This is a genomic window from Methylophaga sp. SB9B (genome assembly GCF_004832235.1).
Taxonomy (GTDB): Bacteria; Pseudomonadota; Gammaproteobacteria; order Nitrosococcales; family Methylophagaceae; genus Methylophaga; species Methylophaga muralis.
The window spans coordinates 131,958-189,628 of record NZ_SSXS01000006.1; the positions used below are offsets into that span (position 1 = coordinate 131,958).

56 protein-coding genes and 1 pseudogene (1 of these 57 only partly in view) are annotated in these 57,671 nt (G+C 44.7%); 30 read left to right on the forward strand and 27 right to left on the reverse strand.

The features are described from left to right. The coding region (gene guaB / locus E8Q33_RS08325; RefSeq protein WP_136554165.1) for an IMP dehydrogenase at positions 1 to 1,386 on the reverse strand (1,386 nt) is incomplete at its 3' end. A gap of 62 nt (positions 1,387 to 1,448) precedes the next feature. On the opposite strand from guaB, the gene xseA reads away from it, so the two are divergent. Then, the gene (gene xseA, locus E8Q33_RS08330) at positions 1,449 to 2,951 is read left to right on the forward strand and encodes an exodeoxyribonuclease VII large subunit (RefSeq protein WP_136554074.1); all 1,503 of its coding nucleotides are present in this window, start codon (positions 1,449 to 1,451) and stop codon (positions 2,949 to 2,951) included. Further along, on the forward strand, positions 2,948 to 3,787 hold the full coding sequence (locus tag E8Q33_RS08335) for a peptidoglycan DD-metalloendopeptidase family protein (RefSeq protein ID WP_136554076.1): 840 nt from the start codon (positions 2,948 to 2,950) through the stop codon (positions 3,785 to 3,787). Before xseA ends, E8Q33_RS08335 begins: the two co-directional genes overlap by 4 nt. On the opposite strand, the gene E8Q33_RS08340 is transcribed toward E8Q33_RS08335, so the two are convergent. The 10 genes from E8Q33_RS08340 to E8Q33_RS08385 all read right to left on the reverse strand — a co-directional run bounded on the left by E8Q33_RS08340 (position 3,769) and on the right by E8Q33_RS08385 (position 13,903). Next, positions 3,769 to 6,453: an ABC transporter substrate-binding protein gene (locus tag E8Q33_RS08340; protein ID WP_247869981.1), complete on the reverse strand. Its 2,685-nt coding sequence runs from the start codon at positions 6,451 to 6,453 to the stop codon at positions 3,769 to 3,771. The genes E8Q33_RS08335 and E8Q33_RS08340 overlap by 19 nt on opposite strands. An 86-nt stretch (positions 6,454 to 6,539) precedes the next feature. Further along, positions 6,540 to 7,265, reverse strand: a complete 726-nt coding sequence (gene lptB / locus E8Q33_RS08345) for an LPS export ABC transporter ATP-binding protein (RefSeq protein ID WP_136554078.1) — start codon at positions 7,263 to 7,265, stop codon at positions 6,540 to 6,542. Between the two features lie 14 nt (positions 7,266 to 7,279). Then, positions 7,280 to 8,089, reverse strand: coding sequence for a lipopolysaccharide transport periplasmic protein LptA (lptA, locus tag E8Q33_RS08350; RefSeq protein WP_136554080.1), 810 nt, complete (start codon positions 8,087 to 8,089; stop codon positions 7,280 to 7,282). Beyond that, positions 8,070 to 8,639, reverse strand: coding sequence for an LPS export ABC transporter periplasmic protein LptC (gene lptC, locus E8Q33_RS08355; RefSeq protein WP_136554082.1), 570 nt, complete (start codon positions 8,637 to 8,639; stop codon positions 8,070 to 8,072). The genes lptA and lptC overlap by 20 nt, the downstream gene beginning before the upstream one ends. Further along, positions 8,623 to 9,144, reverse strand: a complete 522-nt coding sequence (gene kdsC / locus E8Q33_RS08360; RefSeq protein WP_136554169.1) for a 3-deoxy-manno-octulosonate-8-phosphatase KdsC — start codon at positions 9,142 to 9,144, stop codon at positions 8,623 to 8,625. Before kdsC ends, lptC begins: the two co-directional genes overlap by 17 nt. Positions 9,145 to 9,160: 16 nt before the next feature. Continuing rightward, on the reverse strand, positions 9,161 to 10,138 hold the full coding sequence (locus tag E8Q33_RS08365) for a KpsF/GutQ family sugar-phosphate isomerase (RefSeq protein ID WP_136554084.1): 978 nt from the start codon (positions 10,136 to 10,138) through the stop codon (positions 9,161 to 9,163). Next, positions 10,135 to 11,121: a calcium/sodium antiporter gene (locus E8Q33_RS08370; RefSeq protein ID WP_069296099.1), complete on the reverse strand. Its 987-nt coding sequence runs from the start codon at positions 11,119 to 11,121 to the stop codon at positions 10,135 to 10,137. The genes E8Q33_RS08365 and E8Q33_RS08370 overlap by 4 nt, the downstream gene beginning before the upstream one ends. 82 nt (positions 11,122 to 11,203) lie before the next feature. Then, on the reverse strand, positions 11,204 to 11,935 hold the full coding sequence (locus E8Q33_RS08375) for a VacJ family lipoprotein (protein ID WP_069296100.1): 732 nt from the start codon (positions 11,933 to 11,935) through the stop codon (positions 11,204 to 11,206). 127 nt (positions 11,936 to 12,062) lie between these two features. Beyond that, a complete protein-coding gene (locus tag E8Q33_RS08380) occupies positions 12,063 to 13,109 on the reverse strand; it encodes a glycosyltransferase family 1 protein (RefSeq protein ID WP_136554086.1) in 1,047 nt (348 codons plus the stop codon). Beyond that, positions 13,109 to 13,903 carry a UDP-2,3-diacylglucosamine diphosphatase gene (locus E8Q33_RS08385; RefSeq protein ID WP_069296102.1) on the reverse strand — a complete coding sequence of 265 codons (795 nt, stop codon included), beginning with the start codon at positions 13,901 to 13,903 and terminating at the stop codon, positions 13,109 to 13,111. Before E8Q33_RS08385 ends, E8Q33_RS08380 begins: the two co-directional genes overlap by 1 nt. 139 nt (positions 13,904 to 14,042) lie before the next feature. Here E8Q33_RS08385 and prlC point away from each other — a divergent pair, with 139 nt between their 5' ends. Continuing rightward, positions 14,043 to 16,082: an oligopeptidase A gene (gene prlC / locus E8Q33_RS08390; protein ID WP_136554170.1), complete on the forward strand. Its 2,040-nt coding sequence runs from the start codon at positions 14,043 to 14,045 to the stop codon at positions 16,080 to 16,082. A 50-nt stretch (positions 16,083 to 16,132) separates the two neighbouring features. On the opposite strand, the gene E8Q33_RS08395 is transcribed toward prlC, so the two are convergent. Then, a complete protein-coding gene (locus E8Q33_RS08395; RefSeq protein ID WP_069296103.1) occupies positions 16,133 to 16,549 on the reverse strand; it encodes a hypothetical protein in 417 nt (138 codons plus the stop codon). A 200-nt stretch (positions 16,550 to 16,749) separates the two neighbouring features. After that, positions 16,750 to 17,016 (reverse strand): DksA/TraR family C4-type zinc finger protein, encoded by a 267-nt coding sequence (locus tag E8Q33_RS08400; protein WP_069296104.1) that lies wholly within the window; start codon positions 17,014 to 17,016, stop codon positions 16,750 to 16,752. Positions 17,017 to 17,295: 279 nt separating this feature from the next. Between E8Q33_RS08400 and E8Q33_RS08405 the strand changes: the two genes are divergently transcribed. Next, entirely contained in the window at positions 17,296 to 19,308 is a 2,013-nt protein-coding gene (locus E8Q33_RS08405; protein WP_136554089.1) for a cache domain-containing protein, read from the forward strand. A 539-nt stretch (positions 19,309 to 19,847) separates the two neighbouring features. On the opposite strand, the gene E8Q33_RS08410 is transcribed toward E8Q33_RS08405, so the two are convergent. Then, positions 19,848 to 20,642, reverse strand: coding sequence for a DUF3800 domain-containing protein (locus tag E8Q33_RS08410; protein WP_136554091.1), 795 nt, complete (start codon positions 20,640 to 20,642; stop codon positions 19,848 to 19,850). Positions 20,643 to 20,702: 60 nt separating this feature from the next. On the opposite strand from E8Q33_RS08410, the gene ubiD reads away from it, so the two are divergent. Then, positions 20,703 to 22,184 carry a 4-hydroxy-3-polyprenylbenzoate decarboxylase gene (gene ubiD, locus E8Q33_RS08415; protein WP_136554093.1) on the forward strand — a complete coding sequence of 494 codons (1,482 nt, stop codon included), beginning with the start codon at positions 20,703 to 20,705 and terminating at the stop codon, positions 22,182 to 22,184. On the opposite strand, the gene E8Q33_RS08420 is transcribed toward ubiD, so the two are convergent. Genes E8Q33_RS08420 through moaD form a run of 3 tightly spaced genes read right to left on the reverse strand, consistent with a single transcriptional unit; the run spans position 22,173 to position 23,236 of the window. Next, positions 22,173 to 22,562, reverse strand: coding sequence for an MAPEG family protein (locus E8Q33_RS08420; protein WP_069297087.1), 390 nt, complete (start codon positions 22,560 to 22,562; stop codon positions 22,173 to 22,175). The two genes, ubiD and E8Q33_RS08420, sit on opposite strands and share 12 nt — an antisense overlap. 9 nt (positions 22,563 to 22,571) lie before the next feature. Further along, positions 22,572 to 23,006, reverse strand: a complete 435-nt coding sequence (locus E8Q33_RS08425) for a molybdenum cofactor biosynthesis protein MoaE (protein WP_136554095.1) — start codon at positions 23,004 to 23,006, stop codon at positions 22,572 to 22,574. A 2-nt stretch (positions 23,007 to 23,008) separates the two neighbouring features. Beyond that, positions 23,009 to 23,236, reverse strand: a complete 228-nt coding sequence (moaD, locus tag E8Q33_RS08430; protein WP_136554097.1) for a molybdopterin converting factor subunit 1 — start codon at positions 23,234 to 23,236, stop codon at positions 23,009 to 23,011. 44 nt (positions 23,237 to 23,280) lie between these two features. On the opposite strand from moaD, the gene moaC reads away from it, so the two are divergent. From moaC to E8Q33_RS08445, 3 genes and pseudogenes are all read left to right on the forward strand, one after another. Next, entirely contained in the window at positions 23,281 to 23,760 is a 480-nt protein-coding gene (moaC, locus tag E8Q33_RS08435; protein WP_069297090.1) for a cyclic pyranopterin monophosphate synthase MoaC, read from the forward strand. Positions 23,761 to 24,008: 248 nt separating this feature from the next. Further along, positions 24,009 to 25,229 (forward strand): annotated as a pseudogene (locus E8Q33_RS08440) (OprO/OprP family phosphate-selective porin). Positions 25,230 to 25,523: 294 nt separating this feature from the next. Continuing rightward, entirely contained in the window at positions 25,524 to 26,846 is a 1,323-nt protein-coding gene (locus tag E8Q33_RS08445; protein WP_136554099.1) for an OprO/OprP family phosphate-selective porin, read from the forward strand. A gap of 71 nt (positions 26,847 to 26,917) precedes the next feature. Here the strand turns inward: E8Q33_RS08445 and E8Q33_RS08450 are convergent, their stop codons facing one another. The 3 genes from E8Q33_RS08450 to E8Q33_RS08460 form a co-directional block, all read right to left on the reverse strand. Continuing rightward, positions 26,918 to 27,724 (reverse strand): substrate-binding domain-containing protein, encoded by an 807-nt coding sequence (locus tag E8Q33_RS08450; protein ID WP_136554101.1) that lies wholly within the window; start codon positions 27,722 to 27,724, stop codon positions 26,918 to 26,920. A 93-nt stretch (positions 27,725 to 27,817) separates the two neighbouring features. Beyond that, on the reverse strand, positions 27,818 to 28,165 hold the full coding sequence (locus tag E8Q33_RS08455) for a winged helix-turn-helix domain-containing protein (protein WP_136554103.1): 348 nt from the start codon (positions 28,163 to 28,165) through the stop codon (positions 27,818 to 27,820). Between the two features lie 42 nt (positions 28,166 to 28,207). Beyond that, positions 28,208 to 29,272: a DUF2333 family protein gene (locus E8Q33_RS08460; RefSeq protein ID WP_136554104.1), complete on the reverse strand. Its 1,065-nt coding sequence runs from the start codon at positions 29,270 to 29,272 to the stop codon at positions 28,208 to 28,210. Between the two features lie 126 nt (positions 29,273 to 29,398). Here E8Q33_RS08460 and E8Q33_RS15455 point away from each other — a divergent pair, with 126 nt between their 5' ends. From E8Q33_RS15455 to E8Q33_RS08480, 5 genes are all read left to right on the forward strand, one after another. Continuing rightward, positions 29,399 to 29,551, forward strand: coding sequence for a hypothetical protein (locus tag E8Q33_RS15455; protein ID WP_168800175.1), 153 nt, complete (start codon positions 29,399 to 29,401; stop codon positions 29,549 to 29,551). A 77-nt stretch (positions 29,552 to 29,628) separates the two neighbouring features. After that, on the forward strand, positions 29,629 to 30,579 hold the full coding sequence (locus E8Q33_RS08465) for an ABC transporter ATP-binding protein (RefSeq protein WP_069296160.1): 951 nt from the start codon (positions 29,629 to 29,631) through the stop codon (positions 30,577 to 30,579). Next, positions 30,579 to 31,319 (forward strand): ABC transporter permease subunit, encoded by a 741-nt coding sequence (locus tag E8Q33_RS08470; RefSeq protein WP_084003004.1) that lies wholly within the window; start codon positions 30,579 to 30,581, stop codon positions 31,317 to 31,319. The genes E8Q33_RS08465 and E8Q33_RS08470 overlap by 1 nt, the downstream gene beginning before the upstream one ends. 15 nt (positions 31,320 to 31,334) lie before the next feature. Continuing rightward, a complete protein-coding gene (locus E8Q33_RS08475; RefSeq protein WP_136554106.1) occupies positions 31,335 to 33,248 on the forward strand; it encodes a Gldg family protein in 1,914 nt (637 codons plus the stop codon). 54 nt (positions 33,249 to 33,302) lie between these two features. Further along, complete coding sequence (locus tag E8Q33_RS08480; RefSeq protein ID WP_136554107.1) at positions 33,303 to 34,412, forward strand: DUF4340 domain-containing protein; 1,110 nt, start codon at positions 33,303 to 33,305, stop codon at positions 34,410 to 34,412. Between the two features lie 126 nt (positions 34,413 to 34,538). Here the strand turns inward: E8Q33_RS08480 and E8Q33_RS08485 are convergent, their stop codons facing one another. Both E8Q33_RS08485 and E8Q33_RS08490 read right to left on the reverse strand, forming a co-directional pair. Further along, the gene (locus E8Q33_RS08485) at positions 34,539 to 35,171 is read right to left on the reverse strand and encodes an ANTAR domain-containing response regulator (protein ID WP_069296163.1); all 633 of its coding nucleotides are present in this window, start codon (positions 35,169 to 35,171) and stop codon (positions 34,539 to 34,541) included. Then, complete coding sequence (locus E8Q33_RS08490) at positions 35,168 to 36,370, reverse strand: transporter substrate-binding domain-containing protein (RefSeq protein WP_371413280.1); 1,203 nt, start codon at positions 36,368 to 36,370, stop codon at positions 35,168 to 35,170. Before E8Q33_RS08490 ends, E8Q33_RS08485 begins: the two co-directional genes overlap by 4 nt. Positions 36,371 to 36,931: 561 nt before the next feature. Between E8Q33_RS08490 and E8Q33_RS08495 the strand changes: the two genes are divergently transcribed. The 11 genes from E8Q33_RS08495 (at position 36,932) to E8Q33_RS08545 (ending at position 46,987) form a co-directional block, all read left to right on the forward strand. Beyond that, positions 36,932 to 38,176, forward strand: a complete 1,245-nt coding sequence (locus tag E8Q33_RS08495) for a transporter substrate-binding domain-containing protein (protein ID WP_136554109.1) — start codon at positions 36,932 to 36,934, stop codon at positions 38,174 to 38,176. Between the two features lie 69 nt (positions 38,177 to 38,245). After that, complete coding sequence (gene urtB / locus E8Q33_RS08500) at positions 38,246 to 39,139, forward strand: urea ABC transporter permease subunit UrtB (protein ID WP_069296165.1); 894 nt, start codon at positions 38,246 to 38,248, stop codon at positions 39,137 to 39,139. A 2-nt stretch (positions 39,140 to 39,141) separates the two neighbouring features. After that, positions 39,142 to 40,293: an urea ABC transporter permease subunit UrtC gene (gene urtC / locus E8Q33_RS08505; protein WP_084003005.1), complete on the forward strand. Its 1,152-nt coding sequence runs from the start codon at positions 39,142 to 39,144 to the stop codon at positions 40,291 to 40,293. Continuing rightward, on the forward strand, positions 40,290 to 41,045 hold the full coding sequence (gene urtD, locus E8Q33_RS08510) for an urea ABC transporter ATP-binding protein UrtD (protein WP_069296166.1): 756 nt from the start codon (positions 40,290 to 40,292) through the stop codon (positions 41,043 to 41,045). The genes urtC and urtD overlap by 4 nt, the downstream gene beginning before the upstream one ends. Continuing rightward, positions 41,045 to 41,740 (forward strand): urea ABC transporter ATP-binding subunit UrtE, encoded by a 696-nt coding sequence (gene urtE, locus E8Q33_RS08515; RefSeq protein WP_069296167.1) that lies wholly within the window; start codon positions 41,045 to 41,047, stop codon positions 41,738 to 41,740. The genes urtD and urtE overlap by 1 nt, the downstream gene beginning before the upstream one ends. 30 nt (positions 41,741 to 41,770) lie before the next feature. After that, positions 41,771 to 42,226, forward strand: coding sequence for an urease accessory protein UreE (gene ureE, locus E8Q33_RS08520; protein WP_136554110.1), 456 nt, complete (start codon positions 41,771 to 41,773; stop codon positions 42,224 to 42,226). After that, positions 42,204 to 42,926 carry an urease accessory protein UreF gene (locus tag E8Q33_RS08525; RefSeq protein WP_136554112.1) on the forward strand — a complete coding sequence of 241 codons (723 nt, stop codon included), beginning with the start codon at positions 42,204 to 42,206 and terminating at the stop codon, positions 42,924 to 42,926. Before ureE ends, E8Q33_RS08525 begins: the two co-directional genes overlap by 23 nt. A gap of 30 nt (positions 42,927 to 42,956) precedes the next feature. Then, complete coding sequence (locus E8Q33_RS08530; RefSeq protein ID WP_136554114.1) at positions 42,957 to 43,619, forward strand: urease subunit beta; 663 nt, start codon at positions 42,957 to 42,959, stop codon at positions 43,617 to 43,619. 37 nt (positions 43,620 to 43,656) lie between these two features. Continuing rightward, positions 43,657 to 45,369 carry an urease subunit alpha gene (gene ureC, locus E8Q33_RS08535; protein WP_136554116.1) on the forward strand — a complete coding sequence of 571 codons (1,713 nt, stop codon included), beginning with the start codon at positions 43,657 to 43,659 and terminating at the stop codon, positions 45,367 to 45,369. After that, positions 45,366 to 46,010: an urease accessory protein UreG gene (gene ureG / locus E8Q33_RS08540; RefSeq protein WP_069296171.1), complete on the forward strand. Its 645-nt coding sequence runs from the start codon at positions 45,366 to 45,368 to the stop codon at positions 46,008 to 46,010. Before ureC ends, ureG begins: the two co-directional genes overlap by 4 nt. Before the next feature lie 38 nt (positions 46,011 to 46,048). Then, positions 46,049 to 46,987: an urease accessory protein UreD gene (locus tag E8Q33_RS08545; RefSeq protein ID WP_168800176.1), complete on the forward strand. Its 939-nt coding sequence runs from the start codon at positions 46,049 to 46,051 to the stop codon at positions 46,985 to 46,987. A gap of 137 nt (positions 46,988 to 47,124) precedes the next feature. On the opposite strand, the gene E8Q33_RS08550 is transcribed toward E8Q33_RS08545, so the two are convergent. Further along, positions 47,125 to 48,075 carry a chemotaxis protein CheV gene (locus E8Q33_RS08550; protein ID WP_069296173.1) on the reverse strand — a complete coding sequence of 317 codons (951 nt, stop codon included), beginning with the start codon at positions 48,073 to 48,075 and terminating at the stop codon, positions 47,125 to 47,127. Positions 48,076 to 48,234: 159 nt separating this feature from the next. Here E8Q33_RS08550 and flgA point away from each other — a divergent pair, with 159 nt between their 5' ends. The 3 genes from flgA (at position 48,235) to E8Q33_RS08565 (ending at position 49,815) form a co-directional block, all read left to right on the forward strand. After that, the gene (gene flgA / locus E8Q33_RS08555) at positions 48,235 to 48,909 is read left to right on the forward strand and encodes a flagellar basal body P-ring formation chaperone FlgA (RefSeq protein WP_245652115.1); all 675 of its coding nucleotides are present in this window, start codon (positions 48,235 to 48,237) and stop codon (positions 48,907 to 48,909) included. A gap of 86 nt (positions 48,910 to 48,995) precedes the next feature. Next, positions 48,996 to 49,310, forward strand: a complete 315-nt coding sequence (flgM, locus tag E8Q33_RS08560; RefSeq protein WP_136554120.1) for a flagellar biosynthesis anti-sigma factor FlgM — start codon at positions 48,996 to 48,998, stop codon at positions 49,308 to 49,310. A 16-nt stretch (positions 49,311 to 49,326) separates the two neighbouring features. Beyond that, positions 49,327 to 49,815: a flagella synthesis protein FlgN gene (locus E8Q33_RS08565; RefSeq protein WP_136554122.1), complete on the forward strand. Its 489-nt coding sequence runs from the start codon at positions 49,327 to 49,329 to the stop codon at positions 49,813 to 49,815. 17 nt (positions 49,816 to 49,832) lie between these two features. Here the strand turns inward: E8Q33_RS08565 and hemH are convergent, their stop codons facing one another. Both hemH and E8Q33_RS08575 read right to left on the reverse strand, forming a co-directional pair. Then, on the reverse strand, positions 49,833 to 50,846 hold the full coding sequence (gene hemH, locus E8Q33_RS08570) for a ferrochelatase (protein ID WP_136554124.1): 1,014 nt from the start codon (positions 50,844 to 50,846) through the stop codon (positions 49,833 to 49,835). An 8-nt stretch (positions 50,847 to 50,854) separates the two neighbouring features. Continuing rightward, entirely contained in the window at positions 50,855 to 51,769 is a 915-nt protein-coding gene (locus tag E8Q33_RS08575; protein WP_136554126.1) for a TIGR01777 family oxidoreductase, read from the reverse strand. A gap of 111 nt (positions 51,770 to 51,880) precedes the next feature. On the opposite strand from E8Q33_RS08575, the gene E8Q33_RS08580 reads away from it, so the two are divergent. The 3 genes from E8Q33_RS08580 to E8Q33_RS08590 all read left to right on the forward strand — a co-directional run bounded on the left by E8Q33_RS08580 (position 51,881) and on the right by E8Q33_RS08590 (position 54,941). Continuing rightward, positions 51,881 to 52,825, forward strand: coding sequence for a DUF523 and DUF1722 domain-containing protein (locus tag E8Q33_RS08580; protein WP_136554128.1), 945 nt, complete (start codon positions 51,881 to 51,883; stop codon positions 52,823 to 52,825). Positions 52,826 to 52,953: 128 nt separating this feature from the next. Further along, the gene (locus E8Q33_RS08585) at positions 52,954 to 53,931 is read left to right on the forward strand and encodes a histone deacetylase (protein ID WP_136554130.1); all 978 of its coding nucleotides are present in this window, start codon (positions 52,954 to 52,956) and stop codon (positions 53,929 to 53,931) included. Between the two features lie 119 nt (positions 53,932 to 54,050). After that, positions 54,051 to 54,941 (forward strand): crotonase/enoyl-CoA hydratase family protein, encoded by an 891-nt coding sequence (locus E8Q33_RS08590; protein WP_247869983.1) that lies wholly within the window; start codon positions 54,051 to 54,053, stop codon positions 54,939 to 54,941. Positions 54,942 to 54,948: 7 nt separating this feature from the next. On the opposite strand, the gene E8Q33_RS08595 is transcribed toward E8Q33_RS08590, so the two are convergent. Together E8Q33_RS08595 and E8Q33_RS08600 are read right to left on the reverse strand one after the other, a co-directional pair. Beyond that, positions 54,949 to 57,507, reverse strand: coding sequence for an ATP-binding protein (locus E8Q33_RS08595; protein ID WP_136554132.1), 2,559 nt, complete (start codon positions 57,505 to 57,507; stop codon positions 54,949 to 54,951). Positions 57,508 to 57,522: 15 nt separating this feature from the next. Then, positions 57,523 to 57,671, reverse strand: partial view of an HD domain-containing phosphohydrolase gene (locus tag E8Q33_RS08600; RefSeq protein ID WP_136554134.1) — the 3' end only. Its footprint extends 967 nt past the window's final position; the window shows 149 of its 1,116 coding nt (coding positions 968-1,116); its start codon lies off the right edge, out of view — the gene reads right to left on this strand; it ends in the stop codon at positions 57,523 to 57,525.

Below are 57,671 nucleotides of genomic sequence, written 5' to 3' on the forward strand. Positions count from 1 at the left end.
CACACGGACAAACTCGGGTTTAGTACGCATTTCTTCGATAGTACGGCTTCCGGTATAGCCCATGGAAGCACGAACGCCGCCCATCAGCTGATGAATAACCGGGCTCAGGCTGCCTTTAAATGGCACACGACCTTCAATACCTTCCGGTACCAGTTTGTCGGCTTCGCTGGATTCTTGGAAGTAACGGTCACTGGAACCTTGTTTTTGCTGCATCGCACCCATAGAGCCCATGCCACGATAGGATTTGTAGGCACGACCTTGGAATAATTCTACTTCACCTGGCGCTTCTTCGGTACCAGCAAACATGCCGCCAATCATGATGGTATGAGCACCGGCTACAATTGCTTTAGCGATATCACCCGAGTAACGCACACCACCATCAGCAATCAGTGGAACACCGGTTCCAGCAAGTGCTGCTGCAACATTACTGATGGCGCTGATTTGTGGAACACCGACACCAGCAACAATACGTGTAGTACAAATTGAACCGGGACCGATACCGACTTTAACCGCATCAGCACCTGCCTCAACTAAAGCTTTGGCTGCAGCTGCAGTAGCGATATTGCCGCCAATCACTTGAACTTGAGGATAGTGTTGTTTAACCCAGCGAACCTGATCCAATACACCTTGTGAGTGACCATGAGCAGTATCGACAACAATGACATCCACTCCCGCTGCGACTAATGCATCAACACGCGCTTCACTCTCCGCGCCAATGCCAACCGCCGCGCCGACACGTAAACGTTCCTGCGCATCTTTGGAGGCCAAAGGATTATCAGTTTGTTTTTGAATATCTTTAACGGTAATCATGCCCTGCAGATGAAATTGGTCATCGACTACCAGTACTTTTTCAATGCGATTGCTATGCAACAAGTGCAAAACTTCTTCACGGCTGGCATCTTCACCAACGGTGACCAGTTTATCTTTGCCAGTCATGATTGAAGAGACAGGGTTATCAAAATGTTTTTCGAAACGCAAATCGCGACTGGTCACAATGCCGACAAGATCATCACCATCAACCACCGGTACGCCGGAGATATTGTGAGCACGAGTCAAAGCAACGACATCGCCGATAGTGGTATTCGGGCCAACTGTAATTGGGTCACGAACCACACCACTTTCAAATTTTTTCACTTTACGGACTTCGTCAGCTTGCTGCTCGATAGTCATATTTTTATGCAGAATACCCAGACCGCCTTCCTGTGCCATAGCAATTGCCAGACGACTTTCAGTGACGGTATCCATAGCGGCGGATAACAACGGAATGTTGATGGTGATGTCACGTGTCAGTTGTGTTGACAGACTGACATCGCGCGGCAGAACATTTGAATAGGCGGGGACTAATAAAACGTCATCAAATGTCAGGGCTTCTTGCGCAATTCTCATGAGGCGGGTTCCCGAATTTACTGTAATATGATCGACAAATTATATCAGGAACTTAGTGGTTTATGGCATCACTTATGACATCGGATTCGCAAGGTAAACTCGCTACCCGTGCTGTCAAGGATGTATATCCGGTTTCGCGATTGGTCAGAGAAGTCCGGCTGATGCTGGATGGTTCGTTTCCACTTTTGTGGGTGGAAGGCGAGATCTCCAATTTAGCGATGCCGGCTTCTGGGCATATTTACTTCACACTTAAAGACTCGGCTGCGCAAGTGCGCTGTGCGATGTTTCGTGGCCGCAATCAACAATTACGCTTTACGCCGGAAAACGGCATGCAGGTATTACTGCGTGTCAAAGTCACACTTTATGAAGGCCGCGGCGAATTTCAGCTGGTTGTTGAGCATATGGAAGAGGCGGGTAGCGGCGCCTTGCAGCGTGCTTATGAAGCATTAAAAGCCAGACTGGGCCAAGAAGGTCTTTTCGATACCGCCCATAAAAAACCGTTACCATTTTTGCCGCAAACCATTGGCATTGTGTCTTCACCAGATGGCGCGGCGGTTCACGATATTTTGCATGTTTTGAAACGTCGTTTCCCGGCAATCAAAGTGATTCTGTATCCCGTTGCGGTACAAGGTGAAACGGCACCACGGCAAATTGCCGCTGCTATTCAAACTGCCGATCAGCGACAGGAATGTGATTTGTTGATAGTCGGTCGCGGCGGTGGCTCGCTGGAGGATCTGTGGAGTTTTAATGACGAACTGGTCGCCAGAGCTTTATTTGCCTGTCAGATTCCAACTATCAGTGCGGTAGGTCATGAAATTGATTTTACCATTGCTGATTTTGTGGCTGATGTTAGAGCGCCGACACCTTCGGCAGCAGCAGAATTGGCGGTACCCGAAGCGCGTCAATTAGCGTTAAATTTACGCAATTTGTTGCAAAATCTAAGTAGTCGAATCCAACAAAAACTGTTTAATGAACAACGGCATATACGTTATTTAACCCAGCGGTTACCACGCCCGCAACAGCAACTGAAACTTCAGCAGCAACAATTAAAACGCCTACAGTCCCAATTGGATTACAGCTTTCAGCGGCGCATACAAAGCAAGCAACAGCAGTTGGATTATTTGTCTGCAAGATTACCGCATCCCCAACTGCGGATCAGCTGGCGGCAAACCCGTTTGCTGGATTTATCACAGCGATTCGAAAAAGCATTTGCTATACAACAACAGCATTTCAGACAACAAAGCCAAAATCTTACTGATCGGTTAAAGCGATTAGTGCCGGTCTCCCGATTGAAACAACAACAGCAGCTTGTAGAAGCGCTTTCTGCACAATTAAACCGGCTGACTCGACAGCAGATTACCGATCACAAAAAACAGTTGATGCAATTGATGCGAACACTTTCAGTTGTCAGTCCGTTAAATACGCTGGAGCGGGGTTACAGCATCACTAGCGATGAGCAAAGCGGTAATGTTATTTACCGCGCGGATGAAGTAGCTATTGGTCAGAAACTGCAAATCCGTTTATTTGAAGGTCAATTGAACTGTGAAGTGCGTGAGAAAAAATGAAATTAAATTTTATCTGTTTGCCCATTCTGTTATTGCTGTGTTCGTCTGTTTGGGCATTACCACAACAATTTCCGGTACCTGGTGGCGTCATCATTTTGCCGTTGGAAATTGATGGAAATATAGCTCCTAAAGTCACCTACGAAAAACAACAGGTGCTGGTGGTAAAACAGGATTCCCAATGGCAGGCGGTAGTGGGCATTCCTTTGGCAGCCAAACCTGGCAATCATAAAGTGCTGGTGGATGACCAAGGCGCATTAAGCAGCATTCTGTTTGAGGTCAAACACAAATCTTATCCTACCCAGCATGTGAACGTGCCCGATGATCGTAAGGTAAATCCTTATGCTGAAGATATGGTTCGCATCGAAGCAGAGACCGCTAAGATCAATACAGCCCTACGTAACTGGCGGGTGAGTGACGACGTACCTTTCAATTTTGTGTGGCCGATTGAAGGTCGTGTCAGCGGCCTGTTTGGTCGGCGCAGAGTATTCAATGGCGAAGAACGTAATCCTCATAGTGGAATTGATATTGCAGCGCCCACCGGCACCAGTATTATGGCGCCTGCCGATGGTATTGTAACGGATACTGGTGACTACTTTTTCAATGGTAATACCGTAATGATTGATCACGGTCAGGGCCTCGTCACCATGTTTTGTCATCTGGATAGGATTGATGTCAAAGTTGGTCAACTGGTTAAACAAAGAGACATCATTGGTACGGTTGGAGCAACGGGGAGAGTCACTGGCCCACATTTGCATCTTGGAGTCAGTTTGAACGATGCCCGGGTAGAACCATTATTGTTCTTCCCTAAGCGACAGGGTTACCCATCTTTGGACTGAGCTGCTGGTCCAGCAAACTGATTTAATAATTCTTTTAGCAGGCTGAAGTTAACGGGTTTGGTGAGATAGGCGGTAAACAAACCTTCTGCTTGTTGTAAATCATAAGGCATGGCGGCAGCAGTGACAGCTATCACTGGGATATGGCGAAACTTTGGATTAGCGTTAATCTGCTCGGTAGCCTGTAAGCCACTTATTCCGGGGAGATTAATATCCATCAGGATAACTTTAGGCATATTGTTTTCCAGCCATTCCAATCCGGCTTCAGCCGTTTTGCAAACATATAATTCATATTGTGGCAGGCGATCAAAAAAGGCTTCCATCAATTTGATATTGGCCGGATTGTCTTCGATATGCAAAATGACTGTGCCGGTAGCAGATTTAACCGAAGGTTCCGAGAGCAGTGAAGAGGTTTGCTGACTCAGACTGCCATTGTGAAGTGTCTGGTTGGTTATCGGTAATTCCACCCAGAATCGACTGCCTACGTTTTCTTTACTTTCAAATCCAATGTGACCATCCATGGCTTTTATAAGTCGTTGCGTGACAATAAGTCCAACACCAGTGCCCTCAATTCCTGAGTTCTCTTGCCCTAATCGATCAAACGCCGTAAACAGATAATTTTGTTTATCCTGCGGAATTCCAATGCCTGTATCTTGGACAGTAATTCGCAAGCGATTAAGACCATGGATGATCTCCCCACTAATAAAGACCTCACCATCTGGTCGGTTATATTTGATAGCGTTACTCACCAGATTAATCAAAATTTGCTTGAGTTTGGTTAAATCAGCGAGCACCAGGTGATCGGGTATTTCGCCGGTTAGAATGTTGACCTTATACCGTGAGGCCAGGTTTTGCAGCATTGGCAAACAATGTTTAATGGCGACACTGACATCTACTGGCTCAATGGATACTTCCACTGTACCCGTTTCGATTTTTGCCAGCTCCAGAACATCATTAATAAGCTTGAGCAAATGCTCACCACTTTGAATGATTAGCTTCAGACTATCCTGCTGAGTATCGTTAAGGGGAGCCATTTGATCGCTCTGTAATAGATGAGCGAAACCTAAAACGGCATTCAATGGTGTGCGTAATTCATGGCTCATTGCAGAGAGGAATTCGGATTTGGCCTGGTTAGCTTTTTCGGCTTCTTCTTTGGCGGCAATCAATGCCAGATGCTCCGCTTTTTGCAAAGAAATATCACGTGCTATACCGGTAAAGAAATAATGGCCTTCCCATTTAAAGGCGCTTAAAGTCAATTCAATAGGAATCATTTGCCCACTTTTATGTAAGGCTTCCAGCTCAATCGGTTGGCCGATTATTTTGGATTGCTCCGTGCTGAGAAAACGTGACATGCCAGCTTCATGATGGTGTCGATGTTGAGCTGGCATCAGCAGGGTAATATTCTGGCCAATAATTTCTTCTGGTTGATAGCCGAATAAACGAACTGAGGCGACATTAAAGTTTTGAATAATGCCAGTTTCATCAATAGTGATAACACCTTCCATTGTATGATTCAGCAGAGTTTGTAAACGTTCACTTTCACGTTTAGCCTTCTCTTCCAATTGTTTGCCTTTTTCCAGCTCAGCTTCCAATGTGGCAGTTTGTATGGCAATTTGTTGACTTAATACTTTGGCATGCTGACGTTTGATGAAATAACCCATAGCCATTAATGCTGCGATCAAAAATAACGAAAAAACCAGCCATTTCAGCCATACCGACAAGCTGGGCGTAGGGTCATAAATAAAACCTTCCAGCCGATGATCATCATTAATTAAACCTAATTGCTGATAATGTTCAGCAATTTTTTGCCAGCGCTCGATAGTCATATGACCTATTGAGACGGTGGGATATAAGCTGAGCTCACTGAGTTTTTCTGCTTCAAATTCCAGATGTGCACGTGATTTATTTTGGCTGTTAAAGTCCTTTTCAATCACATCAATCATTTCATGAGGGTGTTCCAAGGCGTATTGCCAGCCACGTATAGTGGCATCTCGAAATGCATCAACGATTTGAGGCTGACGTTTCAAATACTGTTCGGAAGTGAAAATAATATCGCTGTAGAAATTGATATTGAATTCATGCGGTGACAGGGTACGGTAATTGACGCCTTGTTCTCTCATCCAGAAGGGTTCATTGGATATATAAGCAGTAAGTGCATCCACTTTGCCAGCGATTAGATTGTCAATGTCATCTGTGGTCGGATCCACGATATTCAGTTGATGAGGATGAATATTAAATCTCAGCAACATAGCCGATAAATCATCGGCATAAGACTGCCGAGTCACGGTTTTGCCGATGAAATCGTTAGGATGTTTTATATCTGAGTCCGCTCGAACCAACCAAGTATAGGGGCTACTTTGAAAGATTGCCGCGAGCGCAACAAACGGGCGGCCTTTCAATCTTTCGACAACCAGACCGGCTCCAGAAATACCGAAGTCAACATCACCATTTTCAATTTCATTGAAAGGCGCTTTCTGTCCATTGAGGAGGGTGACATCCAGTCCGGCTTCTTGATAAAAGCCTTTTTCTACGGCGGCGTAAATACCAGCAAATTGAAATTGATGTTGCCAGTGAAGTTTGACTGATACGGAAGTTAGATTCTGATTTGTTTCATCTGCCAGTGCTAAGTTGGCAAATAACAATAAGACAAGCCCGATCAGTCGATACATAAAAAGTACTCAAACAGAGTTCAATTCATATTACTCTACTGCTCTGTGGAATGACCAGAAACTTATTGTGGAAATTGCCTGCTAATTTACAGGCGGAAGTCCCGCCCAAGATAAACGCTAAGTACACGCTTATCTTGCAGTATTTCATCGGGGGTGCCTTTGGAAATAACTTCACCTTCATTAAAGATGTAGGCCCTTTCGCAAACGCTCAGTGTTTCACGGACATTATGATCGGTAATTAAAATGCCAATACCCCGAGCAGCAAGCGCTTTGATAATGCCTTGAATATCCAGAACAGAAATCGGATCAACACCGGCAAATGGCTCATCCAGCAAAATGAATTGTGGATCCATGGCCAAGGCGCGGGCAATCTCAACCCGACGTCTTTCGCCACCGGATAACGCCATGCCTAGTGATTTGCGAATGTGACTGATGTGAAATTCTTCCAGTAATCTTTCGAGTAACTGCTGTTTAGCATCAAGACTGAGATCTTTTCGGGTTTCGATAATCGCATAAAGGTTAGCTTCAACCGACAGTTTACGAAACACCGACGCTTCCTGGGGCAGATAGCCAATGCCAAGTTGGGCGCGTTTGTGTATAGGTTCGTGGGTTAGTTCTCTTTGATCGAGAAAGATACTGCCATGATCAACCGGAATTAAGCCCACAATCATGTAAAAGCTGGTGGTTTTACCGGCCCCATTTGGGCCAAGTAAGCCAACAATTTCACCACTATTTACTTCTAAAGAAATATTTTTAACAACCAGCCTATCGCCATATTGCTTGGCGAGCGACCTTGCAGAAAGCTGACTCATTTAAATTCCGTGATTTATTCAGGATTCATTTGCAGGTATCGCGCACTCACCCAACCGATAATTGCGTTATCGCCACTCATGCCACGCACTTGTATCCACTCTGGCTGACGTGTTAACACGATTACCTCAGTGTTTTCAACGAAGGCACCAATACGTTCATATTGAGTACCGGGACCGGTTCTAACATTTAATGTGGTTTGAGTAATCGCGGTGGGATAACTCATCTCAGATTGTTGTTCAGGAGCCTCGGTTAACGGTTGAGGAGTTTGAACGGCTGGTCTGGCTGGTTTAGTGTTATTTTTTTCACGTTGGCCAGGCGGCTGAATGGTAATGTGAACTCGGCCACTGGATTGTTGTTGGCCATCCACGGTAACGGGTCTGGAGTTGGCAATAACAATATTTTTATCAATATCATATTCAATATGATTACCACGGAATTCATCACCTGATTGCCAAACATAACCTTGTCCGACCAGGTAAATACGTTGATTTCGGGCGTGATATTCCATCTGTAAAGCTTTGGCTCTGACCGGTTTGTCGCCTTCTTTATGCACCTGTTCATAGGTGGCCAGATTGCCTTCCGCAATCGCTTTTTCCAGTTCACGATTTTCGTCATAAAAGAAAGTAATAACATCACCTTCAATGCGTAAAGTGCCCTGCGTTAATATGGCCTTACCTTTGTATTGGGTGACACCAGTCTGATCATCAAGCTGCGCATGATCTGCTTCGATATTGATGGGTTGTTCACGATCGCTGGGTAGGGCGAGGGCAATCGATGGGATTGCTGTCAGAACCCAAAGCAGATTAATTAACAGGTGGCGCATTGTATTGTCCTCTCACCCTAGAGTGCAGATTAATAGTTTCTTCTTGTAAAGCCGCATGAAACCCGACTGAATGGGTATCACCATGCGGCGATTTCATGGTCACCGGCTGATCGGTATACGCCGTATTATGAACGGTATCCAGATTCAAAACTTCAGTTAATAACTGTATTTCCGGTTGATCTTTGTTGGTAATAATAACATTGCCAGTGAGAAGAATGTTTTCGCCTTCACCCTGTGTTTCTGCATGGTCCGACTCAATGATCCAATCGTTGTTTTGCTGCACGATAAATAAGGTATTCGGATTGAAAATTTCGGTCCGATCATTTTCCGGATAGTGATAGAGCGTATCCCCGGTGATAACGCGAGATGGCTTACCGTTAATGTCCATCACAGTGAGTTTGAAGTCAGTCATGCCAAAATCAATGCTGTATTGCACGGATGCCTCAGGTTTAGGCGGTTCTGGACGGGTAAACAGCATCCACAGACTGATAACTGCCAATAGCAGTAAGCCAATTTTGAGATAGTTGGGTATATTAAAAATGGCGTTCAATTTGGTCCTGCAGGGTTCCCTGTCCTTCCATAATTAATTCACAAACATCACGTGCTGCACCTTTTCCACCTTTTGAAGGGGTGATCCAGTGAGCGTGTTTTTTCACCACGGCATCAGCATCTTGCACAGCAATCGCTAAACCTACCCGGCTCATAATGGATAAATCTACCCAGTCATCGCCTACATAGGCACATTGTTCCGGTTTTAACTTGAGGGTTTTCAGCAGCTCTTCAAACGCCGGTAATTTTACTTTCTGTCCTTGATAGACAAGATTGATTCCCAGGCTTTGCATACGATGTTCAACCACTCTGGATGTGCGGCCGGTAATGATAGCAATATCGACACCGGTATATTGCAGCAGTTTCATTCCATGACCATCCCGCGAGTGAAAGGCTTTATATTCTTCGCCATCATCGCCAATGATAATACTGCCATCAGTCAGTACCCCATCGACATCAAAAATCACCAGCTTAATTTGTTTGGCACGAGCCGTTATATCTTGCATCATTTTTTCCTGAAAATCAGACCACACCAGCACGTAATAAGTCGTGCATATTCAGTGCGCCAGTTAAGTTATGGTTTTTATCGGTAATCAACAGACCGTTGATTTTGTATTGCTGCATCATCTGCAATGCTTCGGCTGCCAGCATCTCTGCCTGACCGGTTTTGCAATGACGTGTCATGTGATCTTTTAATGGCGCTGTCAGAATGTCTACTTCCTGTGCCAACACACGACGCAAATCCCCATCGGTGAATATGCCGACTAATTTGCTCTCATTATCCACCACTGCCGTCATGCCCAGACTTTTTTTGGACATTTCAATCAGTGCTTCACGCAATAATGCCTGTTGATTGACTTGAGGTATAGCGGTTCCGCTATGCATGATATCGCTGACCCGTAGCAATAAACGTCGACCAAGATTACCGCCCGGGTGGGAAAGTGCAAAATCCTCGGCGGTAAAGCCGCGAGTCTCCAATAAAGCAATCGCTAATGCATCGCCCATTACCAACGCAACCGTCGTGCTGGATGTCGGTGCTAAGCCAAGTGGACAAGCTTCTTTAAACACACTGACATTAATCACCGCATCGGCACATGATGAAAGTGTCGAATCCATCCGGCCGCTCATGGTAATTAACGGTACGCCGAGACGTTTAATAAGAGGCAAAATGGTTAGGATCTCAGCGGTTTCGCCGGAGTTTGACAAGGCAAGTACCACGTCTTTATCAGTAATCATGCCCAAATCACCATGACTGGCTTCGCCGGGATGAACAAAAAAAGCAGGGCTACCGGTACTGGCTAATGTGGCGGCAATTTTGCTGCCGATATGGCCGGATTTGCCCATTCCAATTACCACTATTCGTCCCTGACATTGCAGCAGGTATTCACAGGCACGGACAAAATCATCATCGATCCGATCCCGCAACAACATCACTGACTCTAGTTCAGTATCAATGACCGCCAGTGCCAGTTTTTTTAATTTTTCCGCATCAATCTTCATATACCGTTATGCATACCTTGATAGGCCAGCAAACTTATATAGCCTGCATAAACCATGAGCAGTAATAAACCAACCGGGCGTCCAAGTTGGCCTTTCAAACAAAAACGTGCAAACAAATAAAGCACAATTGTCAGCGCAATCATAAAGCTAAAATCGCGTGTTAGCAGCAATGTATCCACTTTGGATGGTTGAATCAGCCCCGGCATCGCCAATACTGCCAGCAGGTTAAAGATATTCGAGCCCAGGATATTGCCCACAGCAATATCGTGCTCATTTTTTAATGCAGAAGATATACAGGCAGCTAATTCGGGCAAACTGGTGCCAATGGCGACCACAGTTAAACCAATCACCAGATCACTTATACCTAGTAACTGCGCAACTTCTGTGGCTCCCCAAACTAATAGTTTGGAACCTGCTAACAGAGCAATGAGACCTATAAAAAAAACGATGATGGCTTTTTTTAGCGGTAATTTAGGTTGTGCATATTCCTGGGTGAATTCAATTTTCAGCGGATCGTCTTGTGCACTCTTAACAGCTAACCATGCCATGCCGCACAAGGTCAGAATAAACCCAGAAAACAGAATAATGCCATCAATACGATTCAGCTCCATATCCCACAGTAATAACAGCAGGGCAAGGAACATGATGAATACTAAAACCGGGAATTCGCGTCTTAACGTAACTGAATGAACTGCCAAAGGGGCGATAACAATTGTGATCCCCAAAACCAGCCCGATATTGGTGATATTCGAACCAATCGCATTACCTATGCCTAGTGCAGGGGCGCCGTCAAAAGCGGCAAGGGCTGATACCATCATTTCCGGAGCGGAGGTGCCAAAACCAACAATGGTTAATCCGACAATCAGCGGGGCAACACCCAAGTTTGACGCAATGCCCGCCGCGCCATCAATGAATTTATCTGCCCCCCAAATCAGCAGGACAAAACCACTGATAATCGCCAAGGTAAATAAGAGTGAAGTCATTTAACTACCGATGGTGGATCCTTGAAATAAAAAGAGCCGGAATAAATCCGGCTCTTTTTATTATAACGATTGGTGTGACGGATTACTCGTCATCAAATAAATCATAATCATCATCATTTGGTGGATTACCATCGTAAACCAGATATTGACGACGTTGCAGATAAGCGTTGCGCACGTATGCATATTCATCGTCTGTCGCTTCGCTCAATACACGTTGCGTTTTAAGCAGATTGGCGCGGGTATCAACCAGACGGGTTCCAGCTAAAGCATTTCGTGCTCCCGGACCTTCAACATACATGACTGGATCAGTAAACATGTCTCCGACTAAACCAAACGAATCACGCACGGTACGCGGGCCAAAGAATGGTAATACGATATAGGCACCAGGTTCTGCTCCCCAAACCCCCAACGTCTGACCGAAATCTTCATTACGTTTTTTGTTACCAGCATGACCAGCGACATCAAAAATACCAGCAACACCCACCGTACTGTTTAACAGAAAACGTCCAGTATCATCAGCAGCCTGGCTGAATTTACCTTGCAGCAAGCTATTGATAGCGACAGTAATATCATTCAGGTTGCTGAAAAAGTTACTGACACCCCAGCTGATTGCATCGGGAACCACGGCATCATAACCTTTTGCTACCGGTTTCAAGACAGCGCGGTCAACGGTATCGTTAAATTTGTACATGGCGCGGTTGTAACTTTCGAACGGATCACGTTCATCCGGATTTTGTTGTGTGGTCGCACATCCTGTAAACAGAACAACCATGCTGATCAGGCTGATTCTGAAAAAACCTTTTGCTTTGAACATTTGCGGTATTCCTTATACGAATATACGAGGAATAATCTCACGGCAGTTCTAGGCTAATCAAGTAGTCTGTTGTACGAATACCTAGAAAGTATGACGCTGTTGTCACTTTGCAACACGCTATTGATAACTATTCAGCTTTTGGACTGAGCTTTTGCGCCGTTTTGATTGGGGTGGGAGCCCCATTGTTGTACATATAGCTGGCGAAAACTTCGCTGCATTTCTGCCAGCTATTTTCACGAGCAAAAACAATACAATCATTTTTTTGCAGATTCAGCGCATTCAATGCCGCTTGTTGCAGGTCCCAATCGATCTCTCCGGTTTGGCCCTTAATGACAATATCTTTTGGGCCGGTCACTGGAAAAGCTGCTACAGGAAGCCCACAGGCCATCGCTTCCAAAATTACCAATCCAAAGGTATCTGTCTTACTGGGAAACACAAATACATCACCCCCAGATAAATAAGCTGCAAGCTCCTCGGCATATTTGGCACCAGTAAACAATACTTTGGGATAACGTTTTTGCAGCGTTTCCAAATCGGGACCATCACCAATCACCACTTTGCTGCCCGGCAACTGCAGATCCAGAAATGCTTCAATGTTTTTTTCAACGGCCACTCGGCCCATGTTAATAAAAATCGGGCGAGGCAAATCATATTCGATGGCAATATCCGCTTTAAATATTTGGGTATCTACACCGCGTCCCCACACGTAAACATCCCGAAATCCATAGTGCTGCAGACGTTGCTGTTGTGAAATGGTCGGTACTAAGGTTCGTGTAGCTGGTCGATGAAAGCGTCGCAACCACGCGTAACTCCAACTCAGTGGTATCGGTAAACGTAGTCGTAAATATTCAGGAAATTGGGTATGAAATGAAGTGGTAAAACGAATTTCATTGCGTAAACACCAACGTCTTGCTGCCATTCCCAACGGGCCTTCAGTCGCGATGTGCACTGCGTCAGCCCGCAAATTTTCCAACATATTGGCAAGTTTTCGATAAGGCAGTAAAGCTAAACGAATAGACGGATATGTAGGGCAGGGAATGGTTTTAAAATTCAGTGGAGTGATCATGATCACCTCATAGCCCATCTCTAACAGATGATCACGGGTTTTGCCCAAGGTGCGTACAACACCATTGACCTGAGGCTCCCAGGCATCAGTCACAATCACTAATTTCATTAAGCGGCTTTTGCTATCAAAACTTGCTCATTAAACAGTTCTGCCCAGGGAATAATTTCCATCTGGCCATTCGAGTGTTCAACTAAAGCTGTACAACTTTCTACCCAGTCACCGCAGTTGTAATAATCGATGTTCTGGATACGGGTAATTTCGGCTCGGTGAATATGGCCGCAGACTACGCCATCAACACCTTGTTTAGCCGCTTCATGCGCCACAGCTTCTTCAAAATTACTTATGTATTGCACCGCATTTTTTACTTTGTGTTTTAAAAATGCCGCCAGTGACCAGTAAGTAAACCCCATCTTACGACGGAAATAATTTACCCAGCGGTTGGCTCTAAGTAAAAACTCATACAGCCGGCTGCCAATTTTGGCCAGCATCGGCGATATTTTCACCACGCTATCAAATTGATCACCGTGAATAATCAGCAATTTTCGTTTGTCAGCAGTGGTGTGAATAATTTCATTGTGAATTTGAACGTTACCGAACACAGCGCCATCATAATCCCGCAGAATCTCATCATGGTTTCCGGGGACGAAGATGACCTTGGTATTGTGTTTAGCTTTACCCAGCAACGTACGAACGACGTTATTATGTTCCTGAGGCCAGTACATGCGCTTTTTCATTTCCCAGACGTCGATAATATCGCCGACCAGATAAAGATATTCGCATTCCACATTATGTAAAAAGTTAAGGAGGAGTTCTGCACTGCATCCTCGGAAGCCAAGATGGATATCCGATATGAACACGGTGCGAACTTTCAGCTTTTGCTTGTGACTTAGTTGTGTTTGCATAAGGCACTCATTCACTTAAAATTCTGAGCGAACCTTATCTATATGATATTGCAGTGTGATGACTGTTTTGTTGCGTTACCATGACAGTAACTTCAAACGCCATACTGCGGGCGATACCGAACTTAATCAGGACATAATTATGAGCAACCCATTATTGGAAAATCACCGTTTACCGCCATTTTCCGCAATCAAAGCCGAGCAAGTTGAGCCCGCAATTGATCATGCGTTGAGCACCGCTCGCAATAAAATCGACACTATTTTAAGTACGCTGTCAGAGCCCACATGGGAAACATTAGTGCATCCGATGGAAGAAATGGACGCACTGATCGACAGTGTCTGGTCGCCAGTCAGCCATATGAATTCAGTCATGAATTCCGAAGAGTTGCGTCAGGCATACAATGCCTGCCTGCCAAAGCTCAGCGAATTTTCCACTGAACTGGGTCAGAATGAAACACTGTATCAAGCATACAAGGCCATTGCTGAAGGCGCTGAGTACCAGAAATTGGATACGGCACAGAAAAAAGTCATTGATAACGCGGTTCGTGACTTTCGTTTATCCGGTGTTGAATTAGATCAGGCCAAGCGTGATGAATTTAAAAAGTTGTCGCAGCAGATGACCGAACGCACCGCTAAGTTTGAAGAAAATCTGCTGGATGCCACTCACGCCTGGCGCAAGCTGATCACCGATGAGTCATTATTATCCGGTTTACCACCATCCACTATTGAAATGGCTGAGCAAATGGCCAAGCGTGAAGGTGAGGAAGGCTGGTTATTTACCCTGGATTTCCCATCCTATATGCCAGTCATGTCTTATGCTGATAATCGTGAGCTGCGTGAGGAAATGTATACCGCGTTTGCCACCAAAGCTTCTGATCAAGGTCCGCATGCTGGTAAATGGGATAACACCCAAGTGATGCTGGATATACTAAATCTGCGGCACCAACTGGCGAATCTGCTGGGGTTTGCCAACCATGCAGAGCGTTCATTGGCGACCAAAATGGCCCAGTCACCGCAGCAGGTTTTAGACTTTTTGCAAGATTTGGCAAAGCGGTCTAAACCGATTGCCGAAAATGAATATGCCGAATTACGTGCCTTTGCCAAAGTCACCGCTGATCAAGGTCAGCTGGAAGCCTGGGATGTCACTTATTTCGCTGAAAAATTACGGCAGCAGCGTTATTCGATTTCACAGGAAGAATTAAAACCGTATTTCCCTGAAGACAAAGTGGTCAGTGGGCTGTTTGCTGTGGTGAATCGTTTATACGGTCTGGATATTCGGGAACGTCATGATGTGGATGTCTGGCATAATGATGTACGTTTTTTTGAGATTGTCGCCGAGGATGGCAGCGTTCGTGCTCAGTTCTATCTTGATTTATATGCCCGTCAGCATAAACGTGGCGGTGCGTGGATGGATGAATGTAAAGCACGCCGTCGTACCGCCGACGGTATTGAAATTCCAGTGGCGTTTTTGACCTGTAACTTCTCTGAGCCCGTCGGTGATAAACCGGCTTTGTTCACTCATGATGAAGTGACCACGTTATTCCATGAATTTGGACATGGTCTACATCATATGCTCACCAAAATTGAATATGCCGGAGTATCCGGTATTAATGGTGTGGCGTGGGATGCGGTCGAATTACCAAGTCAGTTTATGGAAAACTGGTGCTGGGAACGTGAGGCACTGGATTTGATTTCCGGTCATTACCAAACCGGTGAAAAACTGCCTGATGAACTGTTCGATAAAATGATTGCAGCGCGAAACTTCCAATCGGCAATGATGATGTTACGTCAGCTGGAATTCTCGTTATTTGATTTCCGTCTGCATCTGGAATTTAACCCCAATGAGCCGAATCAGGTCGAGAAAATTCTTGAACAGGTTCGGGATGAAGTTACTGTGGTCAAACCGCCCAAATTCAATCGCTTTGCGCACAGTTTTGCCCATATCTTTGCTGGCGGTTATGCCGCAGGCTATTACAGCTATAAATGGGCAGAAGTACTTTCAGCTGATGCGTTCTCCAAATTTGAAGAGAAAGGCATTTTTGATCGGCAAACTGGTCTGGAATTCCTTGAAGCTATTCTGGAGCAGGGCGGTAGCCGCGAACCGATGGAATTGTTTATCGAATTCCGTGGCCGTGAGCCGCAGATTGATGCGCTGTTAAGACATACTGGCATTGCTGCATAAACAAAAAAAGGGCCGAAAGGCCCTTTTTTATAAACACAGTTGTCTTAATTTTATGAGTTCATACACATTTGCACAGATTCCTGAGCATTGGTAATCATCATCGTTGCTCTATCTTTAGACAGCTTGCCTGTTTCAATATCTTGCAGCAGCTCTTGATTTAACGCATATGTCGTCTCAGCGATATCAGCGCCTTCGGCTACCGGCATAATCGCTTTATCACGATAGTTTTCTGGGAACTGGCTTAATGCCACGAACTGACATTCTGCCATTTTAGCGACATAAGCAGTTGCTTCAGCATCAACGGCGCCAGCAGTCATTTCTGGTCTGTCAGCACTTAACTGTTGTACAACCAGTGGTTTTAATTGTGTGGTGTAATTGTTTTTATAATTTTCTTTATCCTGATCATCAATTGCCACAGCCAGCTGCGCTGCGAAAATGAAAGGCAACGCGAGTAATAATTTCTTCATTTTATATCTCTCTAAAAGTGAGCCAGATAAAGCATCAGACTTTCAATCTCAGACTTTAAACTGGCCTATATCAATTTCTTGTGAACTGCGGAGGATTCAGAAAACTGGTTCCCGAGCACAACACAGTTACAGCTTTACACAGTAATGGGATTAAAAGCAAAAGAGCACCGAAATGCTCATTTTTATATTCAAATGAAAGACTAGCGCAGCTGGCTATCTTTACTGCCACGTCGATTAAACAGATTGAACGCTTTGTTTTCTTTGTCGACAATTTCCTGACAAGTCACGCAAAGGCGAACACCTGGAACCGCCTCACGTCTTGCCTGGGGGATTTCTTTTTCGCACTCTTCACAATGCGTCAGACTTTCGCCTTTTGGCAAACGAGAACGAGCCTGTTGAATACCATCTTCAACACTGGCATCTATCTGATCCTGAACTGCGCCATCTCGAGACCAACCTCCAGCCATAGCAACCTCCAACCTGCTGTTTTCACAGTTTTATTTAACAATTGTAAAACTAATATTGGGCTGATTAGATTAAAAAGCAAGCTAATAAATTGTTGTATGAAAATTAAACTTAATAGGTATTGTGCCTTTTAGCTGAAAATGTCACTGTTAGCGCCAAGTGATATAAGCAAATCACTCAAAAAGTTTCGGGTCAGCCATAGATGACTTCAGCTTAGCAACGGGGCGAAAACTGTAAGGATGCAGGCTGCGTAGTGTCGTTCGGATGGATATGCAGACGAAATGGACAATAAAGATATTTCAACGTTACACGCTTCATGTATTCGCTTTATGCCGTTAGTAACGCAATACAATCACACGTTTCTTTCACTTGGAGAATGGTGGCAGAAGGTCACGCTCATCGGCAAAATCAATAGTCATTCTGTGACACCAACGTTGATTGACGATATGGAGGTAACACGGCGACACTTCAAAGAGTTGCAAGCCAATCTTATCAATAATCTGGTGAAGGAAAATATCCGTAAACTAGAGTTAGAATGCAGTGCGCGGGCTCAGGTCGCTATTGATATCCTGATCCGAAATTTGTTTGAACGTACTGCAGACGTGGGTTTCCTTGCCACCGACGATGATATTCGCACCTTTCTGCGTGAATCCACCCCGACAGAGCAGCAACATCAGGCCATCGTTGATCGCCTTCACGAATACACCACTAAATACAGTGTCTATGACGAGATTTTGATTCTCGATACACAAGGGCGTGTTCGAGCAAATCTTGATGAGACTAACCAAGTCGTAAACAGCAACGATCCGTTGATTCGGGAAACTCTGGAAACCACCCAGCCTTATGTTGAAACATTTCGCCGTTCCAATCTTCAGTCCGGGCGTCGGGCGGCACATATTTTCTCAGCACCTATTCGTGATGATGAACAGCATGGTGGCAATTTGTTGGGTGTGCTCTGTCTGTGTTTTCGATTTGAAGATGAAGTAAACGGCATTTTCGCGAATCTGGTCGGTGAGGATGAAATAATCGCCATCCTCGATCAAAACAATCGGGTGATAAGTAGCAGTAACGAACAGATTCTACCTTTTGGTTACCGGGTTAGTGGCTCAGGTCAAAGCGGAATCAATTTCATTGAACTGGAAGAGCAGAATTTCCTGTCTCATCAAAACAAAACCAAAGGTTACCAAGGCTATAACGGACTCAATTGGCTTGGGCTTATCTTACGGCCAGTGCAAAAAGCGTTTGCAGAAAAAAGCGCTGCTACTAAAAGTGATGCCGTTCAATTACAGCGCTCAAGCATCTTTTCCAAGACCCTGCAAAATATTGCCTACCGTGCCGAACGGGTGGTTGATGATTTAAGTCTGGTAGTTCTCAATGGGCAGATTGTTTCTGCCAAGCGCAATGCTATTGAATTCATGCCAGTGCTGGAAGAAATCCGCACTATCGGTTATCGCACCAAAGGCGTGTTTGATGAATCGATAGACGATCTTTGCAACACCGTCGTCAGTTCTTTACTCAGTGACGTGCAGTTTCAGGCATTTCTCGCCGTCGATATCATGGATCGCAATCTTTATGAACGCGCCAATGATGTTCGTTGGTGGGCACTTACATCTTGTTTTCGTGAAATTTTGGCTCAACCGTTACGTAGTCATCAGGATGATGCAACGCTGGCGAGCGTACTTGAATACATCAATGGTCTTTATACGGTTTACACCAACCTGATGTTATTCGATAGCAACGGCACAATCGTCGCGGTTTCCAATATCGATGAAAACCATTTAATCGGCCAAACCATGCCCGATCAGGCGGTGATTAAAAAAACTCTCGCTGTCTCAGATTCCAAGCACTATACCGTTTCACCATTTACCGCTACGCCTCTGTATAACGGCCAACACACCTATCTTTATCAGACCTCCATACGAGCGCAACATAACAATAAAACTGTTGGCGGAATCTGCGTGGTCTTCGATGGCAAACCTGAATTTCTAGCGATGTTGCAAGACTCGTTACCGCGAGATAATAACCAACAGATCCTCAACGGTGCCTTTGGTCTGTTCACCGATCGACACGGTTTAATTATTGCCAGCACCAAACCCGATTTATTACCTGGACAAACATTGCAGCTCGAAAGCCACTTTTTCCAACTGGAAAATGGTGAGCGTGATTCGGTTATTTTGCAATATAACGGCGATCAATATGCTGTAGGTGCTGCTATGTCAAAAGGCTATCGTGAGTATAAAACGACCGGGGATTATCAGAATGATGTGTTGGCGTTGATTTTTGTACCAGTGTGAGTGGGGTTTTGGTTTCGAGGGTAGGTTGGGTTGAATGCAATGAAACCCAACAATCAGAGTTAAATTTTGATTTGGAACGCTGCCGCGGGGCGTTCATTTCTTTTGTTCGCCCAAAAGAAACGAACCAAAGAAAAAGGCACCCCATGTGTTGGCCTGCGGCTCCCCGATAAAAATGGTTATCTCAGGGAAATCGAAAAAACTCGCTGCGCTCAGACATTCCGATTTCTTATCCTGAGATAACCATTTTTATCGGCAACACCAAAGGGGGATCCGCTAGCCTCATGTTTTGGGGCATTTTCTCGATGCCCTTATGCGAAGCCGAGCTTCGTGGATCAGTTTGGACCAAACATGACGAGTGTTTGAGCGCAGCGAGTTTTCGTCATGTTCCAAACTGATTGAGAAGCGCAGGGAACCCGCAGGGCGAGCATGGGCTGGCCTTTTTTTTGTTCGTTTTTTGGCCACGCAAAAAATGAACAGTGGGCCATAGTTCACAGATAAAAATCAAGTCTGCTGACCCTTTGATTCTTACTTTAGAGACCTTAACTTAATATCTTTCCTGGTAGCTTGTACTTTAGTGAAACATCTTTTGTTTCAATTTCTCTTGGACCTTTCGTTGGGTCATAGAAGTACCAAATATTAAACTTTCTTTCTGAAGGCCTCGTGTCATAGCTAAGATCGGTCCAACCTAAATAGCTAGCAATAAAACGAGCAACATTGATTTTGGCTGGTGATGAAGCTCTTCTTTGAAATCCACTCATCACTGCCCCCAGTAAAAAATCTGCAATTTGAATATGTTCCGAGTCTTTCGAATCTTTTGTAATTACGCTTCGTATGGGGGCTTCACCGAAAGTACTTTTCAGCATTCTGTTAGCAATGATGTGGAAAGCCTCATCAGCTTTTTGATATCTGAAGGGAAGTGGATCTACTTCAATTCTGAACTCTGATAGTCTTTTAGGGTGTGCTTTTTTGACGGTTGCTATTTTCGTTTGGATCAACTTTGTGAAGTGTTTTTGCATGGCGAGATCATAATCACCATCATGGAATGACTTATCAACTAGACCTTTCCGAATGACTATACAATGAAATGCTAGCCATTCATGTTTGAAAAAGGTATCAACTAAATCTTCGTAAAAATTTGCACAGTCTTTTTTATGTGCCTTATTCCATTTTATTTCATTAAAGTAATTATGCTGATTCCTCAAATCTCTAATTATTCGAACGAAATCTCCCCGTCTTTGATATTTCATCCAAAGAGAACCAAAGCCATAGAATTTTTGACCATCAATCCCCGACTCATCACATGCAACATGCCATATTAATTTGCCATTCTGCATTGTTTCTCCAGTGAACCTGCTAAGCTACAACTTAATATAAATTAAAATACAACAAAGTTCATGAAATACACCGACCTAAGAGACTTCATCACCAACCTGGAAAAACAGGGCGAACTAAAACGCATCACCACCGAGGTAGATCCCCATCTGGAGATGACGGAGATTTGTGATCGGGTGTTGCGTGCTGGTGGTCCGGCAATTCTGTTTGAGAACCCTAAAGGCAGCAAGATTCCTGTATTAGCTAATCTGTTTGGTACGCCAAAACGGGTTGCGTTGGGGATGGGCGAGGATTCGGTTGAGGCATTGCGTGAAGTGGGTAAGTTGCTGGCGTTTTTGAAAGAGCCGGAACCACCTAAGGGTATGAAAGATGCCTGGGATAAGTTGCCGATCTTTCGTCAGGTTTTAAATATGGGCCCGAAGGTGGTGAAAAAGGCACCTTGTCAGGACCAGGTGATTGAGGGCGATGCTATTGATTTGGCTGAGTATCCGATACAACTGTGCTGGCCGGAAGATGCTGCACCATTAATTACCTGGGGTTTGGTGGTGACTAAAGGGCCGCATAAAACTCGGCAGAATCTCGGGATTTATCGCCAACAGGTGATTGGTAAAAATCGGGTAATCATGCGTTGGTTATCGCATCGGGGTGGGGCGCTGGATTTTAAAGAATGGCAGCAAACGCATCCTGGCGAACCGTTTCCGATTGCTGTCGTATTGGGTTGTGATCCGGCAACTATTTTAGGCGCCGTGACGCCTGTTCCGGACACACTTTCTGAATATGCGTTTGCTGGCTTGCTACGAGGTAGTAAAACCGAATTAGTGAAATGTATCGGTAGCGATTTGCAGGTACCTGCCCATGCCGAGATTGTGTTGGAAGGTTTTATCTATCCCGATGATATGGCGCCGGAAGGGCCGTATGGTGATCACACCGGTTATTACAATGAAGTCGACAGCTTCCCGGTATTTACTATTGAGCGTATTACCCAGCGTAAGAACCCGATTTATCACAGCACTTATACTGGCCGACCACCCGATGAACCGGCAATATTGGGTGTGGCATTAAATGAAGTATTTGTGCCGATTCTGCAGAAGCAGTTTCCGGAGATTGTCGATTTTTATCTGCCGCCTGAAGGCTGTTCCTATCGTATGGCAGTCGTCAGCATGAAAAAACAATATGCCGGTCATGCCAAGCGGGTGATGATGGGCGTTTGGTCGTTTTTACGGCAGTTTATGTATACAAAATTCGTGATCGTCGTCGATGATGATGTGAACGTGCGCGATTGGCAGGATGTAATCTGGGCCATTACCACGCGGATGGATCCGGCTCGCGATACAGTTTTAATTGAAAATACACCGATTGATTATCTGGATTTTGCTTCGCCGGTATCAGGGCTTGGTTCAAAAATGGGTATGGATGCGACCAATAAATTGCCTGGCGAAACTAACCGTGAGTGGGGCAGACCTATTGAGAAAGATCCTGCTATTGTCGCTCGAGTTGATGCGATATGGTCAGAGTTGGGATTGGATGAAGACTCAGCCCGGTAGTTGAATACCGGCAAACGCTAACAGATTCAATATCGCCATCATGATCAACAGCCATATGGTGATTTGCATACCAATAATTCGTCGGGGAATGATGGCTTTGCTCACACCATTGGCGTGAATCAGTCGACCGATGATAAACAGGCTGCCCAGTAAATGGATTAACCAGGCTGGGCCTTGGCTGAGTTCTAGGAGTAATAGCAGCAGCAGACCAATCGGCAGATACTCAACAGCATTGGCATGAGCCCGAATCGCAGCAAGTAAATCCTGATGTCCACCATCGCCCAAAGCCACTTTATGATGTCTTCGCAGACTGATGACATTAAGAGCCAAAGCGACAATCAACAACGCAGCCAATGCGGCATAAATTCCGGTAATCATAGTCAACTCCTATAAACCGTCGGTATTAGATTCTACCCAGCGTTCGCCACTCTGGTTCTGTTCTTTTTTCCAAAACGGCGCTTTGTATTTCAACTCTTCGATTAGCCAGTTGCACGCATCCAGAGCTGCACGGCGATGGGCTGACCAGCAACCGATTAATACAATTGCTTCACCGGGAAACACTTCACCAACACGATGCACAATCAGGCAATCATTTAACGGCCAGTCGGTTTTAGCTTGTTTTTCTAATTGTTCGAGATAACGCTGAGTCATGGCGGGATAATGTTCCAGCGTCATGGTTCTGACGGTTGCATCATCGTTATAATCACGCATAGTTCCGATAAAGCTGGCAGCTGCACCATCTCTGCCTGCAGGCATCTGCTGGGAAAATTCACTGAGCCATTGATAAGGCTGAAAGTCTTCATCGAGAATATGCGTAGCCATGATTAACCTCCGGTCACGGGGGGGAAGAAAGCGACTTCATCACCATCATTCACCAGGCTTTGCATATTGGCGTAGTCAAGATTGACGGCGACCAGTAAGTTGTTTGGTGGCGTGGCTGATTGCGTCGCCAGGTCCCAAACTTCGGACACAGTAGAGGCCTGTTCTACCGTGGTCTCACTCTGTCCCAGACTTTCTCGCAGGCTGGCAAAAAATTTGACTTGAATAGACATCTGGTTGATTGTTCCCGGATAAAAACATAAGGATAACACCCCAAATGGCAGAATTAACCCATTTTAATCAGGCCGGTGAAGCGCACATGGTCGATGTCGGCAACAAAGCGGTGACACAACGCAAAGCTGTCGCCAGTGGGCGGATTGTCATGTTGCCGGAAACTTTGAAATTGATTGAGCAGGGTAATCATAAAAAAGGTGATGTCTTGGGTATTGCCCGCATTGCCGGCATTATGGCGGCCAAACGCACCTCGGATTTAATTCCGCTTTGTCATCCGCTGGCACTAAGTAAAGTGACAGTCGAGTTTGAAATTGATGCTGCCAATAATGCTGTGAATTGTCAGGCTGAAGTTGCTACATCGGGCCAAACCGGTGTGGAAATGGAAGCACTTACTGCGGTGCAGATAACGCTGTTAACTATCTACGATATGTGTAAAGCAGTAGATCGCGGCATGGTGATAACCGATGTTTGCCTGCAGGAAAAAGCCGGTGGTAAATCTGGACATTGGCAACGATCTATCTGAAGAAAGTTCCATCTTCTAACATTTAATTTTCAAAATTAAGTTTGAATTCAGTATCAATACTCTAAACTGCGTATAGGAATTTTTCCTATGTTCGTGAAGGCATAACTTCCCGAGCAGTTCAACTTAATGCTGAGTTCAACTATGCCCATTCGATTTTAAAATTGTTTTTCGTCGTGTTTCTCGCTTTGCCGCTCGTAAGCCAAGCCTCAGAATTACGTTTGCTAGTTGATATGCTGCATGAAAATGGCATGGTCAGTGAAGAACAATACGGTCGCTTGCTGGCAGAGCTGGAACAAAACCAACAACAGTCAGCTAAAGAAAAACAGGAAATCGCTGAAAAACTTGAATTAGCCACGCAACCTCCCGAAGTAGAAGTCACCACCAAAGGTGGCTTGCGGGTTAGAACAACCGACGGTGAATTTGAAACCCGACTGCGTGGACGCTTGATGATTGATGCCGCAGATTACATGGGCAAACCAGAAATGGGTGATGGCACCAATATTCGCCGCGCCAGATTAGCCTGGACTGGTCGTATGTATAAAGATTGGGGTTTTCAACTCGATTATGATTTTGCCGACGGCGGAAAATTGCGTGATTCCTTTGTCTCTTATCTGGGGTTTGAAGATACACGCTTACGTATGGGTTTGATGGAAATCCCATTTCAGTTGCAATACCGTAGCAGCTCCAGTAACTCGCAATTAATTGAACGTAGTTTGCTGGGTGCCTTTGGTGGTGATCGTTACATTGGTGTGATGGCCGATACCAAAAAACAGCACTGGACCGCAGCAGCAGGTTTGTTTGGTGAAACAGCAACTCGGCAGAATCCGATTGTGGATGAAGGTTGGGGCGTGGGTGCACGTTTTACCGTAGCGCCGATTAATAACGAAAAAGATCGTCTGTTACATTTTGGTATCGCCAGCATGTATCGCAATGTCGAAGATGTCGGCGTGATCGAATTCAGTGATGAACCGGAAGCCCGCGTTGCCGGCAACAATATTGTCGATACTGGTGATATTGATAACACCAAAAGTTTTACCCGTTACGGACTTGAGTGGGCAATGATTCGTGGTCGTTTATCTGCACAATCAGAATATGTATTGACTACCGTTGATCGTAATAATGCTGAAAATCTGCAATTCAGCGGTTGGCATTTTCAAACTGGATTCTTCCTGACCGATGACTCATTAAATTATGAGCGTGGCGACTTTGGCAGCCCTTCGCCTAATAAGCGTTTAGGCGATGGTGGTATCGGTGCCTAGGAATTAACCTTGCGTTACAGCAGCCTCGATTTGAATGACAAGCTGATTGATGGTGGTGAAATTCAGAACATCACTTACGGTGTGAATTGGTATCCGGTGCCGATGCTGAGATTTTCAGCAAACTATATTGATGTGCTCAATGTGAGCGGTGGGCCAAATGATGGACAGGAACAACGTATCTTCCTGGTACGCAGCCAGTGGGCTTTTTAGGTAAAATATTACAATTAGCTAAAGCGCACTGGGTGTAAATTATAGTTTGCACAAATTAAATTAATCTACGCCCGATATAAACTTGAATTTAAAGCGTTTAATAAGCTCATGAGGTTTTGGCTTGATAGTTTATTTCTCTTAAATAGCAGTGATTTGCATTTACGAGTTTATTTATTAGCATCACTTCACAATAGCAAAAAATAAAATCCTCTTTAGGCTAAAAACTTCTAATGTTTCTTCTTAATTGTGACGATAATATTACAGAAGTTTTCTGACAATTTGAGGGCTATACTTATGCTATCCAAAAAACACCTGCTGGCAGCCGCCATCGGTTTATCTCTGAGCTTTTCCAGTCAGGCCTCCGAGCTTGAAACACTTATAAATATGCTGCATGAAAATGGCATGGTGACCGATGCACAATACGGTCGGTTGATGGAGGAACTGGCAGCAAATAAAACTACCCAAGCTCAGGAAAAAGCCGAGATTGATGAAAAGCTGGCTGAAGCAACCAAACCCTCTGATGTCGAAATTTCTACTCAAGGTGGCTTAACGCTGAAAACCCGCGATGGACAATTTTCCACGAAAGTTGGCGGACGAGTTCAAGTAGATGCTGCGACTTATGGTGGCTCACCGGATATGGGCGATGGCACCGATATTCGCCGTGCCCGATTATATCTTTCAGGCACTTTATATCGTGACTGGGGTTATAAACTGGAATACGAATTTGATAACAGTTCGATTACTGATGCTTTTATCTCCTACGACGGGTTTGAAAACTATCAAATTATGGTTGGTAATTTCAAAGATCCGTTCAGTCTGGATTACATGATCAGTGCCAATAACACCATGTTTATGGAACGTGCCTTACCCACAGCATTTAATGCCGGACGGCATATCGGCGTGATGGGCGCTCGTAATAGTCAGTATTGGACATTGGCGGCGGGTGTGTTTGGGGACACAGTCGGTAATACCGGTGGTGAGGATGATGAAGGGTGGGGCTGGAGCACGCGTGGAACTCTTTCACCGATTAATGAAGCCGGTAAATTGCTACATATCGGTTTGGGTTTAAATTATCGTGATTTGCAACCAAGCAATACGGTGCGTTTCAGTCAGGCACCTGAATCCAATGTTTCCGGTGTAAGAATTGTAGATACTTCTGCAATTGATAATGCCGACAGTATGCTGAAAACCGGCCTGGAACTCGCCACAGTAATCGGTCCTTTCACTGCACAAGCAGAATATATTCGTACCTCAGTAGATCGTGACAATATCAGTAATGCCGATTTTGATGGCTGGTATGTACAAAGCAGTTATTTGCTAACTGGCGAATCCCGTCCCTATAAAAACGGCGTATTTGGTGGCATTAAACCTAATCATCGAGTGGGTGATGGTGGCATCGGTGCCTGGGAAGTGGCCATGCGTTACAGTTCACTTGATTTGAATGATGGCGGGATTAATGGCGGTGAAGCTGACTCAATGACACTAGGACTCAACTGGTATCCGGTGCCGATGTTACGTTTCTCGGCGGATTATGTGCATGTCTTAGATATTGACGGTGGATTGTATGATGGCAGAAAACCCAGTGTATTTCAGGTTCGCAGCCAGTGGGCATTCTGATTTAATTCTTTAAAATCAATTAGTAAAAAGCCGCTGTTTGTTTTACTAACAGCGGCTTTTTTATTTCTGCTTTAATCGTTTCCAGGCAGTGCAGTAAAAAATAATTGTTGATTGTTTAAAGCAAAGTTATCGATGATGTGTTTGCCCTGTTCTCCGGTCACAAAATCCATGTACTGTTTTGCCATAGCGGCTTGGACATGGGGGTGTTTTTCAGGATTCACCGCCATGATGTGATAGGGATTGGACAACATTGATCCGCCTTCAAACAGCAGCTTTAATTGCATTTTGTCCTGATAGGCGATTTGGGTACCTCGATCAGTTAATGCATAGCCTGACATTTCATCAGCAATTTTCAGTACCGCCCCCATGCCTTGTCCGGCTTGCACATACCAGCTACCAGAAGGGCTGATATTGGCACTTTGCCAGAGTTCGAGTTCCTTTTTATGGGTACCGGAATCATCTCCACGGGAAACAAACCGGCTGCCAGATTCGACAATTTTCTGCATGGCTTCGCTGATGTTTTTAGCTGATGCAATGCCGGCTGGATCATCTGTCGGGCCAACCATAACAAAGTCGTTATACATAACGTAGCGACGATCAATGAAATAACCTTCTTCGACATATTCAAGCTCGGCTTGTGGTGCATGTACCAGGGCCACATCGACATCACCATTCGCTCCCAGTTTTAAAGCCTGACCGGTACCAACCGCAATTACGGCGACTTTAATATCAGTTGACTCGGTGAAAGCATTATTTAATACGCTTAAAAGGCCGGTGTTATCGGTACTGGTGGTAGTGGATAATTTGAGTAATGGTTGTGCCTGAGCAGTCGAGGTCAACAATAGACTGATAAATAACAGGGAAAACCAACGTTTCATATTAAGTCTCACCACAAGCTGGAAAATTCGATGTATTCCAGCATATATACCGAGGGCTGTAAATGAATTTTTATAAGGCGATGATTAAGGGAATCAGAGCGTTAATTGCTCTGATAGGGTGTTCATTTCCTGTTCGATGGCTTTTTCAGCCTGTCGTTGTGCATGTCGGTACTGATTTAAAACTTGTTTGCCGAGTTCCGTGACTTCAGCACCACCACCATGACTGCCGCCTTTAGCGGTCAATACAATTGGTTTGGCAAAACTTTCATTCATGGTATTGACCAAATCCCAGGCGCGTTTATACGACATACCCATGGCCCGGCCCGCAGCAGAAATAGACCCGTGTTGAATAATAGCGTCGAGTAAATCTGCTTTCCCCGGCCCCAACGCGACTTTGTCGTTGATATGAAGCCGAATTTTGACAGAGGTTTTATAACTCATTGACTGCTGGACCTATTCAAGATCAGAAATGAAGAGTTGATTTTAACCCTGTTCAAGCAAACGTCGTAGATCAATCATTGCCGCATTAGCTCGTGAGACATAAGACGCCATGACTAAGGAATGATTAGCGAACAAACCAAAGCCACTGCCGTTTAAGATGATCGGGCTCCAGACGGTAGCTTGAGTGGCTTCAAGTTCTCTAATAATTTGACGCAGACTGATCAGTGCATTTTTCTTTTGTAAAACATCGGCAAAATCATGCTCTGCTGCTTTGAGCAGATGAATCATCGCCCAGATGGAACCACGTGATTCATAAAACACATCATCAATTTTCGTCCAGGGTGTTTTGGTCACTTTTTCTAGCTGAGTAATAGTGGATTGATGTGCAGTGGGATCGCCTGCCAAATCAGTATTCACACGTATCTGCCCCACGCTGGCACCAAGACGTTGAGATAAACTGCCTAAACGTTTTTCAGCGATACCCAACCAGGCAGCCAGATTATCTGCTCGAGCATAAAACTGTGCTTCTTCACTTTCGACGTCAGCCAGACGGGCTAAATAACGTTCTAAAGCTTTTACACCGTCTCGATATTCGCTTTCGGTAGACGGAAATAACCATGAGTCAGAATTAAAATTAAATTGCGGCTCAGCAATGATCAGATCTTTGTCTTCTGCGGATTGAGACTGGGAACGACTAATGTCGTTGCGCAGGGCACGTGAATAGTCGCGAATCTGCACCAAAACGCCGAACTCCCAGTTAGGCATATTGTCCATCCACACTGATGGTGGCATCACGTCGTTGGTTAAATAACCGCCGGGCTTATCAAGCAGTGTGTTGGCCAAGGTGATAAGCGTTGCTGTGGACGTATAGCCCGTAACCAGTTCATGTTGTCTTTCTGCAGCCATATCGCGGGCATTGTTTTTAGGATCAAATGCACTTGGGGGAGCGCTCCACCAAATCATGATGACGATAAAAAGCAACACGATGATGGCAACAGCCAGCAGCAAAGCTTTGGATATTTGTCGACGGCTGTCAGCATCGCGGAATGAATCTGTGAAGTTCCACCACACTTGACGACTGCGTTGAAAAAATGAATTTGCGGCCATAAAACATCCAGAGAGATTAATTGTCAGATTTCACCATAGCGCATTTCTGACAGCAAAAAAATGCATAGGGTCCGTTTATTTTTCAGTAGGGACTAGTTTCAGTCGATGCAATGAAGGAAATGACTTATGAAGATGACTATATCGCATAAATTACGCCGTGTTGGACAAAAAATGACCCCAAGCGATGGTGGTTTAGAAAGTTATACAGGCCCCAATGCCTGTCGGGAGTGGTTTCCCGTTATTGTGCGGGAGAATTTCCTGAAAACTTTAATGTATTAAGCTTGACGTAATAGCGGAAGGGGCTGAATAATGCCCGGTTTGAAAATGCTTTTGATGAAGCGGGGGACGCTTTAAGTATGACACTCAGAGTTGAGATTGAAGATCTGGCCAAGCATTTTGGCGAGATTCGAGCTGTGGATGGTGTGACATTCTCAGTCAGTAAAGGCGAAGTACTTGGATTTCTCGGCCCGAACGGTGCAGGTAAATCCACCACAATGAAGATGATAACCGGCTTTCTGGCACCCACTCGCGGTACCGTAAGAGTCTGTGGTTATGATGTTTCAACTGATCCTATTTCGGTAAAAGCCAGCCTCGGATATTTACCCGAAGGTGCACCTGCTTACGCAGACATGACACCGGACAGTTTCCTGAAATTTATTGCGGATATTCGTGGTTTATCCGGTGCCGATAAAAAACGTGCAGTGGCATCTGCTGCAGAGCGTGCCCGAATCCTTAACGTAATGTATCAGCCGATTGAAACCTTATCCAAAGGTTATAAACGTCGTGTTGGTCTGGCGCAGGCCATTTTGCATAACCCGCCGGTATTGATTATGGATGAACCGACCGATGGTCTGGATCCGAATCAAAAACACGAAGTTCGTACCTTGATTAACGAAATGGCAGAAGACAAAGCCATTATTATCTCGACCCATATCCTCGAAGAAGTGAATGCTCTGTGTACTCGAAACGTGGTGATTGCCAGTGGCAAAGTCGTGTTTGATGGAACACCTGCTGAGTTGGAAGCGAAATCTCGCTATCACAACGCGGTGGTATTGACAGTCAACGAAATCGATAACACTAAATTGTTGCAGTTTGTTAAGGCTCTGGATTTTGTCGCTGATGCCGAATTGCTGACATTAGGTAATGGCATTCGAGTGTTTCCGAAAGCCAGCGCCCATATCACCATTGCTTTGTCAGAAAGAATTCGTGAACAAGGTTGGGAAATCGCTTCACTTTATGCCGAAAGTGGCCGATTAGATGAAGTTTTCCGTAGCATCACTTTGCCTAGTACTGCAGGAGTTAAATGATGAATATGCTGAATATCTGGTTCATCATGAAACGTGAGTTTGGCGGTTATTTCGCCACCCCCGTTGCCTATGTTTTTATTATTATCTTTTTATTATTGGCTGGTTTCTCGACATTTTATGTGGGCAATTTCTTTGCTCGTGGCGAAGCCGACCTGTATCCATTCTTTTCATTACATCCGTGGTTATACATCTTATTGATCCCAGCTATTTCGATGCGCTTATGGGCGGAAGAACGCAAGAGTGGTTCAATCGAGTTGTTAATGACCTTGCCAGTATCAGTCTTTGAAGCCGTGCTGGGTAAATTCTTTGCTGCTTGGGCCTTTACCGGTTTGGCGTTGATTCTGAACTTCCCGTTGTGGATCACCGTAAATTATCTGGGTAACCCGGATAACGGCGTGATCTTCACCGGCTTTGTTGGCAGTTTCCTGATGGCCGGTGGTTTCTTGGCGATTGGTTCCTGTATTTCAGCGGTAACGAAAAACCAGGTCATTGCCTTTGTACTTAGCCTGATTGTCAGCCTGATATTTGTACTGGCCGGTTACGGCATTGTGCTGGATTTCTTCAGTAGCTGGGCACCACAGCCTTTGGTCGATGCCATTAGTTCATTCAGTTTTCTAACCCACTTTGATGCGATTTCCAAAGGGGTAATTGATTTACGTGACATTTTGTATTTTGCAGCGCTTATCGCTATCTGGTTGTTTGCCAACGCCTTGATAGTGAATGCACGTAAAGCCGATTAGGAGCACCAGTCAGCAATGAATAAACAACTTTTATCTTCAACCGGTTTGATTCTGGCCGTTATTCTGTTTATCGCTTTTATTATTGTTGTAAACGGCAATTTCAAATCCGCTCGGGTCGATTTGACAGAGGACAAGCTGTACACCTTGTCAGAAGGTTCATTGAACATTCTGTCTTCGTTGCAGCAACCTATAACTCTGCGGTTTTATTATTCCGAGCAGGTAGCTCAGGCTCTGCCTTCATTAAAAGCCTATGCCCAGAGGGTGCAGGAACTGTTGATGGAATATCAACGCGCTTCTGATGGCATGGTTCAGGTTAAAGTCATTAACCCCAGACCTTTTTCCGATCATGAGCAGCGTGCTCAGCAATATGGTCTGCAATCTATTCCGATTGAAGGCGAAACCGATCCATTATTTTTCGGTGTTGCCGGTACCAATATTCTTGATGGTTTAGAACGTATCCGTTTCTTTCAACCGGAAATGGAAGATGTACTGGAATACGATCTGACTCGGTTGATTTACCAACTGTCAGACGTGCAGCGTAAAAATGTGGCCGTGATGAGCTCATTGCCAATTGATGGTGAAGGCTATGACCCGTTAAAAGGTCAGCTTGATGCCGAGGGCGGTGCAAAACCCTGGGCTGTAATGGGTAAATTACGTGAGATGTTTAACGTCTCGGTGTTACCGGAAGATATCCGTCGTATTCCTTCATCAATTGATTTATTGATGGTGGTGCATCCCAAAGAATTACCACAGCAGACGCTTTACGCTATTGATCAATATGTATTACGCGGCGGCAAATTAATTACCTTTGTGGATCCATTCGCTGAGGTCGATGTTCCGGAACGTGATCCAGAAAATCCAATGGCGGCCATGGTGGCAAATCGCAGCTCGAATATGCCGGAATTGTTGACCGCATGGGGTGTGGAACGTGACGCATCTGATATCGTCGCCGACCGCAAAACGGCCCGTCAGGTGGACTTTGGTGCACGTAGTAACAATCAGCCGATTGAATACGTGTTGTGGAATGCGTTGACCGAAGAGAATCTGAACCCAGATGAGCGTATCACTTCAAAATTACGCCAGATCAATGTAGCGACAGCGGGGCGTTTCAAAGTATTGGATAACGCCACCACCGAGATAACACCGTTGTTGAGTTCCAGTAATGAAGCCATGTTGGTGGATAAACGTGTGGTGCAATTCCGCAATGATCCCGTTGCCTTACTGACCCGCTATGAGGGCGGTACCATCAGCTATCCATTAGCCGTGCGTATTCAGGGACAATCGCGTTCAGCGTTTCCTGACGGTGCCAGAGGTGATGGCAGAGACTTGGTGAAAATGCCGGATCATATTGATGAAGCAGTTGATGGCATTGATGTGATTGCGATTGCCGACGTGGATCTGCTCGATGATCGTTTCTGGGTCATCATGCAGGATTTTTACGGTCAGGATTTAGCCTTCAATACTTCGAATAATATCGACTTTGTGCATAACGCTATTGAAGAGTTAACCGGTACTGAAGGGTTAATAAGCGTACGTTCACGTACTGGCTTTAGCCGTCCATTTGTTCGGGTTGAAGCGTTGCAACGTGAAGCTGAGAGACTCTACCGTGCCAAAGAACGTGAACTGGAAAACAAATTACAGGAAACCCGTCAGCGTATTGCACGTATGCAGGTGGATCGCAATGTTACTGGTGAAGAGATCTCTACGCCTGAACAACAAAAAGAAATTGCTGAATTCAGAGCAATTGCTGATCGTACCGAATTAGAGTTACGGGCAGTGAAAGGCAATTTACGTAAAGATATCGATCAGTTGGAAGGTTTGGTGAAGTTCATCAATATTGGGTTGATACCAATCATTGTGGCGATACTGGCACTGATTACCGGATGGTTACGAGTTCGTAAACGTTCGCGTGGTCGTTTCCAATCGTAAATTCTGCATTCGTCATATGACGTTTGTATCAAATTGAACAGACAGGTTCTACAGATGCTGAAAAAACTTAATAGCCTTTCCATCCTCGCCATCATCACTGCTGTGATGGTGCTCTGGATGTTAATCACCATTTATAAAGCTGAAGATACCAGCGATGATTTTTCATTGCTGTTTCCAGAATTGTTTGAACAGCTGAGTGATGTGAACAATATCACCTTCAAAAGTGATAAAGATGAATTCGCGCTGAGCAGACAGGGTTCCGCCTGGTTCATTGAGGATTATCATAATTATCCAGCTGATCAATCATTGGTAAGACGGATGCTGGTGGATATGGCCGATGCCCGTATTCTTGAACAAAAAACCGACGATCCGGAGCTTTATTATGTGCTGGGTGTGGAAGGCGCCGAAGAAGGCGGCACTTCATTTGTCATTAATTTGATGAAAGACGATGAAGAAGTGGTTAGTTTAATTCTGGGCCAGCCACGTGATTTAAGTGCACAAACAGCAGGTCCACAACAATTTTATGTTCGTCGTGATGGTGATGAACGCAGCTATCTGGCTGAAGGGTATTTTCAATTCAGTCCGATGATGCTGAACTGGATTGATGGGCAAATCATGGATATTGCACGTGAACGCATTGCCCAAGTCGATATCATTCAACCCAATGGAAACACTGCAACCCTAGTAAATCTGGGTGTGAAAGATAAATTTGGTACGCCGGAAAACCGTGAAAACACTATCTTCCGTTATGAACAGCTAGGCTATGATATCGCCGGATCACTGTTCCAGATGCGTTTAGAAGATGTACAACCGGCCAGTGAATTTTCACGTGGTAATGCTGAAGTCGTTCGCGCAGAGTTCTTAAGCTACGATGGACTAAAAGTCATCTCTGAGACTTCCTTTAATGATGGTTTTTACTTCTCCACCTTCCGCGCTGAATACGCACCCGAAGCGGTCGCTGAAGTTCCTGAAGCCATCGCCAGTCTGGATGTGTTAAAAACATCTGAACAAGTTCAGGCTGAAGTGGCAGAAATTAACCAGAAAGTTGAACCTTGGGTCTATCGCCTGGGCGGTTTTGTTGGCAACAACCTGATGCGTGCCAAGGCAGATATTGTGACCGAACAAGACCAGGTCATTCCAATGCCTGGTGGTTTTGGGCCTTAAATCAAAATAGTAATAATCATGTAAGGGCTTAAGTTTGCAATCGATTAACTTCAGCCCTTTATTGATCTAGCCGTTCAAAAATCAATCAAGCCAGATACCAATCCAATACTGTATTAGGCTGTTTCGTCATTTATCGGTTTGAATTCCTCGTTGTTGAGCAATAATTTCCTTTGCCATTTCTCCGATTGGCTGGCGGCGTTCCATAGCGAGCTTGCGCATTGCCATGTAGGCTTTTTCAAGACTTATTCCCTGAGTTTGGCTGATGTGATGTTTTGCTTTTTCAATATGCTCGCTGGCGCTCAATTTCAATTCCAGATTGCGGATTGTTTTAAGCATAGAGCGAACTTGTTTGTACTCTTGCAAGCTTAACAATAAGTTACTCAGTACCCCCATAGGATGAAAAGGTAAGGCGATAATGGCCTGAGCGTTTAAGCTTAACGAATATTGCAATACCAAAGGATTTTCATAGTCCACCACTAACACTAATGCCGCTGGTGGATTACTGACATCCCAATGAAAGGCTTGATCCTTTTCTATCACTGATGTCAGCCCCAAGATGACTACTTGATACACGGAATCAATTTGCTCTGGTGGCGGCCATTGAGCCTGCAGCCTGCAGCCAATCCGTCGAATTTGTTGTTCCATTTTGGTTCTGTTTTCGCCTTCTGGCATCAGCAATAAAATTTTGTGATTACGCAGATTTCGAACCAATGTCGATATCTCAAAAGGCTGTTGAACCGCTGTTAATCTTTTACTCACAGCGAAACCTTATCTGCTGGTGATGCGAAAGTATTGGTTTCAATCATTTGCATCGAGGAAGCGGATGATTTGCTGTAAGAAACTAAATAAGGATCAGGTCTTAAGGCTGTTTTTGATGTCGCTACAATATCGAACTGTCCTTTATCATTTGCTCGTCCAATTCGTGACCACAGATAACAGTGGTTATTAGCAGTATCAATACGGACTTTGCCTTGCGGCGCGAGGTGTTGAACTTTTGCTATCTGTTCCAGAATGGCATCTGGTTGAAATGAGTTCGCCAATTCTGCTGCTTTTGCTGCCAGATGTACTTGGAAATAAGCTGCTTCCCAACACATATTGGTTACTTGATCTTCGCCATATAGAGAACGGTATTCCTTAACCAGTTCGATATTTATAGGGGTATTAATCGATTGAAAATACGGCGCTGCAGTGTAGTGACCCAGGCCGGCCTCAAATCCCATGGCCTGAATTTCAGTTTCGGTGGTAGTTAAACTGGCGATCGGTATGGGATTTTGAGCATTGAGCTCATGCATTGCCTGGTAAAAAGATTGAATGCTTTTACCGACAAAGTTAGCAAAAACAAAATCAGGTTTTTGCTCGCTAATAAGTTTGGCGACTTGAAAAAGTGAAGCTTCATCGGTCTCAAGTGGACGGAATTCCTCGCCAAGCACCTCACCGTTTGACTCAACAATTAAGTCACGCATGATACGGTTGATTTCACGTGGCCAGATGTAATCTGAGCCAACCATCCACACGCGTTTACCGATATTACTCAACATATACTGAGCTAGCTGCAAACATCCCTGATTGGGGGCAGCACCAGTGTAAATAACATTTGATGCGTATTCGAAACCTTCATATTGTGTGGGGTAGAACAGCAATACATTATGTCGCCCGGTCACAGGAAGCATGGCTTTACGGGAACTTGAGGTATATCCACCAAAAATGAGTTTTACGCCGTGATCAATAATCAGTTTCTGCGCCAAACTGCCATAGTTTTCGGCGATGGATTGCGGATCAACACAAATAGGCGAGAGTAACCGACCATTGACTCCACCTTGCCGGTTAATACGATCAATGGCCAATAAACTTGCTCGGAGCATACTAAGCTCCGTATTGGCGGTTACGCCAGTTTGAGAAAAGATCACCCCAACTGGAAGTGCGGAAGAATTGTGATTAGACATTAATAAACCTTGCATAAAAAAGCCCCACGAATAGATGCTATTCATGAGGGCTTAAAAATATTTCTTAAACGTTAACCTGGTTAAGAAACTACACAGAATCAGTTTTAACAGACTGAAACTATAGTATTAGTGCGCGTTTTCTAAATGTCGCTTAAAGTTGAACACACCAAAAAAGCAAAGTCAACACGGTGAAAACAATACCCCCCCCCTTATTAGTTTGTTGAAAAATCTGATTTAAATTGAGAACCAAAAAGGTGCTTCATAATGATTTTTTGCACCAAAAAAGGTCTTAAATATCGCTTGCCACAATCCTGATATCAAGCTTAGTAATTGTATCTTATAGGGTTTTATTAACTGGCATGCCCTATGCAGATGGTAACTTGAGGACTTATTTTCAAACTGCAGAACAAGGCTGATCGCAAAAGCGCGAATTCAGCCGGGCAAAAGCGCTCAGTGAAGCATCATTTCACAGTTGCAGATTTGAAATGCGTCTCTAAATGTCTATACATCTGATTCGAGCATAAGGGCTCCCTAATTTATTAGGGGGCCCTTTTGCGTTTTTAAAGGGAAAAACTGATGAAATTAGTTAAAAACCTAATGCGTGATTTAAAAAGAGCGGCCTTGGTGACGAGTGTTTCCATCATGAGCTCCAACTATGCTCATGCTGCTGAAGAGATAAAAGTGGGGGTGTTGTTTTCACAAACTGGCGGCTTGTCCATTGTTGAAAAATCACTTGCCAGTGCCACCATGATGGCGATTGAAGAAATTAATGAGGCTGGTGGTGTTAACGGCATGATCATCAAACCTATTTTGGAAGATGGTGCCAGTGATCCAAAAACATTTAATGAGAAAGTCAGCAAGCTGGTGATTCGTGATCGGGTAGCGACGGTGTTTGGCGGCTATACCTCAGCTAGCCGTAAAGCCATGCTGCCGGTTATTGAGCGACGCAAAAACCTTTTGTTTTATCCGACCTTTTATGAAGGTTTTGAATGCTCCAAAAATGTGGTTTATACCGGCTCAGTCCCTAATCAGCAGTTAAATAATTACATACCATACTTGGTTAATACGCTAGGTAAGAAGAAATTTTTCATTGTCGGTTCGAATTATGTCTTTCCTAAAGAAATGGCAAAAGTCGCGAAAAAACTTATTGAAGAAAATGGTGCTGAGTGGGTAGGCGATGATTATCTGGAATTAGGACATTCAGAATGGGGATCTATGGTCAGGAAGATCAAAGATAGTGGTGCCGACATTGTTTTATCCAACGTCGTCGGTGACTCCATTATTGCTTTCTACCGGGAATTTGCCAATCAGGGTATTTCACAGGCGGATATTCCTATTGCCTCTACAGTTACGTCTGAAATTGAGGTCGCAGCATTAGGTGGTAGATTTGCTGCTGGCAGTTACACCTCTTTTCCATACTTTCAGGCAATTGATACAGCCGAAAACAAAGCTTTCATAGAGCGTTATCAGGCGTATACCAAAGATGCCAACGCAGTTACTCATCATGCAATGGAATCGGCTTATTCAGGGGTTTATCTGTGGGCTGCTGCTATTGAAAAATCAGGAGATGTCACCCCTGAAGGGATTCGTGATGCTGTTAAAGGGGTTAGTCAGGAAACACCGAGTGGATTAATGACCGTCAATAGCGACAATCTTCATACCTCAATGACACCACGCATCGCACAATGGCAAGAGGATGGACAAGGGCTAATTGTTGATGAATACGACAGTCCCGTGTTGCCACTTCCTTATTCCGCCTACGGAGAAACTGCAGAGTCACTTTATTGCAGTGCATCAGGACTAGATAGTTCTAAATTGTAGCGTTAAACATTTCTTTATCCACCCTGACTGAAAGGATGTAGTCAGGGTGTTTAACGAGGAGTATTTGAAATGTTAGATACAGTGTTTATAGGCCTTAGTCTTGGTTCGGTCCTGCTCTTGGTTGCCCTTGGATTATCGATTGTATATGGCTCGATGGGGGTCATTAACATGGCTCATGGTGAGTTAGTGATGATAGGTGCTTACACCGCGGTGCTGTCACAAATTTATCTTGATATAAATTTATTCGCTGCAATCCCTCTCGCCTTTGTAATTTGTGCCGGACTAGGACTGTTGATTGAAAAATTAGTTATCCGTCGACTCTATAACCGTTTGTTTGACACCTTGTTAGCCACATGGGGCGTGGCCATTCTGTTACAGCAAGCGATCCGCTTGGAATTCGGTTTATCTTTTTTTGGTATTCATGTTGACGGATTGGGTCCTGGATTACAGTCGGTAACCGTACCAAAGGTACTAAGCGAACCGATTATGTTAGGGGATTTTGTACTTCAGCCCTATCGAACTTTCATTATTTTGATTTCCATTGTCCTGGCAGCGTTCACCTGGTTTTTGATGTATCGCACCCGAATCGGCCAACAAGTTCGAGCCATTATGCGTAATAAAGAAATGGCGGCCGCGTGTGGTATTGATGTCAAGAAAATAAATGCGTTGACCTTTGCTTACGGTTCGGGGTTAGCCGGCGTGGCAGGGGTAATGATGTCAGGGTTTAAAACGGTTATGCCTGATATGGGCAGTGCAATGGTGGTAGACGGATTTCTGGTCGTAGTTGTCGGTGGAGTAGGTAGTTTGGTCGGTTCAATTGTGGCTTCCGGTGTATTGGGGCAATTGACGAGTTTTGTGGCATTTTTCAGTAATGACATTATTGCCCGGGCAGTAGTATTTGCCGTCGTCATTTGCATTATTGTGTGGCGTCCGCGCGGCCTGTTTAATTATAAAGGGCGCTAGTTATGACGCATTCACATTTGAAAATAATGGCTTATGTAATCTTTATTGTCACCGTGTTGATGTTGCCTTTGGCACTGGATGAATTCTGGTTGAACCGTACTGCGAAGTATTTAATTTTCGGCATGCTTGGTGTGGCTGTTTCACTAAGTTGGGGCTATGCAGGAATACTCAATCTGGGGCAGGGTATGTTTTTTGGTGCCGGTGCTTACATGCTGGGTATGAGCTTGAAACTAGCCAGTCCAACCAGCTTGGAACAAGGTACTGAAAGCCCTATTCCGGACTTTATGATGTGGAACGCGGAGCCCAATGCGGTTATCGATTTATGCTGTATCAATAGTGGCTCATTTTTGTGGATACCGTTTCAATCACAAACGTTTGGTTTGATTATGGCAATCGCGCTTCCAGTGCTGTTTGCCTGGGCCTTAGGGTCAATCATTTTTAGTAAAGGTATCTCGGGCGTATTTATTTCCATTATTACACTGGCATCCGTGTTGTTGATGAGATTACTGGTGGTGGATAACCAAGCGTTGACGGGAGGCTTTAACGGTTTAACAGATTTAGCCTGGTTTACTGTGTTTGGCTATGAGTTTGATCCATATAGCGTGACCACCTATTACCTGGTGGCTTGCTCACTTATCGTCGTTTTATTGTTGACACGATTACTCATTAACAGTCGTTCTGGGCTGATTTTGCAGTCAATACGAGATGATCAAAATCGTGCGAAATACCTGGGTTTTGATGCTGCTGCCTATCAAACCTTTTTCTTCTGTGTCTCAGCGGCGATTTCAGGGTTTGCTGGTTTGTTGTATGTCATTACCTCAGAATTTGCGTCGCCTACCTTTATGGATTTGACCTTCAGTATCACGATGGTGATATGGGCAGCTGTGGGTGGCAGAGCTTCAATACTGGGTGCCTGTATAGGGGCAATTGCGATTTCCATGCTTGGGTCATCGGTCAGTGAAAGTGAACTTTTTGTTGAGTCCTGGCAAGCCATCTTGGGATTGTGCTTTGTGTTGGTTGTTTTATTCATGCCTAACGGTTTAGCTGGAATTGCACATGGACTTTGTAAAAAATTCGTGGCACGACAAGACGACAAGAAACAGCGAAACGAGCAAAACAAAGCAGAAGAATTAACTAAAGGAGGAGCCGCATGATCGAATCAAAACTCGATCTTTATATTGATGGCTTGGGGGTTAATTTCAGCGGTTTTCAGGCAGTCAGCAATTTCAGCATGGTGGTTGCGCACGGTGAAATGCGGGTATTACTTGGTGCTAATGGTGCCGGTAAGACTACCTTAATGGACATGATTTGCGGCAAGACCCAATCAACGGAAGGAAAAGTCTTTCTCGGTGAGCAAGAAATTACCAATAAACCACCTCATGTCATTGCTCGGCTAGGTATTGGTCGTAAATTTCAAATACCTAGCGTCTTTAAAGAGCTAACGGTTCTACAAAATCTATCGGTGGCTGCCATGAAGCAAGTTTCTGTATTTGCCAACTTGGGCTCGATGAAACGGCAGATCCATATGGATCGTTTAGCAGAAGTTATGGAACTGACCAACCTGAACAAGAAGGCTGATCACGTTGCTGGAACTCTGTCACACGGAGAAACGCAATGGCTTGAATTAGCAATGTTAATCATCCGCAACCCGAAGGTTATCTTGCTCGATGAACCAACCGCGGGCATGACGGCAGATGAAACATTAAAAACGTCTCGAATCATGAATGACTTAAAAGGTAGGCACACGATTATTGTCGTGGAACACGATATGGCGTTTGTCCGGGAGATTGCCGACAAAATTACGGTTATGCATCAAGGCAAGTTTTTAGCCGAAGGACGCATCAGTGAAATCGAAAAAAACCAGGCGGTAAAAGATGCTTACTTAGGAAGTGGAGGCATTGCGTAATGTTACAGCTTGAATCAGTTAATAGTTTTTACGGTGGCAGTCACATCCTGCACGACATTAATCTGGAGATAGAAAAGGGCAAAATTTTTGCGGTATTAGGCCGTAATGGCGTGGGTAAAAGTACGTTATTAAAAACCATAATGGGGTTAACCAGTTCGATGACTGGAAAGCTACTGTTGAATGAGGACGATCTCAGCACTAAAACCACATTTTCACGGGCACGTGCCGGTATTGGTTATGTGCCGCAGGGACGGGAAATCATTCCAGATTTCAGTGTGAAAGAAAATATCTTGATGGGTCGTTTTGCGGACATCAATGGCAAAGTCGAAATCCCAGAATTGGTACCCGAACTGTTTCCATATTTGATGGACAACTTGAACCGGGCGGGTGGTTTACTCTCTGGTGGGCAGCAACAGCAGTTAGCCATTGCCAGAGCCTTGGCCACCAATCCGGATATTTTATTATTGGATGAACCCACCGAAGGCATTCAGCCGAATATCGTTGAGCAAATTGAAGAATGCATTATTACCCTCAACCAAAAACTTAATTTAACCATCATTCTGGTTGAGCAAAACATCCGTTTTGCCAAACGTGCTTCCCATGGATTTGTTTTTTTAGATAACGGACGGGTCGTGCTGACCGGAAAAGGTGCTGAACTTACCGATGAACTGGCGAATAAACATTTAACGATTTAGCAAGATCGGTCAAAGCCAAGAGGAAACAAAATGATTGTTCTGAATGAAATTATTGGCAGTGCAAATGATGAGTCGCTTTCTGAAAAGTTGCATCAGTTGCAGCATCAAGGCGGTGTGGAAATTATTAAACTGAATGTGAGTGATACCTCACGTAGCAGGCAAAAAGTGATTACCGATAAAGGCACAGAGTGCGGTATTGCATTATCACGATCCCAGAAATTGTATAACGGTGCCGTGCTCTATCTGGATAAACATCAAGCTTTTGTCATCAGAGTTAATGAAGAGCAGTGGTTACGTTTATCGCCGATTGATGCTGAAACCGCGTTGGAACTTGGCTACCATGCCGGTAATTTGCATTGGCGTATTAGGTTTGATGGCACTGATTTGTTAGTAGCGCTGGAAGGTCCAGCCCAACGTTACATTGACCGAATTGCGCCGTTAATTGATAGCAAACGTGTGGTTTGTGAAACTCCCGATGCATGCTGAGCAAGTGTCCAACTCTTCACATTCGGCTGCCTTTGGTATGTTGAATATGCTGCAGTTTGGGGATAGTCAGTTTCCAAGTGGCAGTTTTGCATTTTCCGGTGGACTTGAAGCGTTATTTAACGATAAAAAAATAGCTACACCCGAGCAAGTTTATGACTTTATCGCCGCCCAACTGAGTGGCCGTTGGAATAGTTTGGATCGTGTTGCGTTAGGCCGAAGTTTTCACAACGCCAATCAGTTGGATATTGTCGTAGAAATTGACCAAGAAGTTGATGCTTTAACGTTATCAGAAGGCTTAAGAATTGGCTCCTGTCGAAATGGTGCCGCTTTATTAAGTATGCATGCACGCTTAGGTACGCCAGGTAGCCTTGAGTATCGTCAAAAACTACATAACCATGAAGCCACCGGACATGTGGCGGTCATTCAAGGTTTGGTGTTTCGCCATTGCGGCATGACATTGCTTGAAGCCCAAGTGGCCGGAGCACATGGGGTCTGTGCAGACTTATTGGGCGCCGCAATGCGCTTAGGGAAGTTAGGGCACTTACATGCACAGCTAATTCGGCAGAACTTAACGTCACATATTGCCGAACTTCTGGAGCAACCGGTTTCCGACATACAACAAATGCACAGCTATTTGCCTTCTACAGAAATTGCAGCGATGCGCCACGAAATAAGTGATCAGCGGCTGTTTGCCAATTAACAAATAACCGAGGATATGCGGAGAAATGCTATGTATCTAACCCCATCTGAACTTGAACGATTGACGATCTATACTGCCGCAAAGTTAGCTCAAGAGCGACGTGATCGAGGCCTGAAATTAAACTACCCGGAGGCGACTGCGATTATTGCCAATGAAATATTGGAAGGCGCTCGTGATGGCCGTTCCGTTGCAGATCTCATCAGTTATGGCAGCACAATATTAACCACGGATGATGTTTTGCCCGGTGTGAACAGCATGATGCACATGCTGCAGGTTGAAGGTGTCTTTCCTGATGGTTCCAAGTTAGTCACCGTCCATGATCCTATCCGTCCCGGTAGAGAGTTAGTGCCAGAAGATAGCATCATACCGGGCGAATTATTCCCGGCAGACGGTGAAATCGAGCTTAATGCTAATCGTAAAACCATCACCATACGTGCAGTTAATACTGGTGATCGTCCGATTCAGATAGGCAGTCATTATCATTTTTTTGAAGCCAATAAAGCCTTGCAATTTGATCGTGCAGCCGCCTTTGGTATGCGTCTGGATATTCCTGCCGGCACGGCTGTGCGCTTTGAACCCGGACAAGAAAAAGAATTTACCTTGTGTGAGTTTGGTGGGGAAAAAGCCTTATATGGTTTGAATAACTTAACCAACGGCAAGGTGACTGATAACACTATCCGTGAAGCGCCTTGAAAAAAGCCAAGGCAGAGAACTTTCTAGGAGCATAACAATGGCAAAAATGGGTCGTTTGGAATATGCACAAATGTATGGTCCCACCACGGGAGACGGTATACGTTTGGGTGATACCAGTTTGATCGCAGAAGTCGAACATGATTTCACCGTGTATGGTGATGAATGTTTGCATGGTGGCGGTAAGACGTTGCGTGATGGCATGGGCATGACTTCGGGGTTAAACAGTGAAGACGGTACGCTGGATATGCTGTTATGCAATGCGCTGATTATTGATCCTGTTGTTGGCATCGTAAAAGGTGATATTGGTATTAAGGATGGGAAAGTTGTTGCCATTGGTAAAGCCGGCAACCCAGCCATTATGGATGGTGTGGATCCTCGCTTATTGGTTGGGCAGGCCACTACAGTCAGAGATTCGGAAGGTTTGATTGCCACCCCAGGCGGTATTGATGTGCATGTGCATTTTGATAGTGCCCAGTTGTGTGATCATGCACTGGCGTCTGGGATCACCACGCTGTTTGGCGGCTCACTTGGCCCAATCACTGTCGGAATAGATTGTGGTGGGGAATTTAATGTGGGGAAAATGTTACAAGCGGCTGAAGATTTTCCGGTGAATTTTGGTTTTCTGGGGCGGGGTAATTCCTGTAAACCGCGAGCTTTGTATGATCAGATTGAAGGCGGCTGTGTTGGGCTTAAAATTCATGAGGATTGGGGGGCAACACCAGCCACAATCGATACTTGCTTGACCGTTGCGGATGAACTGGATTTCCAGGTGCAATTACATACCGATACGCTCAATGAAAGTGGCTTTGTTGAGAACACAATGGCGGCAATTAAAGGTCGCACCATCCATATGTATCACACCGAAGGCGCGGGTGGTGGTCATGCTCCGGACATCATTTCTGTGGTCGAACAAATGAATTGTCTGCCTTCCTCTACCAACCCCACCAATCCTTTTACTCACAACACTTTCGATGAACATTTAGATATGACGATGGTGTGCCATCATTTAAATCCGGCAATTCCTGAAGATGTCGCGTTTGCTGAAAGTCGTATTCGGGCACAAACCATTGCAGCCGAGGATATTTTGCATGACATCGGAGCCATTTCAATGCTGGGTTCGGATAGCCAGGGAATGGGGCGTATTAATGAGGTGATTACCAGAACCTGGCAGCTTGCCAGTAAGATGAAAGATCAGCGTGGACGGTTAGATACTGAAACTTCCAGAATTGGCGACAACGAGCGTATCAAACGATATATCGCCAAATACACGATTAATGCCGCGAAAAGCTTTGGAGTTGATCAGCATATCGGTTCGATAGAGCCGGGAAAGATGGCCGATATTGTGTTGTGGAAGCCGGCGATGTTTGGCTCTAAACCGGAAATTATTGTTAAAGGCGGGTTCATTGTCTACGGCGCGATGGGGGACAGTGCAGCTTCTTTGATGACCTGCGAGCCCATCATTATGCGGCCACAGTGGGGAGCATTTGGATTGGCCAAGCAAAAGCTGAGTGCAAACTTTGTGAATCCGCTGGCGATAAAAAATGGTTTGGCCGAAAAGTTGGGACTGAAGAAACAGCTGCTGCCGGCAAGTGGCACCCGAAATCTCAAAAAGAGCGATATGTTGCACAACGATGTTTGCCCTGAAATGCGAGTCGATCCACAAACCTTTGATGTGTTTGTGAATGGCGAATTAGCGACATGTGAACCCGCGACCGAATTGCCCTTAACTCAGAGGTATATATTGAGATGAAGTCATTAACATTGTCAGTAATGCCTGGTCCAGCGAGAGTAGGTATCGGCGGACCGGTGGGGTCAGGTAAAACGGCTTTAATCGAAAAGTTAATCCCTGCTTTTAAACAACGCAATATCGAAATTGGCGTAATTACTAATGATTTGGTTACCAAAGAAGATGCAGAGCGGCTTCGTAAAAGTGGCTTAATTGCACCTGAACGCGTTGCTGCAGTAGAAGCGGGAGCTTGCCCACATACCGTTATTCGTGAAGATCCGACGTTGAATATTGAAGCGGCTGAACAAATGGCGCTCAAATTTCCACAGATAGAACTGATTTTAATTGAAAGCGGCGGTGATAACCTTGCTTCAACGTTTTCATTGGATTTGGTGGATCAGTGGATGTTTGTAATTGATGTGGCGGGTGGAGATGATATTCCCAGAAAGAAAGGCCCAGGAGTACTACAAAGTGATTTGTTAGTAATAAACAAAAAAGACTTGGCGCCATATGTTGGTGTGAATTTTGACGCGATGTACGCTGAAGCGTTAGCCGTGCGAGAGAATCGTCCGGTTGCCGCGATAAATAGTCGTTCTGGTGAAGGCGTCGAGGCTGTTGTTGACTTTATCGTGAACAATTTACTGTTTAACAAAACTGCAGCCTAAGCACTCATGTGGACAATTGCTACTCTGAAGGAATGTTGATGAATGGTTTCAGCGAAGGGCCAAACAACATCAGCTTGGCGGCTACATCTGAAACATCCTCGATTTTGCCCCCGGTTTCATTGACTCAATCGCGGCGTGCCAGGGCAGCGTTAACCTTTTCAACCGATCCCTCAGGGAAAACGTTTCTGGCAGGTCAGAGAGCCGAACATCCGTTTCATCTCACCAGACCATTTCAGTTTAAACAGGACCCTGAGGGCATGGTCACGCTTTATTTACAGTCATCCTCCGGCGGACTGTATCGCGGCGATGAGTTGAAAATGGATGTAAAACTTGAGGAAAATGCTCAGCTGCATTTAACCACTCAGGCCAGCACAATTGTTCATCACACTCGAGGCCAGACAGCAAAACAATCTCTCAACTTAAAACTGGCAAAAAACAGTTACTGTGAATATCTACCAGACCCGACTGTATTATTTAGTGGCGCAGCGTTTTGTTCTGATATTCGAGTAGAAATTGCTGAAAATGCCCGTCTTCTGTTGTCGGATAGCTTTAGTTGGCATGATCCGCGTTATAAAAACAGACCTGCCGATGAGGTTGCCGATCAAGCTTTCGATTTTTATCACAGCTCTATCGAAATCTTTAACCAAAAGGGTAAAGCGATTGTGCTGGATAGATTTCGTTTAACGGGTGAAGTCGCCTTAAGCCAAAACTGTGCAGTGCATGGTGAATATGAAGCTCAAGGAACCATTCTACTCATAGATTTGGCGCTATCGGAGCAGGTATTACTTTCTTTAAGGGAAATGTTGTATCAAGTTACGGATTGCTATGCTGGCGCTTCAAAACTTCCTAACGACAGTGGTTTAATTATTCGCTTTTTGGCGGAAGATAATATTGCTTTGCAGCATCTACTGCTGCAAAGCTGGATTTTATTGCGTGAACAATTGTTCGGTAAAACACCACTACAAAGACGAAAGTAGTCTTGGCCTTAGCAATCAGAAATATCTTTATCAGCTCAGAAACTCAATTTCGTTTAACGTCGAAACTCAAATTAATCCGTTCAAGGTCGTAATCTATACAATTCGTACAGCAATAAGAATTTCTTGTGCACTAGTTTTCAGCTGGTTTGTTCGGCTTTATCCCGCCACTCTTCCAATAAGCCTTGTACGGTGATAGCCAGATCATCCGGGGCAAATTTAGCGATAAATTTATCCGCACCGACTTTTTCCACCAATGCATTGTTAAATGTGCCGCTCATTGAGGTATGCAGCAAAATACGTATATGTTTCAAATTTGGATCCTGGCGGATCGCGGTGGTGAGGGTATAGCCATCCATTTCAGGCATTTCGATATCGGAAATCAGCATTGCGATATGTTTGCTGACATCAATACCTTCGGCAGCCCATTCTTTCAGCTGATCTAAAGCCTGTTTACCGTCGTTAACAATAGTGCAGCTGACGCCAATCTGCTCCATGGTGCGACGAATTTGATTGCGGGCAACACTGGAATCATCGGCTACCAGAATATGGTGTTTATACTCTGCGTTGGCTTCTGCAAAACGCGTTACTAAATCCGCTGAAACCGTATCATCAACTCCCAGTACTTCGGACATGACTTTTTCTACGTCGATTATCTGGATCAATTCATTATCAATCTTGGTGACCGCAGTCATGTAATGATTTGAGCCCGATGCGGTAGGGGGCGGGAGAATATCTTTCCAGCTGATGTTGACGATTCGATCTACTTCACTGACTAAGAATCCCTGCACATTGCGGTTATATTCGGTGATGATGACAAAATGTTCCCGGGGATTCACTACTGGCCGTTTGCCAATACCTTGGGATAAATCAAAGATACTGATGGTTCTATCGCGGATATGTGCTGCGCCTCGAACAACCGGGTGCGAATGAGGCATCTGCGTTAGTGGTGGACAAGCAATGGCCTCACGGACTTTAAATACGTTAATGCCATAACGCTGCGTACCACCTAACTTAAATAATAAGAGCTCTAACCGGTTCTGACCGGCAAGTTGGGTGCGTTGGTCGATACCATCAATCATGCTTGCCATAATAATTCTCCAAATCGATACCCTGAGTATAACGGCAGTAAGAATGAAATCTGAACTGAAATTATGGGAATGATATTTGCAGTGAGGATTATGTTTATTGCTTTACCGTGCGAATTGCCGGGGGAAACCATGTATAAATTATTCAGGAATTTAATATTAGTGTTAAGTGTCAATTTATTGACATTTACCGCATCTGCCAGCAATCTGCAATCCTTGGCAGAGGTGGAACATGCTGCGTACGTCTTTACCCTAGCCCAGGCTCAAGCGCGATTTAATAACCCTGAAATCACCTTAACTCCTTTAGATAAAAGGTTACGTCTGCAAAATTGTGGTGGTGGGCTTGAAGCCTTTACTAATCGGGACCTGACCAGTGCTGGCAATGTGACTGTCGGCGTGCGTTGTCATCAGCCAGTGTCTTGGACGGTTTACTTGCCATTGCAGATTAAAGTTATGCAGCCAATGGTGGTTATTGCTCGGCCAGTTTCAGCCAATCATGTATTGACCGAGCAGGATCTGCGGATTGAACAACGCGATATTGGTAATCTTCGGCAAGGTTACATGGCAAGTATTGCCGCTGTGGTTGGGCAACAGGTTAAATACTCTTTGGGTTTGGGTACGGTGATTCAAGCTAATCATTTACGCCCATTGAATGTGGTGAGACGCGGCGAATCAATCGTATTGGTCGCCAGTGCCGGAACAATGGAAGTAAGAATGCAGGGAACGGCGATGGCTGATGCGGGAGTGGGAGATCGCGTACGGGTTAGAAACTTATCTTCCGATCGCGTAGTAGAAGGCATAGTCGACTCTCCCGGTGTGGTTCGCGTTACAATGTAAACAAATATCTAGACCGATTCACATTTTATTCAAGTTTATTTAATTCGGTCCGCTAACAAATATAGAACCAATATGGAGACATTTATATGTCGGATATTAACAACATAAAACCACCCGTGCAGGGCGGGCTGAATGCGCCGCGCAATGCCAGCGTTGAAGACAAACGCACAGCGGACACCACTGCAAATCCGGTCAAAAATGGCGGGGATGCTGCAATGGATAAGATTAGCTTGACGGCAACTGCCACTCAGCTGCAAAGCTTGCAACAAAAAATTGCCGCTTTACCTGCTGTAGATGAACAAAAAGTGGCGGCTTTACGTGCAGCAATCGAAGATGGCAGTTATCAAGTGGATAGTCAGAAGTTGGCACGAAATATGATTGATTTTGAAGGTAACCTATAAACAAGGAATCTTCATCATGGCCATGTCACCCGGACAACAATTACGCAGTGTTTTACAGTCCGAATTAAATGTTGCCACTCAGTTAGCCGAGCTCCTGGCTGTTGAACGTGAAGCTCTCGCATTATCTGACATTGATACCATCAGTAATATCAACACCCAAAAACAGCCTTTAATCATGAAACTTGAACAACATGGCCGTCAGAGAGACGCCCTTTTGACGACTTCGGGGTTTCCTGCTGGAAAGCAAGGCTTGGAAGCGTTCATTGATAATCAAAATGAAGATGACGGTGTTGCTTTAAATCAGTTGATAAAATCCCTAAAAGTCATTGCCAAAAACTGCCAGCAACGCAATCAGATAAATGGCGGCATTGTCAGTATTAACCGTCAATACTTGCAGCGGGCTATAACGGTATTACGTGGCAGAGACCCTGAATCCAGTGCTTACGGACCTGGTGGTGAATATACCAGTGCAGTAGTTCGCCAACCGCTTATCGGCCGTGTGTAAACTAGTATCAATAGACCCTAAGGCGCTTCACACCACTGCGCTAACAAATCTACCCAAACAGGATCATCATTGAGGCAGGGAATCAGAGTTAATGACCGACCGCCTGCTTCAATGAACACTTCTTCTGCACGAATAGCGATTTCCTCAAGCGTTTCCAAACAATCAGTGACAAATGCCGGGCACATCACCAGGACATTCTTAGTGCCGTTTTGAGCTAATTCAATCAAACGATCTTCGGTATTTGGCCCAAGCCATTTAGCTCTTCCCAGCCGTGACTGAAACGCTACTGAATAGCTGTCAGGTTCAAGTTTTGCTTTTTCTGCAAACGCCGCTGTTGTTGCCATTACTTGATGTCGATAACAGGTTGCATGTGCTGCGTGGGGTGTGGTGCAGCAATCAGCGTGTTTCAAACAATGCTGACCACTCGGGTCGCGTTTGAGAATATGCGATTCTGGTAAGCCGTGATAGCTGAACAGCAAATGGTCATATTCTTCCATCAGATAGGGTCGCGTTTGTTCCACCAACGCATTGATATAGCCCGCTTCCTGGTAAAAAGGCGACTTTATCGTCAGAGTAATATCAAGTTTATGTTGAGTGATAACCTGTTTTGCAGTTTCAATACAAGTGGTTACCGTGCTATCGGCGAAATGTGGATATAACGGCACAAATAAAACTTCTTTTATCCCACTAATCTTTGCCAGTTTTAATAAACCCGCTTCAATGCTTGGGTTGCCATAACGCATGGCAAGCTCAACCGGCATATCAACTTGCTGTTGTACCGCTTTATGCAGCTTTTCAGATAAGGCAATAAGTGGTGAACCATCTTCTGTCCAAACGCTTTGATACGCCTCTGCAGAAGCTTTGGGGCGGCTGGGTAGGACAAACAAACTGACAATAAGCCGGCGCATCAACCAGGGTAGTTGAATCACGTAGGGATCCATTAAAAACTGATTGAGATAACGTCTGACGGAAGGTACGTCAGGGTTGTCGGGAGAACCTAGATTGACTAGTAAAACGGCACGTTGCGTCATGATAATTATTATTTTTTGTTAGAAGAGTTAAGAACATCGCTTAGCGCGCTTTGAATATCAGTATAAAGAAATTCAAAGCCGGAAGCCTGAGCTTTTTCCGGGATTGCTCGTTGTCCACCGAGTAATAAGTCAGCCATTTCACCCATTGCAGTCTTGAGTACACACGCTGGCACTCGAAAAAATGCCGGACGATGCAGCGTTTCGGCCAAAGCTTCACTGAATTGCTGATTTGTGACTGGTCTGGGTGCGGAACCGTTAAATACACCGGAATACGCACGGTTTTCTGCTAAAAATAAAAATAGCCGGCAGATATCATCAATATGAATCCAAGGCATATATTGCCGCCCATCACTTATTGGCCCGCCTAAGCCCATTTTGAACGGCAGTAGCATTTTGCTAAGAAACCCGCCTGATGGAGAAACTACTAAACCGGTGCGAACTATCGCGACACGCATGCCCAGTGATTCTGCTGATAAAGCTGCTTTTTCCCATTGGTCGCATAATTCATGACTGAAATCAGCTTCAAAATCACTGTCTTCAGTCAGAATGGTTTCGCCTTGATTACCATACCAGCCAACTGCTGAGCCGCTGATAAAGCTATGGGGCAGGCTGGAGCGTTTAGAAAGTTGCTGAATCAAATCCTGCGTATAGGTCACCCTACTTTCTAGAAGGAGTTGTTTCCGTTGGTCAGTCCAGCGTTTATCAACAATGGGTGCGCCAGCCAGATTGATGACAATATCGATATGATCATCTACAGGTAACGCTGCGACAGATTCAGCGCAGTGTACTTGAGGGCCAAGAATTTTTTGGGTTTTTTGACAATTACGACTTAACGCAAAAACTGTTTCGCCATTATTGAGTAATCTTTGACACAGCGCTTGGCCGATGAGTCCTGATGCACCGGTTATTAAATAAGCAGCCATGATAATTCCCTCAGTAAAGTTATGATTATTGCTTGTATAGAGTCATAACAGCTGGCAAAGTTTACTAACATTAAGGATAAAACCATTTATTAATGGTTTAACGAGCATTTGATGCGAATTAAAGTCGGAATCAGTAGTTGTTTATTGGGTGAAAATGTACGGTTTGATGGCGGACATAAACATCTGCGCCTTTGCACCGATAGTTTGTCGCGTTTTTTTGAGTTTGTTCCCGAGTGTCCTGAAGTCGGTATCGGAATGGGCATTCCTCGTAAACCCATTCGATTAGTAGGTGATGTGCAAGCGCCCCATGCCGTTGCGGTACATGACTATCAATTGGATTACACGGCAGAGTTAACTGCTTTTGGTCAACAGAAAGCCCGTGAACACAAAGGTTTATGTGGCTATATCTTTATGAAAGACTCACCGAGTTGTGGTTTATTCCGAGTAAAGATTTATCAGAAGAATGGTTATCCAGCAGCCGAGCCGGGGAGAGGCATTTATGCCGATGTTTTAAAAAAGGCACATCCATTGATGCCGATGGAAGAGTCCGGCAGATTGAATGATCCACTGTTGCGTGAGAATTTTATCAGTCGCGTATTTGCTTATTTCGACTGGCAGCAACTTCTAAATGCTGGTCTGACGCACCACAAACTGATTAACTTTCATACCCGTTATAAATATTTATTGATGGCACATTCTCCAGTGTATTATGCCGAGCTTGGTCGAATGTTGGCGGATGCTGGGAATCATGATATTGAAGCATTGGGAGAACGTTATTTCAGCTCTCTAATGATGGTTTTAAGCAAAATAGCTTCGCGTAAAACCCATACCAATGTTTTGATGCATATACAGGGGTATTTGAAGAAAAAGCTTTCCAGTGCTGAAAAGCAGGAACTGGCTGACATTATTGACCGCTACCGCACGGCAGAATTACCACTGATTGTGCCGATCACCTTGTTAAAGCATCATTTCAATAATTATCCGGATCCTTATATTGCCAAACAGGCCTACCTACAGCCGTATCCTGATGCATTAAGTCTGAGAAATACCATATAGATTTTTCAATCGTCAGAATATTGAGAGGGGCTAGCTGACTTTTTGAATTTAGTCATAAACTAGGTGTATGGTGAAACTTGTCATTTCGAATTGATGACTGAAGTAGTAAAGCCAGCTAGGAAATGGAAATGCAACGCAGAGATTTATTGAAGTTTGGTTTATTGAGTGCCGTCAGTACCAAAACCTCGGCAGCCAGCCCAACGGCATTGACTGGTCTGGTTATTGATCCGGGATTTGCCGAACATCACATAATGCCTGAACATCCTGAATCTCCAGCCCGATATGAACGACTTCGCGATGAGTTGGATGTCAGTGATCTGATGTCTAAAGTGACCTTGCTTAAACCCAAAAAAAATATTGAATCGGAATTATTGCTGGTACATTCCGCTACACATATTGCGTCAATAAAGCGTCACGATCCTAGGGCGCATCAGGCAGCGATGCTGGCAACTGGTGGCGTATTAGTTGCAGTAGATGCTGTGTGTAAAGGCTTATTGGATAACGCATTCTGTGCTTCCCGGCCGCCCGGTCATCACGCAACTAATACTGGAAAAGAAGAGGGGTTTTGCTATTACAATCATGTTGCAATCGCTGCTCGTTATGCCCAGAAACGCTATAAATTAAAGCGAATTTTGATTGTTGATTGGGATTATCATCACGGCAATGGTACCGAATGGGCTTTTTACCACGATCCTTCCGTGTTGTTTTTCTCCACTCATGATGCAGATGCTTACCCTGGAACGGGCTCCCCCGATAAAACAGGAACCGGGGCCGGAAGAGGATTCAATATCAATGTGCATTTGCCCTGTGGTAGTGGTGACAATGAAATTGTGGCCGCGTTTGAAGACATACTTATTCCCGCTGTAGCCGAATTTAAACCCGATTTAATCCTTATTTCGGCTGGTTTTGACAGTCGTCAGGACGATCTGTTGGGATGTCACAAAATCACCGACCAGGGTTTTATTCAGCTGACAGAAATTATGTTGCGATTAGCGAAGCAACATTGTGATGGCAAGCTGATTTCGGTACTGGAAGGTGGCTACAATTTGGCTGGAAATGCCAAAGCCAGTGTGGCGCATTTAAAAACATTGATGAAAACAATCTAACCATCTGATTTCACGTTTGATATTAACGGCACAGTTCGTGCTAAACCTTAAAAGAATCCAGTTTAGTGACAAATTTCAGTCACTTGTTGATTGGCAGCCCAAGCCCTTTTAAGGAGAAAATGATGAACGCTGTTGTGAAACTCAGAGACGAGAACGAAGCTGGTCTTGACCAGAATCAGGCAAAGCAATATCAACATCTGAATACCTATTACGATCCAACGTATAAAATCGGTTGGTTTATGATGGATGCTGCTCCTAGGCCTTGTTTTACCCCCACCTTATTAAACGAGTTATCGGATTATCTGGCCAATGTTAAGGCTGAGATGCAACTGACCAATCAGGAAAAATATGATTATTTGGTGGTTGGTTCGAGTGTTGACGGGGTGTTTAATCTTGGTGGTGATTTAAATCTGTTTACCTCGCTGATTGAAAAAGGCGACCGTGAAACCTTATTAGGTTATGCCATCCACTGCATTGATATTCTTTATGACAACATGTTCCACTTTAATTGTGATCTGACGACAGTCAGTCTGATTCAGGGTGATGCATTGGGCGGTGGGTTTGAAGCCGCCTTATCCAGCAATATTATTATTGCTGAACGCGGTGTGAAGCTGGGCTTACCGGAAGTATTGTTTAATCTGTTTCCGGGAATGGGCGCTTACACTTTGTTATCTCGAAAAGTCGGCGCTGCCAATGCAGAGAAAATGATTTTGTCGGGCGCGCTTTATACTGCTGAAGAGCTTTATGAAATGGGCGCTATCGATATTCTGGCCGAGAAAGGTGAGGGCGAGCTGGCTTTGTATAAATACATCAAAGCAGCTAAAAAATCGCCAAACAGTTATAAAGCCATGTCTCGCATTAAAGATCTGTGTAATACAGTGACTTATGAAGAGCTGGTGGCTATTGCCAATATCTGGGCTGATGCAGCTTTAAAGTTGACCAGTAAAGATATTCGCATGATGACACGACTCGTTAGTCGTCAAACTGCGAAATCGAATAGCGAAGCATAGCGGCTTGCTATCTGTCGTCGGCTTTTATTGAACGCCCTTGACCTTTAAGGGCTGTCTCTAATTCGGCAAGAGTTTGATAAAAAGCGTGTTCCAGCTTTTCAGTAAGACGTAATACCTGAACAGAGCCGATATCAAAAGGTTTATACGATTCACCCTGACGGCAGAGTTCGGCAACGTTATTGGCGCCTAGTTCAGATGAAGACCCTTTTAACGCATGTAAGCTTTCGCGATAAGTCAGGTAATCATCATGTGCTGCTTGGTGGATCAATTTAATATGTTTAGTGCCATCTTCTTTATAACCATTAAACAACTGCTTTAAGAAAGTTTCACCGCCTCCCAGCTGAGATAGCTCAATTAGAATCTGCGGATCACACCACTGCTGGGTTGAAACCGAAGATTGGTGTGCGGGTTTGCGAGTTTTGGCTTGGTCCTGATTATTGAGTGCCAGGCGGGCAATAGATTCCAGCAATGAACGCGAATCAATTGGCTTAGTGAGAAACTCATTTGCTCCGGCTTCCAGACAACGTTGTTTGGCCTGTGGCGTGGCATCGGCCGTTAAAATAATAATCGGGATATCGTGTCCGGTATCCATATAACGCATGGCTCGGATAACTTCGGGACCACTATAATCCGGCATGTTCATATCCAGAATCAGCATTTCAATACTGTCAATTTGTTGACTCAAAATATCCAATGCCTGCTCGCCACTGCTGGCGAGTAATACTGAATGACCGGCATGACGCAGAATGCCTTCGAGAACTTGTTGGTTCACCAGATTATCTTCGGCAATCAGTATATTTAATGCTTTAGCGTAAGATTGTGCGGCGTAATGCTGAGCCAGGGTAATGACTTTTTCATCCTGAATGGCATGATTACTTTGCGCCGCATGGATCGCATTAAACAGAACAGGTTTCACCTGAACATCATGCACAATTGAAATGAAATGATGACGTAATCTTGGATCCTGCTTACTTAAATCTGATGGATTCAACAAAATCAGTGCGGTATTGGCCAATAATGGTTCACCATGAATCATATTGGCAAACTGGATCGGATCAATGTCATGCATGCAATCTTGGTCCAACATAACCGTCTGGTAAGGTGTTTGACTTTCTGCTGCCCGAATTAAAGCTGAAAAGGCTTTGGCAGTAGTGTCGACATGTTGATAATTCACTGACCAACCATTGATGATAGGTTTAATAAGATCATGCAGTGAAGTGGTGCTTAAGATCAGCATAGGGCTCTCGGATAAAGTTAAGTCAATTGTCTCATTGGCCGTGAATGGCAGTTCAAACCAGAACAGGGTGCCTTCTCCCAGTTCGCTGGTCACACCAATCTCACCGCCCATCAGTTCAACCAATTCCTTGGCAATCGTGGTGCCTAAGCCTGTTCCACCTTTATTCAGTGTATCAGGTGAAATCTGAGTGAAGTCATCGAAGACGCGTTGCAACGCTTCTGGTGGAATGCCAATCCCGGTATCACTGACTTCAAAGCGGATCCACAATTGTTGGTTCGATTTGTGATTGCTGGGTTGCACCGAGAGTTTAACGGCTCCGTTGTCGGTAAATTTAATACTGTTACCGATAAGATTGATCAGCACCTGACGGAGATGTTGTAAATCGCCATTGATGGAGAAGGGGAGAGCAGGGTCGATATAGCAATTTAGATGTAATCCTTTGGCATTCGCCATCGGCTTTTGCATGCCAATGATGCTATTCAGTAATTGATGTAAATCGAAAGGTTTATCACTGATTAAAATCTTGCCAGCTTCAATTTTGGCAATATCCAACACATTTTCAATCAGACTCAGCAAAGTATGAGCTGAAGTTTTCATGATTTTAACAAAGTCATGTTGTTGCTTATTGAGCTGGGTTTCAGCCATTAAATCGGCAATGCCGATAACGCCGTTTAATGGTGTGCGCAGTTCATGTGACATATTAGCCAGAAAACGACTTTTTGCTTCATTGGCCTGTTTTGATAACGCGATAGCGACATGCAGTTTTTTAATCAGAAAAGCCGAATACAACGGAATGATCAGCAATAAAAATAACAGGCTGTAACCAAATGGTTCATGTTGAGGATGCTGCCAATATTCACCATTTAGAATGGCGATGGTAAAGCCGATAAGGCCAACGATTAAGGAGATATAAAGGTAATTCACCCCAAAGCGAAAGCCGTTGCCTAGAATGACCCATAGATACAAAACAAACAAAAAGACACTTTGTTCTCCGGCAATCAACATGACAATAGAAAGTGCAGTGAGGTCCAGCAGAATGCCACACACTCTGCGGATAGGGGACGGCTTGGGATTGAGAACCAAAGCCGTTGCAATTACTAATGCCAGTGAATAGTAAGCAAGTGTAATCAGGCTTGGAAAACTGATGAGGTTTTCGACAAAGGTTCTTTCAACTCCCCATGGCAGACAAAAATAAATTAACAGGGCAATACCCAATGTCAGGCGGATTTTTATCGCCTGTTCAGGTTCGGTATCTCCGGTTTTTGGCATTTTGGCGAACAGTCGCGAAAGCAATTTTTCACCTTGAGGTTGGACGAGATTTTTGTTCATAGTATCCGGGCAAGGCTAGTCAGCATATTCAGCTTGAATTTGTTGAATGGCATCAATCCGATCAAAAAAAGCTTTTACACAGCGCGGATCTAACTGTGTTCCGGCACTTTGTTTGATATATTGGCAGGCATCTTCATTGGACCAAGGCTTTTTATAGGGTCTTT

Coding starts and splice junctions, on each gene's coding strand:
- xseA (WP_136554074.1), top strand. CDS start 1,449: ATGGCATCACTTATGACATCGGATTCGCAAGGTAAACTCGCTACCCGT.
- E8Q33_RS08335 (WP_136554076.1), top strand. CDS start 2,948: ATGAAATTAAATTTTATCTGTTTGCCCATTCTGTTATTGCTGTGTTCG.
- E8Q33_RS08340 (WP_247869981.1), bottom strand. CDS start 6,453: ATGTATCGACTGATCGGGCTTGTCTTATTGTTATTTGCCAACTTAGCA.
- lptB (WP_136554078.1), bottom strand. CDS start 7,265: ATGAGTCAGCTTTCTGCAAGGTCGCTCGCCAAGCAATATGGCGATAGG.
- lptA (WP_136554080.1), bottom strand. CDS start 8,089: ATGCGCCACCTGTTAATTAATCTGCTTTGGGTTCTGACAGCAATCCCA.
- kdsC (WP_136554169.1), bottom strand. CDS start 9,144: ATGCAAGATATAACGGCTCGTGCCAAACAAATTAAGCTGGTGATTTTT.
- E8Q33_RS08365 (WP_136554084.1), bottom strand. CDS start 10,138: ATGAAGATTGATGCGGAAAAATTAAAAAAACTGGCACTGGCGGTCATT.
- E8Q33_RS08370 (WP_069296099.1), bottom strand. CDS start 11,121: ATGACTTCACTCTTATTTACCTTGGCGATTATCAGTGGTTTTGTCCTG.
- E8Q33_RS08375 (WP_069296100.1), bottom strand. CDS start 11,935: ATGTTCAAAGCAAAAGGTTTTTTCAGAATCAGCCTGATCAGCATGGTT.
- E8Q33_RS08380 (WP_136554086.1), bottom strand. CDS start 13,109: ATGAAATTAGTGATTGTGACTGATGCCTGGGAGCCTCAGGTCAATGGT.
- E8Q33_RS08385 (WP_069296102.1), bottom strand. CDS start 13,903: ATGCAAACACAACTAAGTCACAAGCAAAAGCTGAAAGTTCGCACCGTG.
- prlC (WP_136554170.1), top strand. CDS start 14,043: ATGAGCAACCCATTATTGGAAAATCACCGTTTACCGCCATTTTCCGCA.
- E8Q33_RS08395 (WP_069296103.1), bottom strand. CDS start 16,549: ATGAAGAAATTATTACTCGCGTTGCCTTTCATTTTCGCAGCGCAGCTG.
- E8Q33_RS08400 (WP_069296104.1), bottom strand. CDS start 17,016: ATGGCTGGAGGTTGGTCTCGAGATGGCGCAGTTCAGGATCAGATAGAT.
- E8Q33_RS08405 (WP_136554089.1), top strand. CDS start 17,296: ATGGACAATAAAGATATTTCAACGTTACACGCTTCATGTATTCGCTTT.
- E8Q33_RS08410 (WP_136554091.1), bottom strand. CDS start 20,642: ATGCAGAATGGCAAATTAATATGGCATGTTGCATGTGATGAGTCGGGG.
- ubiD (WP_136554093.1), top strand. CDS start 20,703: ATGAAATACACCGACCTAAGAGACTTCATCACCAACCTGGAAAAACAG.
- E8Q33_RS08420 (WP_069297087.1), bottom strand. CDS start 22,562: ATGATTACCGGAATTTATGCCGCATTGGCTGCGTTGTTGATTGTCGCT.
- E8Q33_RS08425 (WP_136554095.1), bottom strand. CDS start 23,006: ATGGCTACGCATATTCTCGATGAAGACTTTCAGCCTTATCAATGGCTC.
- moaD (WP_136554097.1), bottom strand. CDS start 23,236: ATGTCTATTCAAGTCAAATTTTTTGCCAGCCTGCGAGAAAGTCTGGGA.
- moaC (WP_069297090.1), top strand. CDS start 23,281: ATGGCAGAATTAACCCATTTTAATCAGGCCGGTGAAGCGCACATGGTC.
- E8Q33_RS08445 (WP_136554099.1), top strand. CDS start 25,524: ATGCTATCCAAAAAACACCTGCTGGCAGCCGCCATCGGTTTATCTCTG.
- E8Q33_RS08450 (WP_136554101.1), bottom strand. CDS start 27,724: ATGAAACGTTGGTTTTCCCTGTTATTTATCAGTCTATTGTTGACCTCG.
- E8Q33_RS08455 (WP_136554103.1), bottom strand. CDS start 28,165: ATGAGTTATAAAACCTCTGTCAAAATTCGGCTTCATATCAACGACAAA.
- E8Q33_RS08460 (WP_136554104.1), bottom strand. CDS start 29,272: ATGGCCGCAAATTCATTTTTTCAACGCAGTCGTCAAGTGTGGTGGAAC.
- E8Q33_RS15455 (WP_168800175.1), top strand. CDS start 29,399: ATGAAGATGACTATATCGCATAAATTACGCCGTGTTGGACAAAAAATG.
- E8Q33_RS08465 (WP_069296160.1), top strand. CDS start 29,629: ATGACACTCAGAGTTGAGATTGAAGATCTGGCCAAGCATTTTGGCGAG.
- E8Q33_RS08470 (WP_084003004.1), top strand. CDS start 30,579: ATGAATATGCTGAATATCTGGTTCATCATGAAACGTGAGTTTGGCGGT.
- E8Q33_RS08475 (WP_136554106.1), top strand. CDS start 31,335: ATGAATAAACAACTTTTATCTTCAACCGGTTTGATTCTGGCCGTTATT.
- E8Q33_RS08480 (WP_136554107.1), top strand. CDS start 33,303: ATGCTGAAAAAACTTAATAGCCTTTCCATCCTCGCCATCATCACTGCT.
- E8Q33_RS08490 (WP_371413280.1), bottom strand. CDS start 36,370: ATGCAAGGTTTATTAATGTCTAATCACAATTCTTCCGCACTTCCAGTT.
- E8Q33_RS08495 (WP_136554109.1), top strand. CDS start 36,932: ATGAAATTAGTTAAAAACCTAATGCGTGATTTAAAAAGAGCGGCCTTG.
- urtB (WP_069296165.1), top strand. CDS start 38,246: ATGTTAGATACAGTGTTTATAGGCCTTAGTCTTGGTTCGGTCCTGCTC.
- urtC (WP_084003005.1), top strand. CDS start 39,142: ATGACGCATTCACATTTGAAAATAATGGCTTATGTAATCTTTATTGTC.
- urtD (WP_069296166.1), top strand. CDS start 40,290: ATGATCGAATCAAAACTCGATCTTTATATTGATGGCTTGGGGGTTAAT.
- urtE (WP_069296167.1), top strand. CDS start 41,045: ATGTTACAGCTTGAATCAGTTAATAGTTTTTACGGTGGCAGTCACATC.
- ureE (WP_136554110.1), top strand. CDS start 41,771: ATGATTGTTCTGAATGAAATTATTGGCAGTGCAAATGATGAGTCGCTT.
- E8Q33_RS08530 (WP_136554114.1), top strand. CDS start 42,957: ATGTATCTAACCCCATCTGAACTTGAACGATTGACGATCTATACTGCC.
- ureC (WP_136554116.1), top strand. CDS start 43,657: ATGGCAAAAATGGGTCGTTTGGAATATGCACAAATGTATGGTCCCACC.
- ureG (WP_069296171.1), top strand. CDS start 45,366: ATGAAGTCATTAACATTGTCAGTAATGCCTGGTCCAGCGAGAGTAGGT.
- E8Q33_RS08545 (WP_168800176.1), top strand. CDS start 46,049: ATGAATGGTTTCAGCGAAGGGCCAAACAACATCAGCTTGGCGGCTACA.
- E8Q33_RS08550 (WP_069296173.1), bottom strand. CDS start 48,075: ATGGCAAGCATGATTGATGGTATCGACCAACGCACCCAACTTGCCGGT.
- flgM (WP_136554120.1), top strand. CDS start 48,996: ATGTCGGATATTAACAACATAAAACCACCCGTGCAGGGCGGGCTGAAT.
- E8Q33_RS08565 (WP_136554122.1), top strand. CDS start 49,327: ATGGCCATGTCACCCGGACAACAATTACGCAGTGTTTTACAGTCCGAA.
- hemH (WP_136554124.1), bottom strand. CDS start 50,846: ATGACGCAACGTGCCGTTTTACTAGTCAATCTAGGTTCTCCCGACAAC.
- E8Q33_RS08575 (WP_136554126.1), bottom strand. CDS start 51,769: ATGGCTGCTTATTTAATAACCGGTGCATCAGGACTCATCGGCCAAGCG.
- E8Q33_RS08580 (WP_136554128.1), top strand. CDS start 51,881: ATGCGAATTAAAGTCGGAATCAGTAGTTGTTTATTGGGTGAAAATGTA.
- E8Q33_RS08585 (WP_136554130.1), top strand. CDS start 52,954: ATGCAACGCAGAGATTTATTGAAGTTTGGTTTATTGAGTGCCGTCAGT.
- E8Q33_RS08590 (WP_247869983.1), top strand. CDS start 54,051: ATGATGAACGCTGTTGTGAAACTCAGAGACGAGAACGAAGCTGGTCTT.
- E8Q33_RS08595 (WP_136554132.1), bottom strand. CDS start 57,507: ATGAACAAAAATCTCGTCCAACCTCAAGGTGAAAAATTGCTTTCGCGA.